This is a genomic window from Pseudomonas sp. BP6 (assembly GCF_017875935.1).
Classification (GTDB): Bacteria; Pseudomonadota; Gammaproteobacteria; order Pseudomonadales; family Pseudomonadaceae; genus Aquipseudomonas; species Aquipseudomonas putida_Y.
On sequence record NZ_JAGINI010000001.1, the window covers coordinates 2,160,746 to 2,215,714 of the forward strand.

General features: G+C 61.0%; 54 protein-coding genes and 1 pseudogene (2 of these 55 only partly in view). 26 read left to right on the forward strand and 29 right to left on the reverse strand.

Annotated elements, in window-relative coordinates:
- Window positions 1-8: the beginning of a mechanosensitive ion channel family protein gene (locus J3A98_RS09845; RefSeq protein ID WP_176684167.1), read on the reverse strand. Its footprint begins 1,117 nt before the window's first position; 8 of the gene's 1,125 nt are visible here — the first part of the coding sequence; its start codon is at window positions 6-8; its stop codon lies off the left edge, out of view.
- Between the two features lie 98 nt (window positions 9-106).
- On the reverse strand, window positions 107-577 hold the full coding sequence (locus J3A98_RS09850) for a MarR family transcriptional regulator (RefSeq protein ID WP_209965671.1): 471 nt from the start codon (window positions 575-577) through the stop codon (window positions 107-109).
- Between the two features lie 197 nt (window positions 578-774).
- On the opposite strand from J3A98_RS09850, the gene J3A98_RS09855 reads away from it, so the two are divergent.
- The 5 genes from J3A98_RS09855 (at window position 775) to J3A98_RS09875 (ending at window position 8,102) form a co-directional block, all read left to right on the forward strand.
- Complete coding sequence (locus J3A98_RS09855) at window positions 775-1,605, forward strand: p-hydroxycinnamoyl CoA hydratase/lyase (RefSeq protein WP_209965673.1); 831 nt, start codon at window positions 775-777, stop codon at window positions 1,603-1,605.
- 76 nt (window positions 1,606-1,681) lie between these two features.
- Entirely contained in the window at window positions 1,682-3,130 is a 1,449-nt protein-coding gene (locus J3A98_RS09860) for an aldehyde dehydrogenase (RefSeq protein ID WP_209965675.1), read from the forward strand.
- Window positions 3,131-3,220: 90 nt separating this feature from the next.
- Window positions 3,221-5,104 carry a feruloyl-CoA synthase gene (locus J3A98_RS09865; protein ID WP_209965677.1) on the forward strand — a complete coding sequence of 628 codons (1,884 nt, stop codon included), beginning with the start codon at window positions 3,221-3,223 and terminating at the stop codon, window positions 5,102-5,104.
- Entirely contained in the window at window positions 5,101-6,342 is a 1,242-nt protein-coding gene (locus tag J3A98_RS09870) for a thiolase family protein (RefSeq protein ID WP_209965679.1), read from the forward strand. Before J3A98_RS09865 ends, J3A98_RS09870 begins: the two co-directional genes overlap by 4 nt.
- A 14-nt stretch (window positions 6,343-6,356) precedes the next feature.
- Window positions 6,357-8,102 carry an acyl-CoA dehydrogenase family protein gene (locus J3A98_RS09875; protein WP_209965681.1) on the forward strand — a complete coding sequence of 582 codons (1,746 nt, stop codon included), beginning with the start codon at window positions 6,357-6,359 and terminating at the stop codon, window positions 8,100-8,102.
- Here the strand turns inward: J3A98_RS09875 and J3A98_RS09880 are convergent.
- The gene (locus J3A98_RS09880) at window positions 8,083-9,105 is read right to left on the reverse strand and encodes a formylglycine-generating enzyme family protein (protein ID WP_209965683.1); all 1,023 of its coding nucleotides are present in this window, start codon (window positions 9,103-9,105) and stop codon (window positions 8,083-8,085) included. The genes J3A98_RS09875 and J3A98_RS09880 overlap by 20 nt on opposite strands.
- Window positions 9,102-10,766 carry an arylsulfatase gene (locus J3A98_RS09885; protein ID WP_209965685.1) on the reverse strand — a complete coding sequence of 555 codons (1,665 nt, stop codon included), beginning with the start codon at window positions 10,764-10,766 and terminating at the stop codon, window positions 9,102-9,104. The genes J3A98_RS09880 and J3A98_RS09885 overlap by 4 nt, the downstream gene beginning before the upstream one ends.
- A gap of 261 nt (window positions 10,767-11,027) precedes the next feature.
- Here J3A98_RS09885 and J3A98_RS09890 point away from each other — a divergent pair, with 261 nt between their 5' ends.
- Window positions 11,028-12,419 (forward strand): alginate export family protein, encoded by a 1,392-nt coding sequence (locus J3A98_RS09890; protein ID WP_209965687.1) that lies wholly within the window; start codon window positions 11,028-11,030, stop codon window positions 12,417-12,419.
- 34 nt (window positions 12,420-12,453) lie between these two features.
- Window positions 12,454-13,695: a 3-(3-hydroxy-phenyl)propionate transporter MhpT gene (gene mhpT, locus J3A98_RS09895; RefSeq protein WP_209965690.1), complete on the forward strand. Its 1,242-nt coding sequence runs from the start codon at window positions 12,454-12,456 to the stop codon at window positions 13,693-13,695.
- Between the two features lie 16 nt (window positions 13,696-13,711).
- On the opposite strand, the gene J3A98_RS09900 is transcribed toward mhpT, so the two are convergent.
- The 6 genes from J3A98_RS09900 to J3A98_RS09925 form a co-directional block, all read right to left on the reverse strand.
- Window positions 13,712-14,770 (reverse strand): GGDEF domain-containing protein, encoded by a 1,059-nt coding sequence (locus tag J3A98_RS09900; protein ID WP_209969792.1) that lies wholly within the window; start codon window positions 14,768-14,770, stop codon window positions 13,712-13,714.
- Between the two features lie 466 nt (window positions 14,771-15,236).
- The gene (locus J3A98_RS09905; protein ID WP_209965692.1) at window positions 15,237-17,288 is read right to left on the reverse strand and encodes a TonB-dependent receptor; all 2,052 of its coding nucleotides are present in this window, start codon (window positions 17,286-17,288) and stop codon (window positions 15,237-15,239) included.
- Between the two features lie 78 nt (window positions 17,289-17,366).
- On the reverse strand, window positions 17,367-17,774 hold the full coding sequence (locus J3A98_RS09910) for a DUF2946 family protein (protein ID WP_209965694.1): 408 nt from the start codon (window positions 17,772-17,774) through the stop codon (window positions 17,367-17,369).
- A gap of 101 nt (window positions 17,775-17,875) precedes the next feature.
- A complete protein-coding gene (locus J3A98_RS09915) occupies window positions 17,876-18,016 on the reverse strand; it encodes a DUF2474 domain-containing protein (RefSeq protein ID WP_209969795.1) in 141 nt (46 codons plus the stop codon).
- Window positions 18,017-18,028: 12 nt separating this feature from the next.
- On the reverse strand, window positions 18,029-19,036 hold the full coding sequence (gene cydB / locus J3A98_RS09920) for a cytochrome d ubiquinol oxidase subunit II (protein WP_209965696.1): 1,008 nt from the start codon (window positions 19,034-19,036) through the stop codon (window positions 18,029-18,031).
- A gap of 1 nt (window position 19,037) precedes the next feature.
- Window positions 19,038-20,453 carry a cytochrome ubiquinol oxidase subunit I gene (locus J3A98_RS09925; RefSeq protein ID WP_209965698.1) on the reverse strand — a complete coding sequence of 472 codons (1,416 nt, stop codon included), beginning with the start codon at window positions 20,451-20,453 and terminating at the stop codon, window positions 19,038-19,040.
- A 290-nt stretch (window positions 20,454-20,743) separates the two neighbouring features.
- Here J3A98_RS09925 and J3A98_RS09930 point away from each other — a divergent pair, with 290 nt between their 5' ends.
- The 4 genes and pseudogenes from J3A98_RS09930 to J3A98_RS09945 all read left to right on the forward strand — a co-directional run.
- Window positions 20,744-21,121, forward strand: a complete 378-nt coding sequence (locus J3A98_RS09930) for a DUF2946 family protein (protein WP_209965700.1) — start codon at window positions 20,744-20,746, stop codon at window positions 21,119-21,121.
- A 176-nt stretch (window positions 21,122-21,297) separates the two neighbouring features.
- Window positions 21,298-21,687 (forward strand): DUF2946 family protein, encoded by a 390-nt coding sequence (locus J3A98_RS09935; RefSeq protein WP_209965703.1) that lies wholly within the window; start codon window positions 21,298-21,300, stop codon window positions 21,685-21,687.
- 79 nt (window positions 21,688-21,766) lie between these two features.
- Window positions 21,767-22,342, forward strand: a complete 576-nt coding sequence (locus tag J3A98_RS09940; RefSeq protein WP_209965705.1) for a putative natural product biosynthesis protein — start codon at window positions 21,767-21,769, stop codon at window positions 22,340-22,342.
- A gap of 74 nt (window positions 22,343-22,416) precedes the next feature.
- Window positions 22,417-22,662: pseudogene (locus J3A98_RS09945) on the forward strand (LysR family transcriptional regulator); the annotation flags it as partial.
- A 92-nt stretch (window positions 22,663-22,754) separates the two neighbouring features.
- Here J3A98_RS09945 and J3A98_RS09950 read toward each other — a convergent pair.
- Entirely contained in the window at window positions 22,755-22,967 is a 213-nt protein-coding gene (locus tag J3A98_RS09950; RefSeq protein WP_209965709.1) for a hypothetical protein, read from the reverse strand.
- On the opposite strand from J3A98_RS09950, the gene cydB (J3A98_RS09955) reads away from it, so the two are divergent.
- Window positions 22,966-24,075, forward strand: a complete 1,110-nt coding sequence (cydB, locus tag J3A98_RS09955) for a cytochrome d ubiquinol oxidase subunit II (protein WP_209965712.1) — start codon at window positions 22,966-22,968, stop codon at window positions 24,073-24,075. The genes J3A98_RS09950 and cydB (J3A98_RS09955) overlap by 2 nt on opposite strands.
- Window positions 24,076-24,298: 223 nt before the next feature.
- Here cydB (J3A98_RS09955) and J3A98_RS09960 read toward each other — a convergent pair whose 3' ends face one another.
- The 9 genes from J3A98_RS09960 to J3A98_RS10000 form a co-directional block, all read right to left on the reverse strand.
- A complete protein-coding gene (locus tag J3A98_RS09960; RefSeq protein WP_209965714.1) occupies window positions 24,299-24,730 on the reverse strand; it encodes a copper uptake system-associated protein in 432 nt (143 codons plus the stop codon).
- A 54-nt stretch (window positions 24,731-24,784) separates the two neighbouring features.
- Entirely contained in the window at window positions 24,785-25,861 is a 1,077-nt protein-coding gene (locus J3A98_RS09965; protein WP_348635619.1) for a TonB-dependent receptor, read from the reverse strand.
- Window positions 25,862-25,907: 46 nt separating this feature from the next.
- Window positions 25,908-26,288, reverse strand: a complete 381-nt coding sequence (locus J3A98_RS09970; protein ID WP_209965716.1) for a DUF2946 family protein — start codon at window positions 26,286-26,288, stop codon at window positions 25,908-25,910.
- Window positions 26,289-26,415: 127 nt separating this feature from the next.
- Window positions 26,416-26,706, reverse strand: a complete 291-nt coding sequence (locus J3A98_RS09975) for a c-type cytochrome (protein ID WP_010954210.1) — start codon at window positions 26,704-26,706, stop codon at window positions 26,416-26,418.
- Window positions 26,707-27,012: 306 nt separating this feature from the next.
- The gene (locus tag J3A98_RS09980; protein ID WP_339533541.1) at window positions 27,013-28,488 is read right to left on the reverse strand and encodes a PepSY domain-containing protein; all 1,476 of its coding nucleotides are present in this window, start codon (window positions 28,486-28,488) and stop codon (window positions 27,013-27,015) included.
- Between the two features lie 5 nt (window positions 28,489-28,493).
- Window positions 28,494-30,647: a TonB-dependent receptor gene (locus tag J3A98_RS09985; protein ID WP_129932988.1), complete on the reverse strand. Its 2,154-nt coding sequence runs from the start codon at window positions 30,645-30,647 to the stop codon at window positions 28,494-28,496.
- Between the two features lie 71 nt (window positions 30,648-30,718).
- Window positions 30,719-31,108, reverse strand: coding sequence for a DUF2946 family protein (locus J3A98_RS09990; protein ID WP_209965719.1), 390 nt, complete (start codon window positions 31,106-31,108; stop codon window positions 30,719-30,721).
- Between the two features lie 128 nt (window positions 31,109-31,236).
- A complete protein-coding gene (locus J3A98_RS09995; RefSeq protein ID WP_209965722.1) occupies window positions 31,237-32,520 on the reverse strand; it encodes a DUF2254 domain-containing protein in 1,284 nt (427 codons plus the stop codon).
- Window positions 32,521-32,551: 31 nt separating this feature from the next.
- Window positions 32,552-33,424: a LysR family transcriptional regulator gene (locus tag J3A98_RS10000; RefSeq protein ID WP_209965724.1), complete on the reverse strand. Its 873-nt coding sequence runs from the start codon at window positions 33,422-33,424 to the stop codon at window positions 32,552-32,554.
- 101 nt (window positions 33,425-33,525) lie between these two features.
- Between J3A98_RS10000 and J3A98_RS10005 the strand changes: the two genes are divergently transcribed.
- Window positions 33,526-33,939 (forward strand): VOC family protein, encoded by a 414-nt coding sequence (locus tag J3A98_RS10005; RefSeq protein WP_209965727.1) that lies wholly within the window; start codon window positions 33,526-33,528, stop codon window positions 33,937-33,939.
- 158 nt (window positions 33,940-34,097) lie between these two features.
- Window positions 34,098-35,420: a cation:dicarboxylase symporter family transporter gene (locus J3A98_RS10010; RefSeq protein ID WP_209965729.1), complete on the forward strand. Its 1,323-nt coding sequence runs from the start codon at window positions 34,098-34,100 to the stop codon at window positions 35,418-35,420.
- On the opposite strand, the gene folE2 is transcribed toward J3A98_RS10010, so the two are convergent.
- Genes folE2 through J3A98_RS10025 form a run of 3 tightly spaced genes read right to left on the reverse strand, consistent with a single transcriptional unit; the run spans window position 35,417 to window position 38,038 of the window.
- Entirely contained in the window at window positions 35,417-36,322 is a 906-nt protein-coding gene (folE2, locus tag J3A98_RS10015) for a GTP cyclohydrolase FolE2 (RefSeq protein WP_209965731.1), read from the reverse strand. The genes J3A98_RS10010 and folE2 overlap by 4 nt on opposite strands.
- Before the next feature lie 50 nt (window positions 36,323-36,372).
- On the reverse strand, window positions 36,373-37,590 hold the full coding sequence (zigA, locus tag J3A98_RS10020) for a zinc metallochaperone GTPase ZigA (RefSeq protein WP_209965734.1): 1,218 nt from the start codon (window positions 37,588-37,590) through the stop codon (window positions 36,373-36,375).
- A gap of 46 nt (window positions 37,591-37,636) precedes the next feature.
- Window positions 37,637-38,038 carry a Fur family transcriptional regulator gene (locus J3A98_RS10025; RefSeq protein WP_020190656.1) on the reverse strand — a complete coding sequence of 134 codons (402 nt, stop codon included), beginning with the start codon at window positions 38,036-38,038 and terminating at the stop codon, window positions 37,637-37,639.
- 129 nt (window positions 38,039-38,167) lie between these two features.
- Between J3A98_RS10025 and J3A98_RS10030 the strand changes: the two genes are divergently transcribed.
- Window positions 38,168-39,334 carry an N-acetylmuramoyl-L-alanine amidase gene (locus J3A98_RS10030; protein ID WP_209965736.1) on the forward strand — a complete coding sequence of 389 codons (1,167 nt, stop codon included), beginning with the start codon at window positions 38,168-38,170 and terminating at the stop codon, window positions 39,332-39,334.
- 31 nt (window positions 39,335-39,365) lie between these two features.
- Here the strand turns inward: J3A98_RS10030 and J3A98_RS10035 are convergent, their stop codons facing one another.
- Complete coding sequence (locus J3A98_RS10035) at window positions 39,366-40,352, reverse strand: helix-turn-helix domain-containing protein (RefSeq protein WP_176684186.1); 987 nt, start codon at window positions 40,350-40,352, stop codon at window positions 39,366-39,368.
- Between the two features lie 131 nt (window positions 40,353-40,483).
- On the opposite strand from J3A98_RS10035, the gene J3A98_RS10040 reads away from it, so the two are divergent.
- A complete protein-coding gene (locus J3A98_RS10040) occupies window positions 40,484-41,701 on the forward strand; it encodes an S-(hydroxymethyl)glutathione dehydrogenase/class III alcohol dehydrogenase (protein ID WP_176684187.1) in 1,218 nt (405 codons plus the stop codon).
- 58 nt (window positions 41,702-41,759) lie between these two features.
- On the opposite strand, the gene hemB is transcribed toward J3A98_RS10040, so the two are convergent.
- Window positions 41,760-42,779 carry a porphobilinogen synthase gene (gene hemB / locus J3A98_RS10045; RefSeq protein ID WP_209965738.1) on the reverse strand — a complete coding sequence of 340 codons (1,020 nt, stop codon included), beginning with the start codon at window positions 42,777-42,779 and terminating at the stop codon, window positions 41,760-41,762.
- Complete coding sequence (locus tag J3A98_RS10050; RefSeq protein WP_176684189.1) at window positions 42,776-43,210, reverse strand: DUF4440 domain-containing protein; 435 nt, start codon at window positions 43,208-43,210, stop codon at window positions 42,776-42,778. Before J3A98_RS10050 ends, hemB begins: the two co-directional genes overlap by 4 nt.
- Window positions 43,211-43,307: 97 nt before the next feature.
- On the opposite strand from J3A98_RS10050, the gene hisI reads away from it, so the two are divergent.
- The 3 genes from hisI to dksA are packed head-to-tail and all read left to right on the forward strand — an operon-like array spanning window position 43,308 to window position 45,501.
- Entirely contained in the window at window positions 43,308-43,721 is a 414-nt protein-coding gene (gene hisI / locus J3A98_RS10055; RefSeq protein ID WP_209965740.1) for a phosphoribosyl-AMP cyclohydrolase, read from the forward strand.
- Window positions 43,718-45,064 (forward strand): dihydroorotase, encoded by a 1,347-nt coding sequence (locus J3A98_RS10060; protein WP_209965742.1) that lies wholly within the window; start codon window positions 43,718-43,720, stop codon window positions 45,062-45,064. Before hisI ends, J3A98_RS10060 begins: the two co-directional genes overlap by 4 nt.
- 32 nt (window positions 45,065-45,096) lie before the next feature.
- On the forward strand, window positions 45,097-45,501 hold the full coding sequence (gene dksA, locus J3A98_RS10065; protein ID WP_209965743.1) for an RNA polymerase-binding protein DksA: 405 nt from the start codon (window positions 45,097-45,099) through the stop codon (window positions 45,499-45,501).
- 245 nt (window positions 45,502-45,746) lie between these two features.
- Here dksA and J3A98_RS10070 read toward each other — a convergent pair whose 3' ends face one another.
- The gene (locus J3A98_RS10070) at window positions 45,747-46,439 is read right to left on the reverse strand and encodes an HAD family phosphatase (protein WP_209965745.1); all 693 of its coding nucleotides are present in this window, start codon (window positions 46,437-46,439) and stop codon (window positions 45,747-45,749) included.
- 310 nt (window positions 46,440-46,749) lie between these two features.
- On the opposite strand from J3A98_RS10070, the gene J3A98_RS10075 reads away from it, so the two are divergent.
- The 6 genes from J3A98_RS10075 (at window position 46,750) to J3A98_RS10100 (ending at window position 52,479) form a co-directional block, all read left to right on the forward strand.
- Window positions 46,750-47,721 (forward strand): ornithine cyclodeaminase family protein, encoded by a 972-nt coding sequence (locus J3A98_RS10075; protein WP_209965747.1) that lies wholly within the window; start codon window positions 46,750-46,752, stop codon window positions 47,719-47,721.
- Window positions 47,722-47,740: 19 nt separating this feature from the next.
- Complete coding sequence (locus tag J3A98_RS10080) at window positions 47,741-48,703, forward strand: threo-3-hydroxy-L-aspartate ammonia-lyase (RefSeq protein WP_245355166.1); 963 nt, start codon at window positions 47,741-47,743, stop codon at window positions 48,701-48,703.
- Window positions 48,704-48,846: 143 nt separating this feature from the next.
- Entirely contained in the window at window positions 48,847-50,121 is a 1,275-nt protein-coding gene (locus J3A98_RS10085) for a dicarboxylate/amino acid:cation symporter (RefSeq protein WP_209965749.1), read from the forward strand.
- A 38-nt stretch (window positions 50,122-50,159) separates the two neighbouring features.
- Window positions 50,160-51,290, forward strand: a complete 1,131-nt coding sequence (locus J3A98_RS10090; protein WP_245355164.1) for an asparaginase — start codon at window positions 50,160-50,162, stop codon at window positions 51,288-51,290.
- A gap of 61 nt (window positions 51,291-51,351) precedes the next feature.
- A complete protein-coding gene (locus tag J3A98_RS10095) occupies window positions 51,352-51,738 on the forward strand; it encodes a RidA family protein (protein WP_209965751.1) in 387 nt (128 codons plus the stop codon).
- Window positions 51,739-51,783: 45 nt separating this feature from the next.
- Complete coding sequence (locus tag J3A98_RS10100; RefSeq protein WP_209965754.1) at window positions 51,784-52,479, forward strand: RraA family protein; 696 nt, start codon at window positions 51,784-51,786, stop codon at window positions 52,477-52,479.
- A 21-nt stretch (window positions 52,480-52,500) separates the two neighbouring features.
- On the opposite strand, the gene J3A98_RS10105 is transcribed toward J3A98_RS10100, so the two are convergent.
- Together J3A98_RS10105 and J3A98_RS10110 are read right to left on the reverse strand one after the other, a co-directional pair.
- Window positions 52,501-53,127, reverse strand: a complete 627-nt coding sequence (locus J3A98_RS10105; RefSeq protein WP_209965756.1) for a PAS domain-containing protein — start codon at window positions 53,125-53,127, stop codon at window positions 52,501-52,503.
- Window positions 53,128-53,183: 56 nt separating this feature from the next.
- Window positions 53,184-54,086: a LysR family transcriptional regulator gene (locus tag J3A98_RS10110; protein ID WP_209965758.1), complete on the reverse strand. Its 903-nt coding sequence runs from the start codon at window positions 54,084-54,086 to the stop codon at window positions 53,184-53,186.
- A gap of 94 nt (window positions 54,087-54,180) precedes the next feature.
- On the opposite strand from J3A98_RS10110, the gene J3A98_RS10115 reads away from it, so the two are divergent.
- Window positions 54,181-54,969, forward strand: the 5' portion of a protein-coding gene (locus tag J3A98_RS10115; RefSeq protein WP_209965760.1) for a DSD1 family PLP-dependent enzyme. The gene runs 348 nt beyond the window's last position; only the first 789 of its 1,137 coding nucleotides appear in the window; it begins with the start codon at window positions 54,181-54,183; the stop codon falls past the right edge of the window.

A 54,969-nucleotide genomic window follows, 5' to 3' on the forward strand; every position in this document is an offset into this window, starting at 1 on the left:
TCGTTCATGAGTACCTCGCCTCTGGGTTGATTTGCCAAGGTGCTTTCTTGGGACGTCAAAGAGGCGCTACAGGTCGATCGGATTTCACCGCGCGGGGCAGACGGAGTCAGTCTCTGTAGATTTTTTTCAATAACCGCAACAGTTCAGTCCTCTCGTCATCCGACAGGTTGGATGTCGCCTGGTGATCGCTGTCAGCGGCGATGTACTTTAACTCCTTCAACAGGGCTTCGCCCGATTTGCTCAGGAAGATCCCGTACGAGCGCTTGTCCGGTTTGCACCGCACGCGCACGGCCAGCGCGCGCTCTTCCAGTTTGTTCAGCATTGGCACGACTTGCGGCGGTTCGATAGCCAGCGCACGCGCCAGGTCGGCCTGCATCAGCCCGGGATTCTGGTCGATGATCGCCAGGGCGGAAAATTGTGCCGGGCGCAGGTCATGGGCCGAGAGCCGGGCGATAAGGTTCTGAAACAGCTTCAATTGCGCGCGTCGCAAGGCGTAGCCGATCAAGTCTTCAAGCACCCCTTCTCCCACAGGAGCAGCCACGCAAGCGTCGTCGGTAGTACGGGCAGACCTAGCCATCAGGGTTCATGCTCCTCGGTCATGGGTAAGAAAGTTACCTATTTTGCCTGTCCTTCTGCGATCCGGCTAGAGCAGGTCGGGCAAAAAGGCAGCGCGCCAACCTCTGTGCAAAGATAATTTTGTTAATGGTTAATTGACATAACTAATTTGACCCGTTAGCGTGAGCCCATCACCCCGAACAACAAGAGTGCAGAACCATGAGCAAATACGAAGGCCGCTGGACCACCGTGAAGGTCGAACTGGAATCGGGCATCGCCTGGGTGACCCTCAATCGCCCGGAAAAACGCAATGCCATGAGCCCCACGCTGAACCGGGAAATGGTCGACGTGCTGGAAACCCTCGAGCAGGACGCCGACGCTGGCGTGCTGGTGCTGACCGGTGCTGGCGAGTCCTGGACCGCCGGCATGGACCTGAAGGAGTACTTCCGCGAGGTGGACGCCGGTCCGGAGATCCTCCAGGAAAAGATTCGTCGCGAAGCCTCGCAATGGCAATGGAAGTTGCTGCGTCTGTATGCCAAGCCGACCATCGCCATGGTCAACGGCTGGTGCTTCGGCGGTGGCTTCAGCCCACTGGTGGCATGCGACCTGGCGATCTGCGCCAATGAAGCGACCTTCGGCCTGTCGGAAATCAACTGGGGCATCCCGCCTGGCAACCTGGTCAGCAAGGCCATGGCCGATACCGTTGGCCATCGTCAGTCGCTGTACTACATCATGACCGGCAAGACCTTCGATGGCCGCAAGGCTGCCGAGATGGGCCTGGTGAACGACAGCGTGCCGCTGTCCGAGCTGCGTGAGACCACCCGCGAGTTGGCGCTGAACCTGCTGGAAAAGAACCCGGTGGTGCTGCGCGCCGCGAAGAATGGCTTCAAGCGCTGCCGCGAGCTGACCTGGGAACAGAACGAAGACTACCTCTACGCCAAGCTCGACCAGTCTCGCCTGCTGGACACGACAGGTGGCCGCGAGCAGGGCATGAAGCAGTTCCTCGACGACAAGAGCATCAAGCCAGGCCTGCAGGCCTACAAGCGCTGAGTCGCACCGCGGGCGGCGGTGTGCCGCGCCAAAGCCCGCAGGTATTTCTCTATAACGACAACAAAGAGGAATGAGCATGTTGCAGGTGCCTTTGCTGATTGGCGGGCAGTCGCGTCCCGCCAGTGATGGACGAACCTTCGAGCGCTGTAACCCGGTGACCGGCGAGGTGGTGTCGCAAGTTGCTGCCGCCACACTGGCCGATGCCGATGCCGCCGTGGCTGCTGCCAGTGCGGCGTTTCCGGCCTGGGCCGCCCTGGCGCCGGGCGAGCGGCGCAGCCGCTTGCTGGCAGGTGCTGATCTGTTGCAGGCGAGGGCTGGCGAGTTCATCGCCGCTGCCGGTGAAACCGGGGCCATGGCCAACTGGTATGGCTTCAACGTGAAGTTGGCCGCCAACATGCTGCGCGAGGCAGCAGCCATGACCACGCAGATCACCGGTGAAGTGATCCCCTCGGACGTCCCCGGCAGCTTTGCGATGGCCCTGCGCGCGCCTTGCGGCGTGGTGTTGGGCATCGCGCCGTGGAACGCCCCGGTGATACTGGCCACGCGTGCCATTGCCATGCCGCTGGCCTGCGGCAACACCGTGGTGCTCAAGGCTTCGGAGCTGAGCCCGGCGGTCCATCGGCTGATCGGCCAGGTGCTGCACGATGCAGGCATCGGCGACGGCGTGGTCAATGTCATCAGCAATGCGCCGCAGGATGCCCCGGCCATCATCGAGCGGCTGATCGCCAACCCTGCGGTCCGCCGGGTCAACTTCACCGGCTCGACGCACGTCGGGCGCATTGTCGGCGAACTGGCAGCCCGCCACCTCAAGCCAGCGCTGCTCGAACTGGGCGGCAAGGCGCCTCTGCTGGTGCTCGACGATGCCGACCTGGACGCCACGGTCGAAGCGGCGGCCTTCGGTGCCTACTTCAACCAGGGGCAGATCTGCATGTCCACTGAGCGCCTTGTGGTGGACAGCCGTATTGCCGACGCCTTCGTCGACAAGCTGGCGGTGAAGATCGCCGGGCTGCCTGCAGGTGATCCGCAGGCCAGCACCTCGGTGCTCGGCTCGCTGGTCAGCGCAGCGGCCGGCGAGCGCATCAAGGCACTGATCGACGATGCCGTGGCCAAGGGCGCGCGCTTGGTTTGTGGCGGCCAGCTGGAGGGCAGCATCCTGCAACCGACCTTGCTCGACAACGTCGATGCCAGCATGCGCTTGTACCGCGAGGAGTCCTTCGGCCCGGTGGCGGTGGTGCTGCGCGCCGAAGGCGACGAAGCCTTGCTGCAGTTGGCCAACGACTCGGAGTTTGGTCTGTCATCGGCCATTTTCAGCCGCGACACCAGCCGCGCCCTGGCCTTGGCCCAACGGGTGGAGTCAGGTATCTGCCATATCAACGGCCCGACCGTTCACGACGAAGCACAGATGCCGTTTGGTGGGGTCAAGTCCAGCGGCTACGGCAGCTTCGGCAGCCGCACGGCCATCGATCAGTTCACCCAGTTGCGCTGGGTCACCCTCCAGCACGGCCCGCGTCACTATCCCATCTAGCCGCTGCAGGCCCAGGCCACCGGCAAGATGACCGCCGCCCGTAATACCGGGCGGCGGCAGGATGTACAACAAGAACAAGGAGCAACCTGCGTGAATAACGAAGCCCGCTCAGGGTCGATCGACCCTGGCCAACGTCCGCGCTACCGCCAGGTGGCCATCGGGCATCCCCGGGTGCAGGTCAGCCACGTCGACGACGTGCTGCGCATGCGCCCTGTCGAGCCACTGGCGCCGCTGCCGGCGCGCCTGCTCGAGCGCCTGGTGCACTGGGCCCAGGTCCGCCCGGACACCACTTTCATCGCGGCACGCCAGGCAGACGGTGCCTGGCGTTCGATCAGCTACGTGCAGATGCTCGCCGATGTGCGCACCATCGCCGCCAACTTGCTAGGGTTGGGCCTCAGTGCCGAGCGCCCGCTGGCGCTGCTTTCCGGCAACGACATCGAACACCTGCAAATCGCCCTCGGCGCCATGTATGCCGGTATTGCATATTGCCCGGTGTCGCCGGCCTACGCGCTGTTGTCGCAAGACTTCGCCAAGTTGCGCCATGTCTGCGAGGTACTCACCCCCGGAGTGGTCTTCGTCAGCGACAGCCAGCCGTTCCAGCGCGCCTTCGAGGCGGTGCTGAACGACTCGGTCGGCGTGATCAGCGTGCGTGGCCAGGTCGCAGGTCGCCCCCATATAAGCTTCGACAGCCTGTTGCAACCGGGTGACCTGGCGGCGGCCGATGCGGCTTTCGCCGCCACCGGGCCGGACACCATCGCCAAATTCCTCTTCACCTCGGGCTCGACCAAGCTGCCGAAGGCGGTGATCACCACCCAGCGCATGCTGTGCGCCAATCAGCAGATGCTTCTGCAGACTTTTCCGACGTTCGCCGAGGAGCCGCCGGTGCTGGTGGACTGGCTGCCGTGGAACCACACGTTCGGCGGTAGCCACAACCTCGGCATCGTGCTGTACAACGGTGGCAGCTTCTACCTCGACGCCGGCAAGCCAACCCCACAAGGCTTCGCCGAGACCCTGCGCAATCTGCGCGAGATTTCCCCCACGGCCTACCTCACCGTACCCAAGGGCTGGGAGGAGCTGGTCAAGGCACTGGAGCAGGACCCCGCGCTGCGCGAGGTGTTCTTTGCCCGTATCAAGTTGTTCTTCTTTGCCGCCGCAGGCCTGTCGCAAAGCGTCTGGGACCGGTTGGACCGCATTGCCGAGCAACACTGCGGCGAACGCATCCGCATGATGGCCGGCCTTGGCATGACCGAAGCTTCGCCATCGTGCACCTTCACCACCGGGCCTTTGTCGATGGCCGGCTATGTCGGGCTGCCGGCACCTGGCTGCGAAGTGAAGCTGGTGCCGGTGGGTGACAAGCTCGAGGCGCGCTTCCGTGGCCCGCATATCATGCCAGGCTACTGGCGCTCGCCGCAGCAGACCGCCGAGGCGTTCGACGAGGAGGGGTTCTACTGTTCGGGTGACGCGTTGAAGCTGGCCGATGCCAGGCAGCCCGAGCTTGGCCTGATGTTCGATGGCCGTATTGCGGAGGACTTCAAGCTCTCGTCCGGGGTATTCGTCAGTGTCGGCCCGCTGCGCAACCGCGCAGTGCTGGAGGGCTCGCCTTATGTGCAGGACATTGTGGTCACCGCGCCGGACCGCGAATGCCTGGGCCTGCTGGTGTTCCCACGCCTGCCCGAGTGCCGGCGGCTGGCCGGGCTGGCAGAGGATGCCAGCGATGCCCAAGTGCTGGCCAACGACACGGTGCGCAGTTGGTTCGCTGGCTGGCTGGAGCGATTGAACCGCGATGCCCAGGGCAACGCCAGCCGTATCGAATGGCTGTCGCTGCTGGCCGAGCCGCCGTCGATCGACGCTGGTGAAATCACCGACAAGGGCTCGATCAATCAGCGCGCCGTGCTGCAGCGGCGCGCCGCTCAGGTCGAGGCGCTGTACCGTGGCGAAGACCCCGACGCATTGCACGCCAAGGTGCGGCCTTGAGTGCGGCCGGGCTGTGCACCGTCTTCGAGGACACGGCCATCGTCCAGATGGTGCGTACGCCCTGGATCGACCTGGGTGGCGCATTGGCTGCGATCTCGCCCATCGACCTGGGCATTCAGGCCGGCCGTGCGGTGCTGGCACGTGCAGCTGCCACCCCTCAGGCGGTAGACAGCGTGCTCGCTGGCAGCATGGCCCAGGCCAGCTTCGATGCCTATATGCTGCCACGCCATGTCGGCCTCTACTGTGGCGTGCCGCAGGCGGTACCGGCACTGGCGGTGCAGCGTATCTGCGGCACGGGCCTTGAACTGTTGCGTCAGGCCGGTGAGCAGCTGCGCAGTGGCGCCCGCCAGGTGCTGTGCGTGGGTGCGGAGTCGATGTCGCGCAATCCGATCGCGGCCTATGAACACCGGGGCGGTTTTCGCCTGGGTGCGCCGGTCGGGTTCAAGGACTTTCTCTGGGAAGCCCTGTACGACCCGGCTGCCGGTGTGGACATGATCGGTACTGCGGAAAACCTGGCCCGTGCCTATGGCCTGGCGCGTGAAACGGTGGACGCATGGGCCCTGCGCAGCCATCAGCGGGCCCTGCAAGCCCAGGCGCAGGGCTGGTTCGACGAGGAAATCGTCAGCGTCACCGCGCAGGCATTAGAGGCAGAAGGCTGCCAGCCACGCGGCATCGCATTGCCGCGTGGCGTGAGTGAGGTCAGCCAGGACAGCCACCCACAGCCTACCGATGCGGCCGCACTGTCTCGGCTGCGCCCGGTGCACGCCGGTGGCGTACAGACGGCAGGCAACAGTTGCGCGGTGGTCGATGGTGCGGCAGCAGCCTTGGTCACGCGCTACTCTGATTGCACTCATCCGCCTTTGGCGCGTTTGCTGATGGCCACGGCCGTTGGCGTACCGCCCAACCTCATGGGCATCGGGCCGGCGCCGGCCATCACCTTGCTGCTCGAACGCAGCGGCCTGCGCCTGGAGCAGATCGATCGCCTGGAAATCAACGAGGCGCAGGCCGCCCAAGTGCTGGCGGTGGCCCAGGCGCTTGAACTCGATGTAGACAAGCTCAATGTCCATGGCGGCGCTATCGCCCTCGGCCACCCACTGGCCGCTACAGGTCTGCGCCTGGTCCACACCTTGGCCCGTCAATTGCGCGACGGCAACTTGCGCTATGGCATCGCAGCGGCGTGCATCGGCGGTGGCCAAGGCATGGCGCTGCTGATCGAAAACCCCCATTTCATTGCCTGACCCGGAGGTATCCGATGACCTGGAAGGCGCCCCTGCGCGACATGCAGTTCGTCTTGCAACACTGGCTGCGGGCCGATCAGGCCTGGGCGCAATTACCGGCGTATGCCGACGTTGACCTCGACCTGGCAGCCCAGGTACTGGAAGAGGCGGCCCGTTTCTGCGAGCAGGTGCTGGCCCCATTGAACAGCTCGGGCGATCGCCAGGGCTGCCAGATGGCGGGCGGGGAGGTGCGCACCCCGGACGGATTCCCGGCGGCTTATCGCGCCTATGTCGACGGTGGCTGGCCGTCCCTGGCATGCGCCCCGGCGCTTGGCGGCCAAGGGCTGCCGCTAGTGCTGGAGGCGGCCTTGCAAGAGATGCTGTTCGGCAGCAACCATGGCTGGGCCATGTATACCGGCATTGCCCACGGCGCCTACCTGTGCCTGAAAACCCATGCATCGGCCGAGCTGCAGGCGCGCTATCTGCCTGGCATCGTCAGCGGTGGCACCTTGCCTACCATGTGCCTGACCGAACCCCAGGCCGGTAGCGATCTCAGCCTGTTGCGCTGCCGCGCCGTGCCCTTGGGCGACGGTAGCTACGCGGTCAGTGGCAACAAGCTGTTCATCTCTGGCGGCGAACACGACCTGACCCGCGACATACTCCACCTGGTGTTGGCCCGGTTGCCGGATGCGCCGTCCGGCAGCCGCGGGCTTTCGCTGTTGCTGGTGCCGAAATGGATGGAGGATGGCCAGCGCAATTCGCTGTACTGCGACGGCCTGGAACACAAGCTGGGCATCCGTGGCAGCGCCACCTGCGCACTACGCCTGGAGGGCGCCCGCGGCTGGTTGGTGGGTCAGCCCCATGGTGGCCTGGCGGCGATGTTCGTGATGATGAATTCCGCGCGGCTGCATGTTGGCTTGCAAGGGTTGGGGCATGCCGAGGCGGCCTGGCAACAGGCCCGCGATTATGCCCTGGAGCGGCGCCAGATGACTGCCCCGGGTCGGGCCAAGGGGTGCGCCCAAGGCGCCGACCCGATCCACCTGCACCCGGCCATGCGGCGGGTCCTGCTGGAGTTGCGGGTGCGTACCGAGGGGATGCGCGCGCTGGCCTACTGGACGGCCCAGTGGCTGGATATCGCCGAAGCCGCCGTCGAGCCTGCACAACGGGCGAAGGCCGCGACATTGGCGGCGCTGCTGACGCCCATCATCAAGGCGGCCTTCACCGAGCAGGGGTTCAGCCTGGCAAGCCAGGCCCTGCAGGTGTTCGGTGGCTATGGCTACACCCAGGAGTTTGCCATCGAGCAGACCTTGCGCGACAGCCGCATCGCGATGATCTACGAAGGCACCAACGAGATACAGGCCAATGACCTGATGCTGCGCAAGGTATTGGGCGATGGGGGGGACGGTTTCGCCCTGCTGTTGTGTGAGTTGCGTACCGAGGCCGCTGCGGACGCTGGCGCAGCCGCCACCGCGTTGGGCTGTGCGTGCGACACGCTGGAGGCAATGCTGGTCAAAGTGCTGTCGATGACCGTGGACGATCCCGAATTCCCGTACCGCGCCGCGGGTGCTTTCCTGCAGTTGTGCGCAACGGCGCTGCAGGCCTTCGCCTGGGCCCGCAGCGCCCGTTGCATCCAGGTGTTGCCAGAGGGGTCAGCGCAGCGCCGGGAAAAGCAGGAAAGCGTTGGGTTCTTCCTCAGCTACCTGCTGCCCGACCTCGACCGGCAGGTGGCGGCCATCGACGCGGCCGCCACGCCGTTGCCATTCATTGCCGAATCGTTCTGAAACCCACGTGCGAGGTCGTCATGAACACCGGCTGCGGCTGGCGTGCCGAGGGGCGGTAGCGCATGCAACGGTCCGCCGAACACAGGTGCGAACCGCCCTTGATCACCGCCACCGGCACGCCGGGGTCTGCCGGGTCGAAGCTGTCACTCAGGGCCGGGCCTGAGGGGTCGAGCTTGGCGTCGCGCTGTGCGTCATGGCCTGGCCGATAGCCCGTGCGAGTCAGCTCCCAGACATTTCCGCCGGCATCGAACAGGCCAAAGCCATTGGCCGGGAAGCAGCCCACGGGTGATGTACCGGTAAAACCATCCTTTGCCGCATTGCGATAGGGGAACTGGCCCTGCCAGGTATTGGCCATGAGCTTGCCTTTGGGCTGCTCGGTGCTACCCCAGCTGAAGGTGGCATCGGTCAGGCCACCGCGCATGGCGTACTCCAGCTGCGCCTCGCTGGGCAGTTCGCGTCCTGCCCAGCGGGCATAGGCCTGGGCATCTCCCAGGGCGACCTGCACCACCGGATGATTGTCCAGCCCGACCAGGCTGCTGCCCGGCCCTTGCGGGTGTCGCCAGTTGGCGCCGGGCACGAACTGCCAGCCGGGGCTGAGCACGTCCGCACCCTGATGAAACACCATCGCACCCGGAACCCGCAGCGCGTCGGGCAGGGTAGGGTCGTCCTCGATTCGGGTACCGCGCTCGGCATGGGTGACATACCCGGTGGCCTTGACGAAGCTCGCGAACTGGGCGTTGGTGACCGGATGCACGTCAATCCAGAAGCCGGACACCTTGGCAGGGTGAGGCGGGCCTTCTTCGTCGTAAAAGCGGCTTGAACCAAAGCTGAACTCGCCGCCTGGGACATGCACCATGCCGTCTCGCCAAGGGCCTTGGCGCTGCGCGGGCAGGCCGCTGTAGCCCGCACACAGCAGCGCCGGCGCCGGGGCCTGTGGCCACAGTGCATAGGCGGCGAGCAGGCCGGCGGCGAGTGCTGCGCAGCCGGCTGCCCGAGCGATCATTGCTGCTTGACCAGGATTGGGCTGGCCGGACGGCCGTCGGCATCGATCGCGATGTTGCCGCGCTGGGCATAAGCCTTCCAGTCGCGCAGCATCAGCGCCACCTGCTCGGGGTGCCCTGCGCCGATGTCGTGGTGCTCGCCAGGGTCCTTGTGCAGGTCATACAAGTGCCAGCTCGGCTTGCTGTCAGTGGCATCCCACACCAGCTTCAGTGGGCCCTTGCGCAACGAGGCGCTGCCGTTGATTTCCCAGCCCATGGCTTCGTCATGGGCGTGGATCTGGCTGTCCTTGCCTTGCAGGTAGTTCAGCGCCGATGTGCCTTGCGGCGGCACGATATCGCGGTTGCGGTAGTTGACGCCGGGCATCGGCGCACCGGCCAGTTGCAGCAGGGTCGGCATGATGTCGCGGACGTTGGCCAGCTCTTCGCTGCGGCCGGCCTTGATGGTGGCCGGGTAGTAGACAAAGGCCGGTACGCGGATGCCGCCCTGGTAGGTGGTCATCTTGTAGCGACGGCTGGGCAGGGCACTGACCTGGGCCCAGGCCGAGCCGATCATCAGGAACGAATCGCGGCGGCCATAGTTGTCCAGATGGTTATCGAAGTTTGCCTTGATCCACTCGGGATCGACACGGGTGGCGTTCTCCGGACCGTTGTCGGACATGAACAGGATCATCGTGTTTTCCAGCTCGCCGGTCTTGCGCAGGTGTTCCACCAGGCGCCCCACCTCGGCGTCCAGGGCTGTGACCATGGCGGCGTATACCTCCATGGTGCGCGCGGACTGGCGTTTTTGTTCATCGCTCAGCGATGCCCAGCTCGGCACACCTTCCAATTGTGCTTGCAGGGGGAAGTCGGCGGGCACCAGGCCGGCTTCACGCTGGCGCTTCAGGCGTTCGTGGGCGATGACTTCGTAGCCTTGGTCGTAACGGCCTCGGTACTGCGCCAGGTACGCATCCGGCGCCTGCAGCGGCCAGTGCGGCGCGGTATAGGCGGCAAAGGCGAAGAACGGTTTGTTGCTGGCCTTGCCTTGGTCGATCGCGTCGATCAGGCGGTCGGTGTACCAGGTGGTGGAGTAGAAGTCGTCGGGCAGCGCGATCGGCTCGCCATTGTGGCGATAGGTGGCGCTGTAGTTCGACTGCAGGTCCATATTGGCCTGCTTGAAGTGCGCCGCGCCGCCTTCGAGCAGCACATAGGCCTGGTCGAAGCCGCGGTTGTGTGGCTGCTGGGCCGGTTGCATGCCCAGGTGCCACTTGCCGGCGATGTAGGTGCGGTAGCCGGCGTCATGCAGCAGTTCGGCGAGGGTCGCGACATTGGCACCGAGCACGCCTTCGTAGCCGGCGCGAACCTCTGCACCGGCCGGCAGGCGCTTGCGCGTCTCCGACATCATGCCCAGCCCGACCAGGTGCGGGTCGTTGCCGGACATCAGCATCGCGCGGGTCGGCGAGCAACTGGGCGCCGCGTGGAAGTCGAGCATCAGGCGGCCGTCAGCCAGCAGTTTGTCCAGGTTGGGCGTCTGGATTTCGCTGCCCAGGGCCGACAAATCGGAAAAGCCGAGGTCATCAGCGACCACCAACAAAATGTTTGGTTGTTTAACGGTTGGTGCGGCCATGGCGTGGCTGGCACCGAGCATGAGCACGCCGAGGGCGGCAAGGGGGCGGAGGCAATTCATGGGAGGGACTCTTGTTTTTGTAATGGGCTCAAAGTAGCGCATGGCCTATGAATAGACCGTACGCCCTGGATTCTAGCGACGGATGAATGAATGCCGCAGCCGCGCGCTGCAGAAGTGTGCGATTAGCGAACGCTTGATGTTGATCATTCCTCGTACACGTGAAGAACGCTATTGACGGCGCATATGGTTAACAAAAATAATCGTTAACAGAGTTATCCAGTTTGTAAGAACAATTATAAAAACAAGTGAAGGGAAATTCTGATGATCAAGCCGTTGAACGGGGTATGCCTGCCCCTCATAGTGCTTTCGCTGTGCCAGTCCGCCCACGCGGCCAGCCCGCTTGAAGAGAGCCGGCCGGGGAGGCCAGGGGCCCCTCGCTGGATCGAGGACTACCGCTTTCTCGACGACCCCGCCAAGGCCACGGCCCCCTTCGATGGCCTGCGCTACCATCGGCTGTCAGAGTCGGCCTGGCTGCAAATCGGGGCTGAGGCCCGCTACCGGGCCGATGCTTCGGACAAACCCTTCTTTGGCCTGCGCGGGCTGAACGACGATTCCTATCTGCTGCAACGGCTGCAGGCCCATGCCGACCTGCACCTGTTCGACGATGCCGTGCGCACCTTCGTCCAGGTCGAGAATACCCGCGCCTTCGGCAAGGACTTGTACTCGCCCAATGATGAAAGCCGCAATGAAGTACGACAGGCCTTCGTCGATTTCAACTACGACTTCGCCGCAGGGCGCTATACCACACGCGTAGGTCGCCAGGAGATGGGCTTTGGCGACCAGATGCTGGTCACCTACCGCGACTCGCCGAACATCCGCCTGAGCTTCGACGGCGTGCGCGCCAGCCTCAACCTCAAGGACGGACGCAAGCTGGATGCATTCGCTGTACGCCCGCTGAAAATCGGTGAAGACAGTTGGGACGACGGCAGCAACAACAACATCAAATTCTACGGGCTCTACGGTACCTTGCCGCTGTCGGCGTCCTGGAACATGGACCTGTTGGCCTTTGGCCTGGAAACCGACGACCGTAGCCTGGCCGGCGAGTCGGGTGACGAGCAGCGCTACACCTTCGGCACGCGGCTGTTCGGCCGCCATCAGGCACTGGACTGGAGCTGGAACCTCGTTGGGCAGACCGGCCATCTGGGCAACGCGTCGATCCGCGCCTGGGCGCTGTCGAGCGACAGCGGCTTCACCTTCACCCACCCCTGGCAACCGCGCCTGGGCATGCGCATCGATGCCGCGAGTGGCGACAGTGACCTGGGCGACGGAAAAGTCGGCACTTTCGACCCGCTTTACCCACGCAATGGTGTCTATGGCGAAGCCAGCCTCACCACCCTGAGCAACATCATCGTGGTGGGGCCGACCTTCGGCTTCTCGCCCTGGCGCACGCTGCGCATCGAGCCGGGCATCTTCCAAGTGTGGAAACAGCGTGAGGAAGACGGCGTGTACATGCCCGGCATGAGCATGCTGGCCAACACCCGTGGCACGGGGCGCGATGTCGGTACCATCTACCGCGCCAGCACACGCTGGCTTGCCACTCCCAACCTGACACTGGACCTTGACCTGAAGTATTACGACGTTGGCTCGGCGATCAAGGATGCCGGCGGCGAAAACTCGTCGTTCGTCACCGTACGTGCCACGTTCCGCCTTTGAACACCCGACCGACAACAACAACAGAGGGCCACACATGCATCATTCATCTGCATCATCGGGCAAGGCCGTACTCACCATCGGCTTGTGTTTTCTCGTTGCCTTGCTGGAAGGGCTGGACCTGCAGGCCACCGGCATCGCCGCGCCGCACATGGCCAAGGCATTCAACCTGACTCCGGCCATGCTCGGTTGGGTATTCAGTGCCGGGTTGCTGGGGTTGCTGCCCGGCGCGCTGATCGGCGGTTGGCTGGCAGACCGCTTGGGCCGCAAAGCGATCCTGATCGTGGCGGTGCTGTTGTTTGGCGGCTTCTCGCTAGGGACCGCCCATGCCCAAAGCTACGATTCGCTGTTGATCGCGCGGCTGATGACAGGGCTCGGGCTGGGGGCGGCGTTGCCAATCCTGATCGCCCTGGCCAGCGAGGCGGCGCCCGAGCGTCTGCGCAGCACAGCGGTCAGCCTGACTTACTGTGGTGTACCGCTGGGCGGGGCGGTTGCGTCGCTGATCGGCATGGCCGGCGTGGGCGACGGCTGGCGTACGGTGTTCTACGTCGGCGGCATCGCACCGATCGTGATCGCCTTTGTGTTGATGATCTGGCTGAAAGAGTCCCAGGCATTCCGTACCCAAGGCGTTGCCAAGGCGGGCAGTGAGGGTGTGCTTGCGCAATTGTTCGGGCCGCAGCAGGCAAGCCGCACGCTGTTGCTGTGGGTGGCATGTTTCTTCACCTTGACGGTGTTGTACATGCTGCTCAACTGGCTGCCGTCGCTGTTGATCGGCCAAGGCTTCAGCCGGCCGCAGGCGGGCGCCGTGCAGATCCTGTTCAACCTGGGTGGGGCGGCTGGATCGTTCCTGACCGGTCGGATGATGGACCGTGGGTTTGCCGGGCGGGCGGTATTGATCGCCTACGCCGGCATGCTGGCGTCGTTGGCAGGGCTGGGGCTGTCGAGCAGTTTTGGTCTGATGTTGCTGGCCGGGTTCACTGCGGGGTATTGCGCCATTGGTGGCCAGTTGGTGCTGTACGCGCTGGCGCCTACGCTGTATTCGACCCAGGTGCGCGCGACGGGCTTGGGCGCCTCGGTGGCGGTGGGGCGCCTGGGTTCCATGGCCGGCCCTCTGGCGGCTGGGCAGATCCTTGCAGCAGGCGCAGGTGCGGGGGGGCTGCTGATGGCCGCGGCTCCGGGGCTGGTGCTCGCGGCGTTGGCGGCACGTGCGCTGCTGAAACACCGAACCCGCACGCAACGCCCGGAGGCGGGTGAGACTGCGGCCCAGGACCCTGCATAGCAACTCCCTGGATGGGCTAGTGCTGCTTGCGCAATGCCTCCTGCCCCGGTTCGGCGACCGTGACCCGGTTACGGCCCGATACCTTGGAAAGGTACATGGCGCTGTCTGCGCTGCTGAGCAAGGCGCTGAGCTCAGTGGCAGGGGCCTTCGCGAACGCTAAACCTATGCTTGCGGTGACCGGGTGTTGCTCATTTACACGCAGTTTGGCTATCAGGGCCCGCAGGCGCTCGGCAACCTCAATCGCCGTGTCTGGCGGCGTATTGGGCAGCAGGATGGCGAACTCCTCGCCGCCCAGCCTGCCGGCAATGTCGTTGTCACGCAGGCTGGCACTGATCGCTGCACCGATGCGCTGCAGCACCTGGTCGCCTGCGGCATGCCCGAACGTGTCGTTGATCTGTTTGAAATAGTCGACGTCCAGCATCAACACGGCCATGAATGCACCTGCGTCCTTGCACCGGGCGTGCTGCGTCGAAGCGTTGTCGAAAAAAGCACGTCGGTTGTTCAGGCCAGTCAGTTCGTCTGTACACGAGGCCACCATGGCCAGCCGATGCGCGCGTTGCATTTCGTGTTTCAGGCGCCAGGCCGTCGTCAATGCCGAGGACAGGCTTTGCGTCGCACTCACCACGAACCAGGCGAACACCAATACCGCCAAGGCTATCCCTTGTTGCAGCGTGGAAGGTTGCAGCAGTAGCCAGCCCGTAGAAGGCAGCAAGACCAGGCCCATCGACACCAGGGTCATGTTGCGGTAAGAGGAGTAGCACGACACCGCGCTGACAGACATGCCCACGGCAAACAGCATGATCAGCGTCTGCCCCAGCGCGTCGTCGGCGGGCATTACGGCAAAGGCGCCCCAGCCCCAGATAGCCGCCGACAGCATCAGCGTGACCCAGTAACGCCACTCCCAGCGTTCGGCCGTGCGCTGGTTGGCCGGTGCTCGCAGATAGGCGAAGAACATGGCGGCACGCACGCCGGTCGACAGGCCCAATAACGTCATCCAGACGATGACCCTTTGCTGGTCGAAACGCTCCCAGCCCAACCAGCACAGCATTACGGCGGCCAGGAAGCTGCCAAGCACCGCAGGCGCTGACTGGACGAACAGCTGTTCGAGCCGATCCGTCCGGACGTAATGCGCTATATCATCATGAGGATCAAGGTTTGTCATGGCTGGTGACGCCACTCGTGACCGGTAGCGGATACCTGCACTTTGATGGCGCCTTGGAAAAGCCTCCTGGCGTTCACATGTGATGCCCTTCGCCATGTTTGATTGCTGGATTCAGAAAGCGTTGCGGTAGGTAGTGGCAGTGCAGAACTGGCTATCACCACGGCTACGGCACCTGCGACGTTTTCCGCATTTCATGTCGTTGCGCGGATCCATTCCTTGGCCGAAGGCCAGGTTTCCCTCGCAAGTTCCGTATCACGAACATAGCCTGTTTTCCGGCAATTCGAAAGCCAATCGATCGCGACGGCCAACAAGTGGTCGAGCAAGCCAAGGCAGCTTAGGGCGTTGCCCGAACCACTGGCGCCGACCAACGTGCAGGCTTTCAGAAATCGAACGTCACGCCGGCATACAGTGCACGACCGTCACCCGGGGAGTGCAGGGAAGCATCCGCACCGTCCGGGTCGTACCACACGTACTCGTAGTAGCGGTTGGTGAGGTTCTTCAACTGCAGGTCGACACTCACCGTTTCGTTGACCTTGTAGGTCGCGCCAAGGTTCGTGAGCACGTAACCGCCATACCGGCCCTGGGTATTCTCGCGTTCCAGGTAGTAGTTGGTCTGGCCATTCATCCAGGCCGTCAATTGCAGGGCAGGGGTGGCCTGGTAGCTGATGCCGGTGTTCCACAGGTGATGTGGCACGTGATCGATTTCCTGGCCTTTGCTGCCTGGTAACGCGCTGCTGGGCTCAAGGATCTTGGAGTATTGCCAGGAGTAGGACATCCACACCTCGGTGCGTTCGTCCGGGTGCAGGTTGACCTGCAGGTCATAGCCCCAGCGGCGTGTTTCGCCGACGTTGTCCGACTCGCCGCTCGGGTCGTTCAGGCGACGGCTCACTTCGCCAGAGGCGTCCTGACGCCAATAGGCCACGCGGCCATCGACCCAGCTGGCCGGGGTGAACTTGACGCCGGTTTCCCAGCCTTCGTTGATCGACGGGGCCAGGTCCTCGTTGCGCGGCGGCACCTTGTAGGCTGCGGCGCCCGTCCCGACCTGGAAGGTGCGGCCCCAGTTGGCGTAAACGCTGGCGAACTTCCACGGCGAATAGACAATGCTGAGCTTGGGCTGCTTGATCAACCCGTAGTCGTTGATGTCGTAGTCCTGCCCGGTCATCTTGTTGGTGAAGTCGCCACTGATCTTGTCCACCCGGTAGGCCGGCACGATCTTCAGCGACTCGAACGGCTCGATCTCCGCCTGTACATAGGCACCGACCGTGTTGAAGTCGAAGTCCTGGTCGCGTGTCTGCGCCTGGCGTACACGCTCCACGGTGCGGTAGCGCTCGCTACGGTTCTGTTGCTTCTGCACATCGCTGCCACCCTCCAGCGCGAAGGCGTGCAGCCAGTCCACCTGTGGCCGCCAGGTCAGCGAGGTGATGGCGCCGTACTGATCTTCGTAGGTATCGCGTTCCTGCTGTGAACTGGTGCGCCAGTACTGCGTCCAGCGACGGTCGTCATAGGTGTTGAGGTAGGTCTTGGCCGACCAGGACAGGGTCTCGGCCAGGTCGGTGTCGAAGTGCACGCTGACCTGGTTCATTCGCCGCGTGCCTTTGTCCGTGGCGTTGTAGTCATTGCTCATGCGCGGATGATGGCGGGCGTCATCCTCGGTCAGGTAGCCGGCCTCCTGGGCTTCGGACTCGTAGTGGCGGGCGATCAGGCCAAGGCGATAGCTGCCATCGTCAGGGGTATAGAACCACTTGCCGCCGAAACTGTAGCGTTCGGTGTCGGCATGGTCGCGATAACCGTCGACCTGCTGGCGGGCGAAGAAGTAGTTCTGCGTCCAGTTGCTGGTCTCGATGCCCTTGGCCAGTTGCACCTCGCGGGTGTTGAAGCTGCCGTAGCGCAGGCGCGCTTTGTTGTAGTTGCCGCCGGTGCGCGTGTTGATGTTGACGTTGCCGGCGATGTTGTTCAGGCCATAGCGCGGGTCGCTGGTGCCGCGCACCACTTCGATGCTGTCGATGTCCATGGGGAACACCGAGTCGATGAAGGGCATGTTGCCGTCGTTGGTGTTGCTGGGGATGCCATCGATCAGCAACTTGACCGCGTTCACTTCGCCTTCGCCATTGAAGCCGCGAAACGACAGTTTGCCCGAGGTGGTGCCCTGGTTGAATTCGGTCAGCATTACCCCTGGCGCGCGCCTGAACAGTTCCCAGCTGTAGGTCACGGGCATCTTTTCGAGGATATCGCCCCCCAGGATGTCCACCGAACTGAGCACGCTGCTGGTGGCCAGCGGGCCGCTTTCGGTACTGGTCACGTTGACCGCGCCAAGGGTGAGGGTGGAGTTTTCAGTGGGCAAAGTTTCGGCAACGGCCAGTGACAGCGGGCTTAGGCTGAACACAGCGAGCACGGGCAGGACAGCGCGTGCGGTGCAACGGAACGCAGGCATGGAAGGTTTCCTGGTCAGACAGTCGGGCAAGGCTGCGCACCGCAGGTCACGGGGCAGCCGTGGGCAAGCAACGACAGGTCAGGCCAGGGGAGAGGCGCGGGGGTTGAGCTTTGGCCACTGTTCGCGCGGCAGCGACAGCCTGTGGCTGTTACTGAGCAACAGTGCGTCGGGCCAGTAGCGGGGGAACAGGTGGCGATAATAGTCGCTGGTCAGCAAGGCATGCCCGGCATGGCCACAGCAGCAGTCGCCCGCCTGGTGTTTCATGTCCGGCTGATCGTTGAGTTGCGGCAGCTCGGCCTTGAGCTGGGCCAGCAGTGACTTGGGCAGGCTTTGTGCACCGTGCAGGCTGCAAAAGCTGCCGAGAATCAGCGATTGGCTGTCGATGCGGGGTGATTGCAAGGCACGGTCAAGCGGCATCGCCAGCAGGTTGAACAGCACGGCGAGGCAGGCGAACAGACAAAGATGTGCACGTGCACGTGAAAGCATGAGTCACCCGAGCGAATATGGCGCGCATTAAGCCGCATCCGTTGCGGGCTGTACGAGTTCCGTGGTGCGCCATTTTGTCGCAGGCGCACCACGCTAAGGGCTCAATGGCTGCGCATGCCGGCGGCCATCATGAACAGTCGGGTCAGCCAAGCGAACAGACCCAGCACCGCAACGCTGCCTGCCCAGATCAGCACCAGCCAGGCCAGGCGGCGCCACATCGGTTGCTTCACACTGGGTGTCATCACGTAGTGCTCCTAGTGATAGCCGTCTTCATGGGTCACCTTGCCGCGGAACACGTAATAGCTCCAGAACGTGTAGCCAAGGATGATGGGCAGGATGAACAGTGTGCCCACCAGCATGAAGCCTTGGCTCTGGGGCGGCGCTGCGGCTTCCCAGATGCTGATCGACGGCGGAATGATGTTTGGCCACAGGCTGATGCCAAGGCCGCTGTAGCCCAGGAAAATCAGGGTCAGGGTCAGCAAGAACGGCGTGTAGTGCGCGTTGCGTGCCACGGCACGTAGCAGCCCGTAACACGTCACCAGCACCAGGATCGGCACAGGCATGAACCACAGCAGGTTGGGCAGGCTGAACCAGCGCGCAGCGATTTGCGGGTAGGCCAGCGGTGTCCACAGGCTGACCACGGCGATCACCACCAGCAGTACCAGCGCCAGAGGCCTGGCAATATCGTGCATGCGTTGCTGCAGCGGCCCTTCGGTCTTCATCACCAGCCAGGTGCAACCGAGCAGGGTGTAGGCGACCACCAGGCCCAGCCCGCAGAACAGGCTGAACGGCGTGAGCCAGTCGAGCGCGCCTCCAACGTATTTGCGCTCGACCACCTTGATGCCTTCGATGAAGGCGCCCAGGGCAACCCCCTGGAAGAAGGTCGCGACCAGCGAGCCCCAGATGAAGGCCTTGTCCCAGAGGTGGCGCTTGGCGGGTTTGGCCTTGAAACGGAACTCGAAGGCCACGCCCCGGAATGTCAGGCCGATCAGCATCAGGATCAGCGGCAGGTAAAGCGCCTCCAGCACCACCGCGTAGGCCAGCGGAAAGGCGCCGAACAGCGCTGCACCGCCGAGGATCAGCCAGGTTTCGTTGCCGTCCCATACCGGGGCGACCGTGTTCATCATCACATCCCGGTCACGCGCGTCCTTGACGAAGGGGAAGAGCATGCCGATCCCCAGGTCGAAGCCATCCATTACCACATACATCATCACGCCGAAGATGATGATCACCGCCCAGATCAGTGGAAGGTCGATGCCCATGTCAGTTCACCTCTGCCTGATAATCGTCGGCGGCGGACAGCGGCCGTGCCGGTGTATGTTGCTGGCCTGGACAGCCTGGGGTGTGTTGGTCGCCCTCGCCAGGTTTTGGTCCTTTGCGCACGAGGCGCATCATGTAGCCGAGGCCGGTGCCGAACAGGGCGAAATAGACCACCACGAACGCGACCAAGGTGATGCTGAGCTGGGTGGCGTCATGGTTCGACACACCATCGGCAGTGCGCTGCAAGCCGTACACCACCCACGGCTGGCGGCCGATTTCGGTAGTGAACCAGCCGGCGAGAATGGCGATCAGTCCCGACGGCCCCATCCACAGTGTCAGGTACAGGAAAGGGCGCGAGGTGTAGAGCGTGCCGCGCTTGCGCAACCACAGGCTCCACAGGCCGACGAAGATCATCAGGAAGCCGAGGCCGACCATGATCCGGAACGACCAGAAGACGATGGTCGAGTTGGGCCGGTCTTCAGGCGGGAACGCCTTCATCGCCGGTACCTGCTTGTCCAGGCTGTGGGTCAGGATCAGGCTGCCGAGGGCGGGGATCTCGATCTTGAAGCGGGTGGTTTCGGCCTGCATGTCGGGGATGCCGAACAGGATCAGAGGGGTCGGTTCACCAGGTTTGTTCTCCCAGTGGCCTTCGATCGCCGCGATTTTCACCGGTTGGTGCTTGAGGGTGTTAAGCCCATGGAAGTCGCCGATGACCGCCTGCACCGGGGCCACGATCAGGGCCATCCACATGGCCATCGACAGCATCTTGCGGATGGCTGGGTTGTCACGCCCGCGCAGCAGGTGCCAGGCCGCCGAGGCGCCGACGAAGAACGCCGTCGCAACGAATGCGGCAGTGGCCATGTGCATCAGCCGGTAGGGGAATGAGGGGTTGAAGATGACGGCCAGCCAGTCCACCGGAATCACCCGGCCATCGACAATTTCATAGCCTTGGGGCGTCTGCATCCAGCTGTTGGAGGCCAGAATCCAGAAGGTCGAGACCAGCGTGCCGAGCGCCACCATCACCGTGGAGAAGAAGTGCAGACCACGGCCGACACGGTTCCAGCCAAACAGCATGACGCCAAGGAAGCCTGCTTCCAGGAAGAACGCGGTGAGCACTTCATAGGTCAGCAACGGGCCGGTAATGGCACCGGCGAAATCGGAGAATCGGCTCCAGTTGGTGCCGAACTGGTAAGCCATGACCAGGCCGGACACCACGCCCATGCCGAAGTTGACGGCGAAGATCTTCGACCAGAAATGGTAGAGGTCACGGTAGACCTGCTGGTTCGAACGAAGCCACAGCCCTTCGAGCACTGCCAGGTAACTGGCAAGGCCGATGGTGATGGCAGGGAACAGGATGTGGAAGGAAACAGTGAAAGCGAACTGGATTCGAGCCAGGTCTAGCGCCTCGGGCACGCTCATGCTGATAAAGCCTCACGGGGGCGGCGCTACGGGGCGCCGGTTTTTGGAAGCAGCGTCCGGGTCCTGGCCGGCCCTGCGGTTGGGGGAATCGGTTTTTTCAAGGGCCACTGCGGTGGCGGCGCCACTCTAAGGACGGCGCCGGGTGCGACCAACTGCGACAATCTGTCCTTGTCTGCCGGCAGGCAAAGCGGTAGCGGCGTGTCTGGACAGGGTGTGACGGGGTGTCGCACCGCAGGGGGAGCGAAGGTCAGGCTTCAATGGGGCGGTGATCGGTGCTAGAGTCGCCGGCCATGAACCGTCCACCTTCCCACCGTCCTTTCATTGCCTGGGCACTGTATTTCTGTGTCTTGTTCAATGTGCTTTCCTGTGGCCTTGCCCACGGGCAGGCTTTGGGCTTGGCACTGAATGGTTTCGGCGGTGCCTTCTGTAGCCTGGGGGGCGACACTGCGCAGCTGCAGGCCAAGCAGGATGGTGCCTTGGCTGGCGATCTGAGTATTCCGTTCAGTTGCCCGATGGGCGCTGCGGCTTTCCTCGTGCTGGTCTTTCTGGTTGCGGTCGCCTGGCTGCTGACCGTCGCCGTGCGCCGGCCGAGCTCGCGCGAGGTGCGTAGCCAGGCGCCACCGCGCTATTGCTGGCCCTCGTCCAACCCCCGCGCTTCACCTTTCTGACCTCGACTGCGCCTTGGCGCTGGAGCGGGATTGCGCCCGCCTTCCGGGTGCCGCGTCCGTGAGGTATGCCCTTGGGCATACCGTGATGGGCCCGGCAACTGACCCTACCGTCGTTGGAGAGTGACCCTCATGCCCCATGGCATCTCCACGCCTGTGCTAACCGGCCAGGCGTGACCGTGACTCGTTGCGGCCTTCGCTCGCGCACCTGGGACAACCTCTGGGTTGCCGCGTTGCTGGCGATGCTGCTCAAGGTGCTGGCCTTGCCGATGGCCAGCACCGTGGGCGAGCTCAACCTGGCGCAACTGCTGGCGGGTAGCTGGTGCTCGTCCGGCGGTGTGCAGCCGGTTGTGATGGACAAGGACGGTAATCCCAGCGCAAAGGTTACCGCCCCCGGACACTGTTGTTGCGCCCAGGGAGGGCCGGCGCCGTTACCGGCCAGCCTGACCTTGCCCGCGCTGGTGAGGCCCGCATTGCCCATTGGCCAGCCCGTGATTGCCTCGGCGCGCTCGCCGCGGCATCGCTGGCCGTCGATCAATCCCCGTGCTTCACCGGTAGCGAACGGATGACCTGACAAGGACACCAGGCCACGCTCTTGTACGCAAGGGCGCCGGCCTGGCAATGGCTATCGGTACACAGGAGCACATGATGTCTCGTACCACGATTGCTGCAGCTTCGCTGGAGCCCTCTGTTCGCACGTCGCGCAACGGCGACTTTTTGTTGCCGTTTCCTGATTACCCCTGCAATGCCCGCAGTTTCGTCAACCTCGACGCACGCCTGCTGCCCTATTGGCATACCTTGTTCGATGTCTGCCCGGGCCTGCTCAAACTCGACCCGCCAGAGGGACTGGAACTGTTCCGCCGCTTCATGACCTGGGCATATCGGCATCATCCGGCACTCGACTGGACCTACTACATCAGTGTCTGTCGCTGGTTGCTGAACTCACCGTACCAGGCTCGGGTGACCGAAGAGCATATCGAGGCGTTCATGGTGGCGGCGGCTGCGCTCTGGGTAACGACCGATGTGTCCCAGGCCCGTGGCCTGATCCTCGCGTGGCAGCCCATGATCGAACGGATCGTGGAGTGGAAGCCGGGGTTCCGTTCGGCCCCGTTCACGGCCCAGGAGGGTGAGTGCTTGCCACCACCGCCCTGGGAGTTCTCCTGGAGCCCGCTCGATGGCAAAGGCGCAGGTAGCTTCAGGCGCTGGCTGCCGGTGCCCGGCTAAACCTTGATCAGTTGACGGCGGCCGGCCGCCGTCCTTGCACCCTTTGCCCAAGCTCCAACATGAGGTTACCGACGATGGATGTACTTCAAGCCATGCGCGCGTTCAACTGCGTGGTTCAGGCTGGCAGCCTGACGGGTGCGGCCGAATACCTGGACACCACCACGGCCAGCGTTTCCCGGATGCTGTCGAGCCTGGAGGCTCACCTGCGCATTCGCCTGCTCAACCGCACCACCCGACGCATCGCGCTGACCGAAGCCGGCAAGCGTTATCTGGCGCGCTGCCGGCTCATTCTTGAGCTGGTAGAAAAGGCCGAGAGTGAGGTGCAGCAACAGCTGCTGGACCTGCCCGCGACCGGGCAAGCCCACGATCTGCGCTGCTAAGGCCTTTACGCCGCGCAGGCTGCGACAGACCGTCACACCAGGCGCCTGGGCAGTATGCAGACGCCCGTGTCATGGGCACGTGCCTGGGTGTGTGGCGCAATGTCGCAGTTGGGGCCGTCGCTGCCGGCGCCTAGCATGTCCGGGTGCCTGCCTTGCCGTTTTTCCATCCACGGTGCAGTACAGGCGCGCGACAGCGGCCGACCAAACGGACGGGCCGTTTTCTTGCCTGCAGGAGAGCCAGCCATGGATCACGAACTGCTCAAATTCATATGGTGGCTGTTGATTGGCGCATTGCTGATCGGCCTGGTGATAGTCGAAGGCCTGGACTTGGGGGCGCGGGTATTGTTGCCATTCATGCAGGGGCAGAGCGGAGCGGGACTGCAACGGGATCGACCCGCGAGCCTGCCCAGGCGCATCAAGCTGCTGTGGTTGCTGGCGTTGTCCTGCTCGCTTTCGGCGGCCTGGCCTACGGTCGGCTGGCTGCCTGGCCTGGGAGGGTTAATCGGCGTGCTTGTGTTGATGTGTGAACCCTGTGGGCAGGCCGCCCGCCCGCTGCGAACCTGGACTGCGCAGGTTATCGGGCTGATGCCCGCGATGCTGATCGGAGTCGTGCTCGGCAACCTGATGCTCGGTATGCCATTCAGTCGCTGTGCTGGGCAAGTGAGTCATTTTCATGGCACGTTGTCCGGGCTGCTCAGGCCTTTCGCGCTGCTGGTGGGGCTCGTCAGCCTGAGCATGCTTTGCCAGTTGGGCGCCACTTGGGCCATGCTGCGGGGTGCCGGCAGCCTGCGCCCGGCCGCACGCCAACTGGCATGTGGCGCTGGGGTCGTGTTCTTGATCAGTTTTTCAACGGCTGCACTCTGGTTGGCGGCAGACCTGCGCGGGTACACGCTTGCCGGTGGAGGCCATTCTGCTGCCTTGTGCATACCGGGCCAGTGGGTGGTGCTGCCGGGCAATACCGGCTGGCAGGCCAACTTCCGTGCATGGCCTGCAGCTATCTTGGCGCCAGTGCTCGCCGTCGGCGGCACGATCTTGAGCCTGTGCGCCGCAGCCCGGGGGCGCGCAGGTCTGGCGGTGGTCGCAAGCGCGCTGACGATCGCGGCGATGCTGTGCTGTGTCGGCGTTGCACTGTTCCCCTTCATCGTACCTTCGAGCGTGCAACAGTCGGCCAGCCTGACCGTGTGGAATGCCGCAAGTGGCGAAAAGACGATGGGGATGATGCTGATCTTCGCCAGCGTGCTGATGCCGATGTTACTGGCTTATACGGTAGGCGCCGGTCTCAGGAGCCGGAATCGGCTGTTTCAGGTCGCTGTCGCGGAGAGCCTCCAGCACAGCCCCAGGCCGATCCTGTAGGTGGGCGCGGGGAAAAAGCCAAGGCGTTATCAATACGGCTTGCTCGGCACCCGGTGAGATCGGCAGGCGTAGCCGCGAGGCCAGGGCAGGTGCATCGCTGGCCTCGCCAGCCCGAACGCTTTTCGTCCATCAGGGCGAGCCGCATGCCAGTCGCTGCGATGGCGTTGCCGACGAAAGGGCCGACGGCTTGCGGATAGCGAGTGCCGGCCCTTGGTGAAGGAGATCAGTGATTGCCGTGAGCGGCATCCTTGTCGACTTTGACCACTCCCTGGAACAAGGCAAACTGCTTGACCCGATCGACCGGCTGGTTGCTTTCGGCCTGACGCACTGCCTGACTCAACTGCTTGGCGTCCTGCTCGGCGAGGCCGGCGCCACGCAGGCTCGCCGGGTTGAGCAGCGAATCGCCGGCGCACAGCACCACGCGCCAGCCGTGGTGGCCTTTGCGCAGCAGTGCGCGGCCGCCGCGCTGATCCTGCAGCCAGCCGGCCACTGCATGGTCACCCTGGATGGTGACCGGGCCAACGTCTAGCGGGGCGTCGGGGCGTTCGAAGTTGTGTCGCATCAGTTGCTGAATGCTCTGCTGCTCGCTGGCGGTATCGGCCACGGCCAGCAGTGGGCTGCAGGCTAGCAGCAGGGCGAGAATCGGTGCTTTCATGCGCGTATTCCTTGAAAGGGCTGCCGGTGCAGGCCGGCAGCGTCAGGGGAGGGCTCAGAAGCCCATCTTCACACCCAGTTGCGCCGAAGTGCCGGGCATCGGGTAGTTGGTGCGGTAGGCGTAGTCACGGTCGAACAGGTTTTCCACGGCGACGAACACTTCGCCGACCTTGCCCAGTGCGGGTACGGCATAACCTACGCGCATGTTGACCACGGTGAAGCTGTCGACCTTGGAGAAGTTGCTGGCGCCGGCGGAGCGTTCCTCGGCCAGCACGTACATGTCTTTCTGGTACTGCGCATCAGCCGACAGGCGCCACGGCCCGGTTTCGTAGGTGGTGCCCAGCGACAGCGATTTCTGCGGTGCGTAGGGCAGGGTCTTGAGCGAAGGGTCGAGCCAGGTGAACCCGACGAAGCTGCTCCAGTTGCTGGTCCAGCGTTGCTGCCAGGTGGCTTCGGCGCCCTTGATGTTGTAATCACCCAGGTTGATATACGACGGGCGCGACACCGACGGTGGGAAGGCAAACAGGTAGCGGTCCTGCAGCTTGTCCTTGAACACCGCCAGGTCGAGGGTGGCGCTGTCGATCGGGTTGAAGCGCACGCCCAGTTCCTGGTGGTCGACTTTCTCGGGCTTGAGGTCTTTCCAGGTTTCGCCGAGCGCCGGAATCAGGCTCGACATCACCGAAGCTTCCAGGCCGGGGTAGTTGATGCCGCGCGAGGCGTTGGCGCGGAACTCGACATTGTTCGACGACAGCAGCAGGCCTGCGTGCGGGGCGGTGGCGTTGTCGAACACGTTGTGCTCATACGTGCGTACGCCGGTCGACGGGGTCAGGGTCCAGGTGTCGTTGAGGGCAAAGGCATGGCTGACGGCGACGTGCGGCGATGTCACGCGCAGGGTGGGCGCGTCGAACTTCGCTTGTGGCGCCGGGGCGATGCGTTTGAAGTGGACTTCGCCCTTGCTCTCGTCGATGTCCAGGCCCAAGGCCACTTCGCCGCCTTGCCAGGGGCGCAGCTGCTCTTCCCAGCGAATGCCCTGCAGGGTGAAATCACTGAGATTGTCTTGTTCTTCATTGCTCTGGGTATTCCTGAATGCAAAAGTTGCAAGGCGAGCCGTGGTCCGCGCACTCGGCGACACCCCATGTGAATAGGCGCCAAGGGCGTGGTGCGGCTATCGGGCTGATTCAGGGCAGGGCGGGGGAGGCACGGGGATTGGCTGCAGGCCAGCGTAGGCGAGGCCAGGTGGCGGGGAAGATGGGAAGTAAGGGCTTGCAGGCTTGTCGGGCGAATGCCACGCCCAGCAGCTGCAGGGTGATGGCCAAGCCCGCATGGTTGCACAGCGGGCAATCGATGGTGGATACGCCAGCCAAGGCGGAGCCGAGCCCTTTGTCGAAACTGACCGCGCTGGCTGCAGTCGCTAAGTGGCTACAAAAAGTGCCACCTGCACCGTTGAGCATCAAGCCGCTGGCCTGACCATGCCCTATGCCGCAATGCAGCACTGCGAACAACACGCAGGCGTAGATCCCCCAGCTGAGTGCGCGGCGACGTCCTGCTGCTCGATGCATATCCTTTGCCCGGTGTTCGCTGTGATTGAAAATGGCGAGGCGCGAGTCCAGCAACGCCGCCCATCATGGTTAGGTGCGACCAGGTTGCCAGGGGCGCACAGTATCTGGCGCGTCCCTGGCGCACGAATCACTTGGACATGTAGTCGATTACGGCCTTGTAATCGTCGGCGGTGCAGTCCATGCACAGGCCGCGCGGCGGCATGGCGTTGAAGCCTTCGGTGACGTGCTTCACCAGAACATCGTTGCCTTGGGCCAGCCGTGGCTTCCAGGCCTCGTGGTCACCTTTCTTCGGCGCCATTGGCAATTGCCCGTTGTGGCACATCTGGCAGGCGCGGTTGAAGACCGCCTCCGGGTCCTGGGCTGCTTGAGCCAGGCTGGCGGTTGCCAGGCAAGCAAGCATTGCCAGTGTTTTCTTCATGACCGACCTCTCAGGTTTTTTATTGGAAGGCAGAGTCTAAGAGCGTGGTTATCCCTGTCAGGTGCGACGTTCTGACGCATGTGCGATGTCAGGGCTTCATCTACCGGTCTGGCTGGCGGGGTGCGGCGAACTGTCGCAGGGTGGCGGCTTGCAGGTGCCGTGCTACGTTGAAGTTGATCCGGTGTTTTACTCTTGGCAGGGTTTTCATCGGGTCAAACAAAAGCCGGGGCGCATTACCGTCCCGGCTTTTGTTTTTTCAGTGATCAGCGGCAATCGCTCAGGCCGCTGCCAAACACGAAAGGAGGCTCAACCGCGAACTCGAGTGGTCATTCTGCGTAGCCTTCGCCAGCCTAGTACGACGCCGCTGAGTGAAACCACCAGACCGCCGATGCTCAAGGCGATGATCAGGCCTTCGCGTAACACCGGCCTTTGCAGCAGTGGCTGCAGATCCCAGCTGTGCAACAGGTTGAACAGCCAGCGACCGGTGCGTTGCCTGGCGTCGTGGCTGGCTACCACTTCTGCACTGGCCGGGTCGAGGTAGACCCACGTGCTGGCAGGGTCGTTGAAGCGCAGGCGCAGTACCGGCAGTGGGCGGCTCTGGAAGCCGTACATGCTCTGGGCGTCACGGGTGAAATAGTAGGCGTCATAGTGCCCTTGCCAGTTGGCCTGTACCTCGACGCCTGCCGCCATCGCACGGGCTGCTGTCAGCAAGCGTTGTTCTGACAATGCCCGCGCCGGCGGCGCGCCGGCTTCCAGAATCCGGCTATCGCCGGCGGCATTGCGGGCAACCAGGAAGGTGTCGCCGCCCAGGCGTTGCCACTGGATTTCGACAGGGTTGAACCCAGGCTCCCGGCCCAGGCTGGCCATGGCCTGGGCAACCGTCTGGCCGATATCCATCGCGCGTAGCGGCCCCTGACGTAGCGCCTGGGGGGCCAGCTGCGAACGACTGTCGGTCACACCCCAGGGGCGCATCGACATGAGACCGCTGAATACCCACAGCACCAGCACCGTGCCGAACAGTAGCCCGCCAATATGGTGCCAGCGCAGCCAGCCGCCAGAGTAGGGGCTGCACGAGCCGCTGCGATAGCGCTTGCGCAGCCGCAGGCGCAGTATGCCAACGGTCATGCCCAGGAGCGCCATGACCGTTGCGCCCAGGGACAGGCCGATCACCAGGGTACGCCAGCCGTTGTCGAAGCCGAACCCGCCCCGTAGCGGATAGAGCCAATGCAGCCATGCACCGACCCAGTTCCAGGCACGCTCCTGGGCGGTGGCGTCACGCACCACTTCGCCGGTGCGGCTGGACAGGTACAGCCAGGTGCCGGCTGTATCGTCTACCTGCACATAATGCAAGGGGCGGTCGCCATCCAATGCCCTGGAGTGGGTCCACATGTCCTCGTCCACGGTGCCCAGGTAAGCCAACCCAGCGTCACCAGCATACTGCCGGGCATTGGCCAGGGCCCAGGCTGCGTCGGCCCGAGCCAGAGGTTCGCCGCTGGCGGCATCGAGGATGACGCGACGACCGTCGGCCAGTTCCAGCAGGTAGTGCGCGCGCCCGCCCAGGCTGGTCAGGCGCAGCGCCTTCAGCGGCTGTTGCGCCCAATGCTCGGGCAACTCGGCGCAGCACCCCGCCGGCAAAGCCGGCAGGTGGGCGAGGCGCTCAGCCGGTGTCAGCTTGGGGTAGCCGACGTACAGCATGACCACCCCGGAGACGAACCACAGCGCCATGAACAGGCAGGCGACGATGCCCAGCCAGCGGTGCCACAGGTACAGCTGGCGCTTCACGCTCATCAGTAGCGCCACTGCACAGCGACTTCGAGGCTGCGCGGTTCACCCAGGTAGTACTGGGTGTTGGTCTGGTGGATGAAGCGGGCATACACCTCGTCGGTGAGGTTGCGCAGCCGCGCGCTGACTTGCACGTGCTTGTCCAGGTCGTGGGTCATGGACAGCCCGTAGACGGTGTACGACGGTACCCATGCGGTGTTGGCGGTGTTGGCGTACACCGATGAGACATAGCGGGCATCGGCCCCGACCTGCCAGCCGGGCGCCAGGTCGTAGGTCAACCAGAGGTTGGCCACGCGGTCGGGGATGTTGACCGGGTTCTTGCCCTTGCGCGAGTACACCACGCCGCCGATGGTCTCGTTGAATTCATCGTATTCGGCATTCACCCAACTGAAGTTGCCTGCCGCCAGCAGCTTGGGCGTGACCTTGAACGAGGCTGCCAGCTCGATGCCGGTGGAGGTCTGCTGGCCCGCCTGCTCGGTGGTGTTGGGCACGGTCGAGGAGGGCACGGAGATATCTTTGCGCACGATGCGATACGCCGCTGCCGTGGCCGAGCCGCGGCCGTCGAGGAAGTCGAACTTGCTGCCTACTTCGACCTGACGGCCGGTGCTCAGGTCGAAGTCGCCGACCTGGCTGATCGAGGCGCTGGTCAGGGTACCGCCTGGTGGTTCGGCCGAGGTGCTGTATTGGGTGTACAGGCTGACGTTGGAGGTCAGGTCATAGACCAGGCCCAGGCGACCGGTGATGGCGTCCCAGCGTCGGTCCAGCCTGGCTCGCGCCACATGGTCGACCACGTCGAAGTCGATATGGTCGTAGCGCAACGCGGTGATCAACGACAGTTGATCGGTCAGGCGGGTACGGTTCTCGACGAAGGCCGAGGTGGTGTCGGTGGTGGTGGTTCTGCCCTTGGTCATGGGCGCGTCCATACCGGGGATATCGAGGAAGTGCCCGGGTTCGAAGCCGTTCGGGTCAACCGTGTCGAATGCCCCCTTGGACAGCGGGTAGTTGGTTTGCTGGTTGGTGCTGTAGTCCATGCCGAACGCCCAGTCGCTGGCCAGGCCGAACAACTGGCCCTGGTGGGTCAGCTCGAGCTTGTCGCCGTTGACCTCCTGGTCGTGCCGCTGGCGATAGCCGCCCGAGCGAGCGATGGCGCTGTTGTCGGCGTTGTAGCGATACACCTCGAGATTGCGGTAATCGCGCTGGCCGTTGTAGTGGTAGAAGGTATTACGCAGTTGGGTGTTGTCGTCGAAGCGGTAGTCGGTGATCGAGCGCAGCCACCGTGTGCGCTGCTCGTAGCGACCGTCTTCGACATTGTAGTTGTTGAAACGGTTGTGCTTGTCGATGTGCAAGGTACCGACCAGTGGCTGCAATACCGGTGTGCCCCAGTAGGGGCTGTCCTCTTGCTCTTCCAGGTATTCGATGGCCAGCGTGTGCGAGAGCTGATCGTTGATGTCGCTAAGCAGCGAGAAAGCCAGGTTGCCGGCCCCATTCTCCTGCCGATCGATATAGCCGTTGGTACTGGTGCGGCTGTAGTCGAGGCGGGCATAGTGGCGCGGGCCGTCGCCCGTGTTCAGCGCCTTGTTGAAGGCGACCGACGTTTCCATGGTGTCGTAGCGTGCATAACTGACGCGCCCTTCGAAGGTGTCTTCGTCACGGCTTGCCAGCCGGGTGATGAAATTGAGGCTGCCACCGACAGCGCCGCTGCCGTTGAGGAATGAGGATGGCCCGCCGAGCAATTCGACGCGGTCGTAGATCCAGGCGCCCACCGGGCGCGCCGCGCCGCCATACTGCAAATTGATGCCATTGAACAACTGGCTGATCTGGGCACCGTTGAACCCTCGGTACGACACATATCCGCCCCAGCCGGGCGGAGCCGAGGCGTTAACCCCGGGCAGTGCATTGGCGGCGTCCTGGAAGTTACGTGCGCCGATGCGCTCCATGGTCTTGCGGTCGGCAACGCTGATGGAAGCGGGGTTCTCCCTGGCGCTGAGGTTCAGCCGCGAGCCGCTTTCGATGGGGCGATCAAGGTCAAGGCTGGTTGCCTCCTTGGGTTGATTGGCTGTGGCCGTGACATTGCTGGCTGGCAGGGTCAGGGTGTCATCCTGCGCCCAGGCACAGGTTGCGCTGCCAACGAGCAGCGCCAAAGTGGTCATGCGGAACATGCAAGGCTTCCTGGCTGAAATCGGTGAGCACACGCCAGTTGCCGATCAAGCGGCAGGGGGACGTGGCGATGTCAGAACGTGAGAAGCGAAGCAGGAGAGGCGCGGGGATTGACCAGTGGCCAACGCTGCTTGGGCAGGCGTGGCGGAGGTTGGCTGGGTAAGGGGCTGCCCGGCTCTCCGGCGAGCAGGGTCAGCAAGCCGAAAAATACGGCCAGCAGCGTGGCGCTGAACAGGCTGGCGATGACGCAGTCACCGCCGGCAGGCAGGGTCGCGTCGCTGAAGTCTTGCTCACCTTGGAACATGCCGCTGCTGTCGGCCGTACACCAGGCGGCGTTATCCATGCCAGCCAGGCGCAACCCGGCCATTTGCCCATGGCCCATGGCGCACAACAACGAGCCGAACAGGATGCTGAAATACAGCACCCAGGCGACATGTGATCGTGTGTGTTGGGCCAGCTTCATGGCGGGACTCGGCGTGACAACTGAATGATCGGGTTTGGAGGTTGGCGACGGATTCTACATCTTCTGAAGCATCTGAACAGGGTGATTTTTCAAGCGCGAACATTCAATCGGGTACAGGCGCACGAGACTTATTGAACACCTATGAGTTCGGCAGCGAGAGCGCGGAGTTCGTCCTTGTCCTGTTGCAGCACAAGCCCATTGCCCGCGTGCGCAAGCAATCGCGCGGCATGCCGGCTGCAGGCGGGTTGAAATGCACGGGGGTTGATGTGCGCCAGGCTGACAAGGGCTTTGATCAAGCGCAGATTGACCTCTTGTAAAGCCGCGCCGTCCCGGCTGATCGGTGCAAAAAAATCGTCAAACAGGTCATCCGCCAGCAGTGCATGAACATAGACCTGCGGGCATTCGTTATCCGTGCTTTGCGCTACGGGATGCAGTTTCCCCCAACACGTCAGGCAGCGAATGCCGCGGCCAATGATGTCGATGACTGTACCGGGATCATTTACCGCAGGGGACAGCGCTCGCGAGGCGATCTCTGACAGCACCGAAAGCCCGAAGCGCGGGTCATGCTCGAACGTTCTCCTGAGGCCGATGGTCACGGCAGCGAAAATCTCGAGGTCCAGCGCGCCATTGTCATCGAGCGGCTCGCCATTCACGGCCACGGCCCGTGCCACCACCATACCCTCATGGACAAAGGTGCCAGGCAGGACTTCGAGATAAATTCGAATCTTGGTGTCCGTCGCAATCTTGTTTAGCGTAAGGACATCAATGTGCTGTACATAGCCTGTCTGGCCGCTTTTCACTTCATGGGCTACCCCAGCAAGCTTGAGGTCAGGCGGGTAGGCTGCACCGCCCAGATAGGGGTGTTCAACACGCTGCTCGATGGCTTTGATCACAGCTTTTTCGACGCGGTCGATCGTCTCGCCCACGCGCCCTAGTTTGGAGAGGTGATCAATCCAGCGCAGCAAGGTGTAGATGATCAGAACCACAACCGCAATCGTCACGGTGAAAAGCACTACACGACCTTGTGTACCGTAGGCTCCGGTGCTCAGTGCAATGATACCGACGAGGCTGAAGAGAAAGGACCCGATAAAAGTGGCCAGAGCGTTCTGGGTCGTGGCGTCCTCCATGACCAACGAAGTGGCGCGCGGGGTTACACCACTGCTGGCGGCACTGTAGGCCGAGACCATTGTGCTCAGCGAAAACGTCGTGACGGCAAGCATGCTCGAGGCGATGATGCCCAATATCTTGTCAACCGCATCTGCACCGATACGGGCAGGCAAGGTGACGGGGACCGCATCCTTGAGCACCACGGCCACCAACGCTGTAACCACTCCCAACAGGGAGAAAAGCGTTGCTCTGAACCAGAGACGCTTGGCAATTCTCGTAGCCAACCAACGCCAGCGAGCTATCATGAAGACCTCCTGTTGCCGAGAGTGTAGGCCCTTATGGGAAGTTGCAGTTATTCATAAGCTGTTCCTTCAATACCTCCACAGCTTTAGGCCTTCTGGGGGTGGACTTGTAAAGCAGGACGACCTGGCGCATGTAGCTGTCAGCCTCCGACACGGGTGTTGCATGTACGTCGTCAGTCTTCAATCCCGCCCAGTACGGGACAACAGAAGCCCCCATGCCTTTTGCGACCATGATGTGGATTGCATCTAGCGCATCCAGATTACACAGCACGTCGGGCTGCAGGTTATTGTCATCCAGGTATTGCTGTGCAATCTGCCCACCCCAGGCATTTGAGTCATATCGAATCAGGTTTCGCCCAAGAATCGTCGAGCGGACGTCGCTTTTGTCAATGGGGTCTTTGGTCAAAAGCATCAGGGGTTCTTCTCGAAGCACCTGCATACGCAAGGTTTTAGGGACAGTGAAGGGCGGACATACCATGATTCCCGCATCAAGCGCTCCGGAAGCCACGTGTTCGTAAAGACTGCGCGAGTCCCCTGGCGTGATGCGCAGCCTTAATTGCGGGGCAATGCTTGATAGCTGATTCATGGCATCCGGCAATATGCCTGTCAACGCCGTAGAAATCGCGCCGATCTTGAGATAACCGGATAGGCAACTGGTGTCCAGATCTTCTTTCAGCTCTGCTGCCCCCTGGATCAGATCTCGAATTTTCGGCAACAACGACAGGCATTTCTCGGTCGGTTCGACAGCATGTGCGCTGCGGTTCAGGAGTTCGCACGCCAGCGATTTCTCGAGTGCTTGTATACGTTGGCTGACTGCAGGTGCTGTCAGGTTTTCCCGTCGAGCCGCCGCTGCAATCGAGCCAGTTTCTATTACTGCCATCAGGCTTTCGAGAAATCGAGTGTCCAAAACATTTCCTTTCGCTGAGAGATGGAAAAATGCGCTTTAGCACGTGTGCGAGGCTACGTTAACCTCCCCAAAAGTTCTATCAGAAACCCAAGAGGTTAGTTATGAAATCGTTATTTCATGTTTCATACCATGTTACAGATCTCGAAGCATCTCGTAACTTCTACGGTGACATTCTCGGCTGCAAAGAAGGCCGCGCGAGTGAAACTTATGTGGATTACGATTTCTTCGGTCACCAGATTTCGCTTCACAAAGGTGTTCCTTTTCCAACGACCCGTACTGGTAAAGTCGGCGACCATGAAGTGTTGATGCCGCATATCGGCTTGGTGCTGCATCTGGATGACTGGTTCGCGATGGCAGACCGCCTGGCGTTTCATGGTGTGCAGTTCGACATACCGCCGGTTGTACGATTCCCTGGCCAACCTGGGGAGCAGCGAACGATGTTTTTCCTGGACCCCAGTGGCAACCCGATCGAGATCAAAGGGTTCAAGGACTTTGAAGGTGTATTTGCCACCTGATTGGCATAATCGTCCGGGACGCGCCTCCCGCTTTGTCTGCGTGAGATAAGAGGCGTGTATCGGTGAGTGGCCCTTCAATAAAAATAACAGGTTCCAACGAAGTGTTTGGCATTTTTGCCGGCCAATGTACAGTCCAAATTATAATAACTGGAGGACGTATGGCAAAGACTAGTCTGGTGACTAGAATTATTTTAGGGCTTGTGCTCGGGGTTGTAGTGGGGGCACTTCTCAATTTCTTTCCCGAGTACAAAGCCTGGGTAATCAGCAGCCTTTTGCAACCCGCCGGCGATATTTTCATCAAGATGATGAAGATGATTGTCATACCCCTCGTGTTCGCGTGCATGGTCGGCGCGATCGCAGGCAATGGTGATAGCAAGGCGATAGGGCGGGTAGGGGTTAAAGCCTTGTTCTACTTCTTCGTCGTGACCAGCATCGCAATTGTGTGCGGCTTGTTGGTTGGCAATCTCGCGCAGCCAGGCGTAGGTGCCAACTTGACGACCCTGGCAAATACCCAAACGCTCTCGCTTCCCTCTACCTCGGAGAGCACAGGGTTTGGTCAAGTCATCCTCAACATCATCCCGGACAATATCGTCGCTGCAATGGCGCAAGGAAAACTGCTGCCTGTCCTGTTCTTCTCGGTCATGTTCGGCTTTGGGCTAAGTGCTCTGGACAAAGAGAAGAAAATGCCATTGATCGCGGTAGTCAATGCCATTTCCGCGACGATGTTCAAGGTGACGCATATCGTGATGCACTACTCACCCATCGGGATCTTTGGCCTGATCGGCGTGACGGTCGCCAACTTCGGGCTTTCTGCGTTGCTGCCACTGGCAAAACTGATTGCCGTCACCTACGTCGCGGTCATTCTGTTCGGCGTGGTCGTGCTGGGCGGCATAGCGAAGGTTGCAGGGATCAACATCTTCGACCTGATCAAGGCGATCAAGGATGAGTTGATCCTGGCGTTCAGTACTGCCGCCTCGGCGACTGTCATGCCCCAGCTGATTGAAAAGGTCGAGGCCTATGGTGCGCCGCGTTCGATTGCTACGTTGGTTATTCCTACGGGTTATTCCTTCAATCTGGATGGTGCATCGCTGTTCGTGGGCATCGGCACGCTGTTCATCGCGCAGCTCTATGAAATTCCCCTGAGCCTGGCTGACCAGGCGATGCTGATCATCATCATGGTGCTGACCTCCAAGGGCGCAGCCGGCGTCCCGGGGGCCATGTTCGTGATCTTGACCGCTACGCTGACCAGTGCCGGCCTGCCTGTGGAAGGTATTGCGTTCATCGCTGGAGTCTATCGCTTGATGGACATGCCGATCACGGCGCTGAATGTCTTGGGCAACGCACTGGCGCCTCTGGTGGTGGCGAAGTGGGAGAACCAATACCGGATGCCTGCTGCCCCGATGGTAGCTGCCGAGGAGCGTTCGCAGGCGACGACGGTTGCTGCGAGCGTTTTCGTCGAAACCGTCGACAAACCGGCTTAGCCAGGGGCCTGCGGGGTAGACCAGGCCGAGGCGTCGTGCGGATGCAGGCTTTCCAGGTGGCGGACGTGCACCTGGGTGTCGCGATAAGCGCTAAGGCATACCTGTATGCGCCGCGCAGCGTCCTCGACGAACATCAGGTTCTGCCCGTTGAGCGCTGCGAAAGCCTGTTCGTCAGCCCGTTTCACGGCGGTCTGAACCGGCGTGCGCAAAGCGCCTTCGACTTGGTCGATCAAGGCCAGCAACCCGAGATCCGGAGCATCGGCAGGCACCGTGACGCGCACTCGAGCTTCGCTGCGTTGGCTATGCGGCGTCGCCAGCGACGCGTTGCTGCGCAGCCACTGCGCGACGGCGCTGGCTTCGAGCAGTGGCTGGTCCTTGAAGGTTCGCAGGAAGCCGTCCTCAATCAACTGCCGGGAGAGAGCGGCCGAGCACGGGCAGGTCGAGGAGTAGCCGATCCTGACCTCGATACTCAGGTTCAGCGCCCCGCCGACCTTCGTCGCGAGCACGTGAACCGGGTACGACTTCCAGCCAGAGAGGCCCTCGGTCACCAGTGCAGGGCGGCGAACCAGCAGGTCGAAATCCAGGCGCAACCTGGCATTGCGGCTTTCGCAATCCTGATGGCTGTCGATCATCTCCTGCAACAGCGCAAAGAGGCTTGCCGGCGACACCGCCGCGGCCTGCCCCCAGGCGTCCAGCAGGCGATACAGCCTGGACATGTGAATGCCTTTGACATGCGGTGCCGGCAGGTCGACCTGGACATCCGCCCGGGCGTGCAGCTCACGCTGGTAGGTCGGTTCTTGGATCCTTACCGGCAGGTCGATACCCTGCATGCCGACCCATTGCAGCGGGCTGAGGCTGGGGGCCAGGTCGGTGACGGAAACGTCGGGTAATGCTGAGCTCATCATGTATATCCAGTGGTGGGAGCCTTGCACGTGGCAGCAAGGCGTTTGAATCAGTTCCAGCCGGGGAAGGGGTTGGTCAGCTTCATCCAGCCTTCCGGTCCCTGGGCCATTTCCTCATCGGTCAGCAGGCAGGCATCGAAACGCGCCCGCAGCGCTGCCTCGTCCATTTCCATACCGATCAGCACCAGCTCCTGGCGGGCATCGCCAACGTCCTCGTGCCATTTCGACCTGATGTGCAGGACCGATTCGCTGTCGGTCGGCCAATGTTCCTCGGGAACGGCCGCCCACCAATAGCCTGCCGGGCCATGGCGCGCGACGGCCCCGGCCTGGGACCAGTTGCCGGCCATGGACGGCTCGCAGGCGAGCCAGAAGTAACCCTTGGAGCGCACCACCCCAGGCCATTCGCTTTCCACCAGCGCATGGAAGCGGTCAGGGTGGAAAGGTCGGCGGGCACGGTAGACGAAGCTGGCGATGCCATATTCTTCCGTTTCGGGTGTGTGGGTGCCGCGCATTTCCTGTAGCCAGCCAGGCGCTCGTGAGGCCTCGTCGAAGTCGAACAGGCCGGTGTCCAGCACGCGATCAAGCGCGACCTTGCCGAACTCGGCGATTTCGACTTTCGCCCTTGGATTGAGGGTATTGAGGATGGCCATCAGGCGATCGCGCTCTTCGCCACTGATCAGGTCGGTCTTGTTCAGTACGATGACGTCGCAGAACTCGATTTGCTCGATCAGCAGGTCGACCACGGTGCGCACGTCTTCCTCGCCCAGCGATTCACCGCGTGCCTGCAGGCTGTCGCGCGAGCTGTAGTCGCGCAGGAAATTGAAGGCATCGACCACGGTGACCATGGTGTCGAGGCGTGCCACTTCGCTGAGGCTACGGCCGTCCTCGCCTTCGAAGGTGAAGGTTTCCGCCACCGGCAGTGGCTCGGAGATGCCCGTCGATTCGATGACCAATTGGTCGAAACGACCCTCTTTGGCCAGACGGTCCACTTCGAGCAGGAGGTCTTCGCGCAAGGTGCAGCAAATGCAGCCATTGCTCATCTCCACCAGCTTTTCGTCGGTGCGTGACAGCTCGGCGCCACCCTCGCGTATCAGTGCGGCATCGATGTTCACATCGCTCATATCGTTGACGATCACCGCGACTCGCCGGCCTTCGCGGTTGTTCAGAATATGGTTGAGCAGGGTAGTCTTGCCGGCTCCGAGGAAGCCGGAAAGTACAGTGACGGGCAGCCGCGCGGCTTCGTTGGTATGGGGGACAGGGGTGCTCATCGGGAGGCCTCATGATAAAGGGTGGTGCGCATGCGTGCGGCTCTGCTCAGTCCTCGCCTGCATCACGGCGAGTACAGGCGGCGCATTTACCGTGCAGCTCGATGACCGAGCTGCACAGCGAAAACACGTTCTGTTTCATCCAGTGCCCCAGGGCCTGGTTCAGGTGCGGTACGTTGAACTCATCGACATGGCCGCAGCTGTCGCAGATAGCGAACGCTCTGAAACCTGCTTCGCACTGGCTTGGGCAGGTGCAGCTGACATAAGCGTTCAAAGACTCCAGCCGATGAATCAACCCTTGTTCGGCCAGGTGGCCCAGCGCGCGGTAGATCTGCGTCGGCGCCCTGACACCTTCATTGCGCAGGCTGTCCAGAATGGCGTAGGCACTGAGCGGCTTGTCGGCTTGCTGAAGCGCCGTCAGGACACGTTGCTGATTGCTGGTCAGTTGCATGCAGGTCTCCTTCCGTTGGCGGGCAGTCTTCATTTTGTTCTGGATGCGGGATGTTATAAAGTAACAATAATAAAATGGCTAGCGAAATTGCCCGAGGCTTCGCTGGTTCGCAGGTCAATGGGAGTGCATATGGATCGTCGCCGAGTGCTGAAATTACTGCTTGCATGCCTGGCATTGCCGCTGCCTCTTGCGGCGCAAGCCGGGCAGGCGGTTAAACGGGTTTGGGTGAGCCGGTCGGGCAGCGTCACCAAGGTGTCGCTGGAGCTGACCGGGCCGGTGGCGGCGAAGCATTTCAGCCTCGCGGCGCCACCGCGGTTGGTTCTTGATCTTCCTCAGGCCAGCCTGCAGGCGTCACTGAACGATCTCGCCCTGGACGGCACTGCCGTCACAGCCGTGCGCAGTGGCATCACCGCGTCCGGTGACTTGCGTATCGTGCTGGACCTGGCCGACTCGGCAGTGCGCGGCGAAGTCCGCTCGCTCAGCACCGGGAGGCATGGCCTGGAGTGGGTACTCACTGGGCCGCCGGTGGGCGTTGCGCCGGTAGCTGCCAAGCCCTTGGCGCGACAGCGCGACCTGTTGATCGTGGTAGATGCCGGGCATGGTGGCAAAGATCCCGGTGCAGTAGGGGCCAAGGGCGAGCAGGAAAAGCGCGTTGCGTTACAGATCGCCAAGTTGCTGGCCAAGCGCATCGATGCACAGAAAGGCTACAAGGCACGCTTGGTACGCAGTGACGATGTCTTCATTCCGCTGCGCAAGCGCGCCGAACTCGCTCAGCGGCTGAACGCGGACTTGTTCGTTTCGGTGCATGCCGATGCTGCACCGCGACTCACGGCGTCTGGGGCATCGGTGTTCGCCTTGTCGCAAGGGGGCGCGACGTCGTCGATGGCGCGCTGGATGGCGCAGCGGGAAAACGATGCCGACAGGGTCGCCGGGGGATTGCCGATCAAGCTGCGCGTGCGCGACCCCATGGTCGCCGGCGTGCTGCTGGACATGTCGATGAACTCGACGATCGCCACCAGCCTGGATCTCGGGCATCAGGTGCTCTCGCAGCTTGGGCAGGTGTCGGGCCTGCATCAAGCGCGGGTGGAACAGGCAGGTTTCGCCGTGCTCAAGTCGGCGGCAGTACCCTCGATCCTGGTCGAGACCGGTTTCATTTCCAATGCCGGAGATTGCCGGCGGTTGCATGATGCCCGTCATCAGCGCAAGGTCGCGGAGGCGATATTCGCCGGGCTGGACAGCTACTTCCGCCAGAAACCACCGGCTGGCAGCCTGATCGCGGCCAGGAGGCAGGCGTGATCCACGCTGCGTTCCTGCAATGGCACAGGCATCATTGTGCGCGGGATCGCTCCCGGTAGCGCCGTGGGGTGAGCTTGAGGTTGCGCTGGAACACCCGGCGCATCTGCTCTTCCGAGCCGAAACCGCATTGGTCGGCAATGCGCTTGAGTGCAGTGTCCTCGTCCACCAGTAACCGCCTTGCCTTCTCCATCCGCGCGCGCTCGATGAATGCCAAGGGAGAGCAGCCCGATTCCTTGTGGAACAATCGGCGCAAGTTTCGACTGCTCATGTTCGCGCGTTCGGCGAGTACCTCCAGGCTCAGCGGGCGATCAAGATTTTGCAGGATCCATAAGCGTAGGCGCCTGATCGCGGAGTGCGGGGTCATCTGGCTGTCCAGGTGCTGGCTGAACTGCGACTGGCCACCCGGGCGCTTCAGGAATACCACCAGCTCGCGGGCAATTTGCAGGGCCACTTCCTGGCCGAGGTCCTGTTCTACCAAGGCCAGGCTCAGGTCGATGGCAGCTGAAACGCCAGCACACGTCCATATTCGCCCTTGCTCGATGAAGATGGCATCGGAATTGACATTGACCGCGGGGTAATCATTGGCCAGCTTACTGGCGACGCTCCAGTGGGTGGTGACATCCAGGCCGTCTACGACCCCTGCTTGGGCAAGAAAAAATGCCCCCGAGCAAACACCTACCAGCCGATTGATGCGAGATGCGGCCTGCCTGCACCAGTCGACGATCAGCCGCTGCTCGGCAATCGCCGTGCCAATGTCACGCGCGCCGACAATCAACGCGGTATGAGGGCGTGGACTCGTACGAAGATCTTCGGCTTCCAGGGAGATCAAGGTGTCCGAACCTACCAAGCCGGGTTGTGGTGCCACCAGATGCAGGCTGTAGGTCGGAGGCAACCCTTCGGCCGCCTGACGTTTGTTGGCGTAGTCGAAAACGGTGAGTGCACCTACCGCCTCGATTGATTTGAAACCGGGGTAGATGACTATGTGCACCCTGCGTTCAGAAGTGGCTTCGTCAAACATTCGCAATCGAACTCCTTGGGCGCTTGCGGACAGATTTCGTACGGATCAGGCCACTTTCGGCCGCGTGGTCTGGCGCACGGAATCGCGCAGGTTAATGTTTTAGAGCGTTATAACATTACATTGAGAGACACATGAAAACACGCGCAGCTATCGCCTGGGGGCCCAATCAACCTCTTGAGTTCGAAGAGATCGACTTGCAGGGGCCGAAAGAGGGCGAGGTGCTGGTTCGCATCGTCACCACGAGCCTTTGCCACACCGATGTATTCACCCTGTCCGGTCGGGACCCGGAAGGGAAGTTCCCGTGCATTCTGGGGCATGAAGGCGTCGGAATCGTCGAGGACGTGGGGCGGGGTGTCACCACTGTCAAGCCAGGCGATCACGTGATCCCGCTGTATACGCCGGAGGATCCGAACTGCCCATTCATCAAGTCCGGCAAGACCAACCTTTGCCAGACCATCCGCAAAACCCAGGGGGAAGGGCTGATGCCCGATGGCACCAGCCGTTTCTCCTACAAGGGCCGCACGATCTTTCATTACATGGGCACTTCCACATTCAGCGAATACACGGTCCTGCCGGAAATCGCCGTGGCCAAGATCGACCCTGCGGCACCACTGGCCAAGGCCTCGATCATGGGCTGTGCGATTCCTACCGGGATCGGTGCGGTGCGCAATACCGCCAAGGTGCGGCCCGGTGACACGGTCGCGGTATTCGGCCTGGGCGCCGTCGGCATGGCGGTCATTCAGGGCGCGGTATTACAGGGGGCGGGGCGGATCATCGGGATCGACGTCAACCCGAATAAGTTTCCGTTGGCCCTTTCCCTGGGGGCGACCGAGTGCGTCAACCCAAGGGATTTTCGCGAGCCGCTGCAGAACGTGATCATCGATATGACCAACGGCGGTGTGGATTTCTCGTTCGAATGCGTCGGTAATGTGGAATTGATGCGTGCAGCCCTTGAGTGCTGTCACAAAGGGTGGGGCGAAAGCATCATCATCGGCGTGGCAGGGGGCGGGGAGGAGATCGCCACGCGGCCTTTCCAGCTGGTTACCGGTCGCGTCTGGAAAGGCAGCGCGTTCGGCGGGGTGCTGGGGCGTTCCGAGTTGCCGGGGATGGTGGACGAGTGGTTGCGTGGGGAAATCAATGTCGACCCCTACATCACTCATAACATGGATCACGAATCGTTGAATCATGCGTTCGATCTACTCAAGCGCGGCGAAGCGATTCGCTCGGTCATTCATTATCGGGAGCGCGAGACCCTAAGCCACGATTTGCCTGGGGTGATCCTTGACCGCGACGGGCGCGTGATTGCAAAACCAGCACCCGAGCGCCCGGCTCCCACCCCTTTGACATGAAAATCTGAACGGGCGGACGCATTCACACCATCGGCGTGAATGCGTCCGCCAAGGCCACTCAACCCCGTTTCAGCCGCGTGGCGGCCTCCAGAGCGAAGTAAGTCAGGATGCCGTTGCACCCCGCACGTTTGAACGCCATCAATGCCTCCAGGATGACCGTGTCCGGATCCAGCCAGCCCTGATTGATCGCTGCCTTGAGCATCGAGTATTCACCGCTGACCTGGTAGGCGAATGTCGGCACGGCAAAGGTTGCCTTGACCCTTTGAATGATGTCCAGGTAGGGCATGCCGGGTTTGACCATCACCATGTCGGCGCCTTCTTGCAGGTCCAGCGCTACTTCGCGCAGGGCTTCGTCGCTGTTGGCCGGGTCCATCTGGTACGTGCGCTTGTCGCCTTTGAGCGTGGCCGCCGAGCCCAGCGCGTCGCGGAACGGGCCGTAGAAGCCGGACGCGTACTTGGCGGCGTAGGACATCAGACGCACATCGCTGAACCCGGCCAGGTCCAGCGCGGACCTGAGCGCGCCGATGCGCCCGTCCATCATGTCCGAAGGTGCCAAGGTATCGATGCCGGCCTGGGCCTGGACCACGGCTTGGGCCGCCAGTACCTGCAAGGTCTCGTCATTGGCCACGCGGCCTTGGCGCAGCACGCCGTCGTGGCCATGGTCGGTGTAGGGGTCCAGTGCGACGTCGCCGATCAAGCCAAGGTTGGGGAATGTGGCCTTGAGCAACCTGGCGGCGCGGCAGATCAGGTTGTCCGCGTCGAGGGCATAGCTGCCCTCACTGTCCTTGCGCTGCGCCGGGGTAGCGGGAAACAGGGCAATGGCCGGAATGCCCAGCTCGACCGCCCGACCTACGTGATCCGGCAATTCGCTCAGGCTCACCCGTACCTGGCCCGGCATGGCAGTGATCGCCTCGCGTGTACCTGAGCCTTCCTTGAGAAAGACCGGCCAGATCAGGTCATCGCAAGACAGGCTGTTTTCAGCTACCAGACGACGCGTCCATTCGTCAGCGCGGTTACGGCGCAGGCGCGTGGCCGGGAAAGAGCCCGTTGAGTTCGGGAAGTGGTCCACGGCTTTCATGCCTCGATGGAGGAATGGTGGCCGGTGATCAGCCACTGCTGCTCGATTCGTTCGAAGGTGAACAAAAAGCGCGCTGGCACTACCCGTTGCTCGCCGTCTTCGCGGTAGACAAAGGTGTACTGGCCGCCGACCACCACGGTGCCCAGCTTGCGGCTGACGCGTTTTTTGAACAACTGGATGTCACAGACCAGCCCGTCGTTGGCGAGGAAATTTTCGAAATAGTTGCGACGGCTGTCATCGCAGTCACGCACTTGGTTGGACAGGGTCGGTACCAGGATCGCATCCGGCGCATACAGCGCCAGTACCTGATCCACATCACGGGTAGCCACAGTAGCGGCCCAATGGTAGAGCGCTGCTTTGGCACCTGCCAGGCATGCCAGTTCGGTGTCGGCGTAGGTTTCGGTGGAAGGGGCGGGGCGTGTTTCAGTCATGGCGTTGTACCTGCGCGAGTCGAAAAGATGAACAGTAGGGGCGTAATCTGCTAAGTTAACAGTGTTATAACATAACATTTACAGCAGGTTGCAAATCATGTTCCTTACCCTTGAGCAGGCAGCAGCGGATAGCCGCTTTGCCTTGACCGATGTGCTTCGCCACATACCCTGGAGCCCCCAGGGGCTGATCCCCGCCATCACTCAGCAGCATGACAGCGGCGAGGTGCTGATGCTGGCCTGGATGAATGAAGAGGCGTTGCTGGAAACCCTCGAGACCCGGCGGGCCTGCTACTGGTCGCGTAGCCGTGCGCGCTTGTGGCGCAAAGGCGAAACCTCGGGGCATGTTCAGCATGTCCATGACGTGCGGCTGGACTGTGATGGCGACGCGTTGTTGGTGTTGGTAGATCAGCAGGGGGCCGCCTGTCACACGGGGCGTCGCAGCTGTTTCTACAACGCGATCGAGGGTGATCAGGTAGTGGTGACGGGTAACCCGGCCGAGGTGGGCGCATGAGCCGGATCATCATTCGCAATGCCCGCCTGGTCAACGAAGGTGCCCTACAGGAGGCCGATGTATTGGTCGCCCATGGCCGCATCGAAAAAATCGCCCGCAGCATCGCGGGTGTCAATGCGCCGATCGAAATCGACGCCCGTGGCCAATGGTTGCTCCCCGGCATGATCGACGACCAGGTGCATTTTCGTGAGCCTGGCGCTGCGCACAAGGGCACCATGGCCAGTGAGTCGCGCGCAGCAGTGGCGGGCGGTATCACCAGTTTCATGGACATGCCGAACACCAATCCTGCGACACTTTCTGTCGACGCCCTTGACGATAAAAAGGCACGGGCCGCGGCGTCCTCAGTAGCCAACTATGGATTTCATTTTGGCGTGAGCAAAGACAACCTGGATATCGTTGCGGGGCTCGATCCTCGTCGCGTTGCTGGGGTGAAGGTGTTTATGGGGGCATCTACGGGAGACATGCTCGTTGATGATCCCAAGGTGCTTGAGCGCCTCTTTGACTGCGTGCCCACGATCCTATTGGCGCACTGCGAACACACGCCTTCAATCCTGGCTAATGAGGTGCGCTACCGGGAGCAATTCGGTGATTTCATACCGCCGGAGATGCATCCAAAAATTCGTGATGTGGAGGCGTGCTTCCGTTCCTCCCGTTTGGCGGTGGAACTGGCTAACAAGTTCGGTACAAGGCTGCATGTGCTGCATCTGACTACGGCCAAAGAGCTGGGGTTATTCGAGCCTGGGCCGCTGGCAAGCAAGCTGATCACCGCTGAGGTTTGCGCGCACCATCTGCTGTTCGATGACCATGATTATGCAAGCCTTGGGAATCTCATCAAGTGCAATCCCTCCATCAAAACTCGTGAGGATCGAGATGCTTTGCGGCAAGCATTGCTCTGTGACCGTATCGATGTGATTGGCACTGATCATGCGCCTCACACCTTGGCGGAGAAGCAGCGGCCATATGCATCGGCGCCTTCAGGCCTGCCGCTTGTGCAGCATGCGTTTCCGGCTCTTTTCGAACTGGTTGAAGAGGGCGTTCTGCCGATCACTCAGCTGGTGCGCAAAACCAGCCATGCGGTCGCCGATTTGTTCGCCATTCATGAGCGTGGGTACCTGCGCGAAGGCTACTGGGCGGATCTGGCATTGATTGAGCGGCTTGAAAGTCCGCGCCCCGTCAGCCTTGATCCCATCTTGGCTCACTGCCAGTGGACGCCGTTCCAGAATCATCGACTGCGTCATCGTGTCAGCACCACGATCGTATCTGGGCAGATTGCATGGCACGAAGGGCGGCTTAATGAGGGTTGCCAAGGGTTACCACTCGCCTTCGGTGCGCAGCGTTCCTGATAAATCTAATTACTGATGTGGAAGCGACCGACATGACCGAACAAGAACTGCTATCACTGCCCGATGAGGCCTACATGGATGCTGCACAGCAGGAGTTTTTTCGCGAGCTCTTGCTGTCTCAGCGGGCGGAGCTTCAGGAGCGCATCTCCGGAGAGTTCCAGGTGATGCGTGAGTTTGAGCCCAGCAGCGATCCTTCCGATCTAGGGACGGTTGAAGAGCAGAGGCAGTGGCAGTTACGGCTTCTGGAGCGCGAGAAAAAGCTCTTGGACAAGATTGATGAAGCTTTGGAGCGAATCTCGCGCGGGGAATATGGGTGGTGCAAGGAGACCGGCGAGCCCATTGGCTTGCGGCGGTTGCTCTTGCGGCCTACAGCAACGCTCAGCATCGAGGCAAAAGAGCGGCAGGAGCGCCAAGAGCGTCATATGCGTGAAAGCTGACTTTAGTCCATAAGACCGTACGCGCTTCCGCGGGACTGGCGAACGCTAACCTGCCCGAGGGGCTCAGGCTAGATTCTGAGCCCATCGCAAGTCGTTTTGGCTATGTCCAGAAACCTCAAATGACGCTTCGTGCTTTGTGCAAAGAGGTGCAGTCATCTGCCGCGAGTGAGGCATGAGTCGACATAGTAAAAAGATGCATCGGCACCGGGCTGGGGCCGATCTTCAACTGCTGATCGTGTTACGCCTCACGCGAGAGCACCCGCTTCGAGTGGTGGCATTGCGCACTGTGTGCGTGCGTCACAAATTTGCTCAATCACGCGCGCAATTTCACTGAAGTTCTCAACGACGTAATGAGCACCTTCGGTCTGCAGGCGATGCTTGGGAACCTGGGAGGCAAATGCGATGACGGTAAGACCGGCAGCAACTGCAGCCTGGACACCAGGCACGGAATCCTCCACAGCAATGCATTCAGCGGGAGTGAGCCCCAGGTCAGCAACAGCGTTGAGGTAAACGTCGGGTGCTGGCTTTGGCCTAGCCTTGCCGGCGGTCGGCGAGTGGAAGGAAGAGAAATGTTCGGTCAATCCAGCTTTCCCCAAGACGAATTCAATATGGCCGACGCTCGCGTTCGACACAATGAATTTCGGAAGGGCAATTTTGCGAAGGGTTTCTTCCGCGCCAGGAATAGCCAACAGCTGAGCCTCGAGCATGGGGCGAAGCGTTGAGACAATCAGCTGGGGTAGGTTGTCTGGCAGCGCGCTGCCGAAATGAACTGCCAAGCGCTCCAGACAATGAGCGCGAGTAAACCCGAGAAAATCCTCAATCCACATTTCCGGCGTCAGCTCGATCGCGAGCGCCTCACGGGCCACTCGTTGAAATGCGTCGAACGCGAGTCGCTCGCTGTCCACCAGGGTACCGTCGCAATCGAAAAGTACGTTCATGGCTTACTGAATTCTCACGAGTAGGGCGGGTAAGTCCGGAGCCGGGATCGGGCTGCCGTTTCAATAAAGCGAAAGACCATAAGGTTGACTGTACTTTTTGTCAATTTCTAGACGAAATGAGTCGTTGTCATCATCTTCAAGAGTCCGCACGGATCTCCCAGGCAGCAGCCCGCCTCGCATTAGGCGCCTTGTTTTTCTGGCCCAAGCCTGAAAAAGGCGGTGACCAACGGCTCCTGCAGCCACCTTTACAGATAGTCCAGAACTAGATAATGTGTCTGAAATCGTGATGTGATTGTCTAGGCGCTACAGAATGTCGAAGATCGAAACGCTCAAAATTTTGGATAGGGACTGCGTAAACGCGCTGGTCTCGCCCGAGCAGATTCTTTTTGCAGTACGTGAGGCTTTCTACCTGCACAGTGCAGGTGAAGGTCAGGTATTCCCCATCGTGAGAGAGGCGCTCAGCACGGGCGGGGTTTTTGGTATCAAATCTGGCGGAATCTCCAGCCAAGGCGTGCTGGGATTCAAGGCGGCTGGCTTCTGGCCCAACAACCGTAGCTTGGGTGGTGAGCCTCATCAGGCCACGATTCTCCTGATCGATCCAGTGACTGGTCGGCCTCTCTGCATGATTGATGGCAATACCATCACCACGTTGCGTACAGGCGCAGCCGGGGCGCTGGGATTGGAAATCCTGGCCCGGCAGGACAGCACCAAGCTGACCGTTTTCGGTACAGGCGTTCAAGCCAGCATTCAAGTGGACTATGCGCTGCGCGTGATGCCAGGCATCAAGTCGGTGACCTATCTGACATTTGATGGGCAGCCTAATTCCCAGTTCGAAGCTCAATTTGCTGATCGTTGTGTGGTGCAGCACAGCGCTTCGGCAAATGAGGCGGTTTCGAATAGTGATGTTGTGATCACTGCGACTCCTGGTGGGCAGGTGCTGTTTGACCTCGATGCAGTGAAGCCCGGCACGCATATCAACTGCGTGGGGGCAGACACCAAAGGGAAGCGGGAAGCTCCAGCGGGATTGCTGGAGAAATCGAAGATCATTGTTGATGACCGCGATCAGGCTATCCAGATCGGGGAAACCCAATGGGCTCCTTTCATGCCGGTAGTCGAAATCGGAGATTTGCTGACCGGGGAAGCTGATTTTTCACGCAACGCTAACGACATCACGGTCTTCGACATGACGGGCTTGGCACTTCAAGACTTGACCGTTGCCCGTCTGTTGTTCGAGCAAGCGAAGATTGATGGTGTGGGCCACGATATCTCTTGGCCCTGGTAATTAGTTGAGGACTCAAGTCATGCAAATCACCCTGCCAACCTATCAGGATGTCATTGAGGCATCGGAGCGACTCGAAGGGGCCGCTAATATCACGCCGGTTCTGACCTCCCGCACCATCAATGCGGAAGTCGGTGCGGAGGTCTTCTTTAAATGTGAAAACTACCAGAGAACGGGTTCCTTTAAATTCAGGGGCGCCTACAATTCGTTGGCCAAGTTCACTGCTGAGCAGCGGGAATCTGGCGTTGTGGCGTTCTCTTCCGGTAACCACGCGCAGGGGATCGCACTGGCAGCTTCAATCCTGAAGATACCCGCGACTATCGTCATGCCGATTGACGCACCAGCTGCTAAGGTGGCGGCGACCAAGGGCTACGGTGCCGAGGTCATTTTTTACGATCGCTATACCGAAGACCGCGAAGCGATTGGCCGGTCACTTGCCGCCAAACACGGTATGACCCTGATCCCGTCCTATGATCATCCCGATGTTCTGGCTGGCCAAGGCACAGCTGCCAAGGAGCTTTTCGAAAGCGTTGGCGAGCTGGATGTGCTGTTCGCTGGCTTAGGTGGCGGCGGGATGCTGTCCGGTACCACGCTTTCTACCCGTGCGCTTTCACCTGCCTGCACACTCATTGGTGTGGAGCCGGAAGCGGGTAATGATGGTCAGCGGTCTTTCAACTCTGGCGAGATCGTACACATCGATACGCCGGACACCATTGCTGACGGCGCTCAGACACAACACCTGGGTAATTACACTTTCCCGATCATCCTGAACGGCGTGAACCGCATCGAAACGGTGACCGATGCAGAGCTGGTCGAGGCGATGAAGTTTTTTGCCCAGCGTATGAAAATGGTAGTTGAGCCAACAGGGTGCTTGGGCTTGGCTGCTGTTCGTAAGTTCAAGGATGAGCTGAAAGGCAAGCGCGTCGGGGTCATCATTACCGGCGGCAATATTGATATCGACAAGTTTGGTCGATTCCTTCAATAAAAATTAGATCTTTGCGTTAAAGCTACGCCTATGGGTGTGACTTCACCTGATGGCGAAGCTTTGCCGAAATATTGATGTTTCAGTAATTCTGCCCAAACAAAAATGGCCATGGATAAACATGGCCTCGATAATAAGAGGTGAATATGAAAAGCCGCTTTATTGTAAAAGCGATTGTGGTCGGTATGGTGCTCGGTGTAGCACTTGGAGGCGTCTTGCACAGCCAGCTGGATGCAGCCGGTGCGAAGGAGATCTCCACCTACCTAAACATGATAACTGACGTCTTCCTTCGTCTGATCAAGATGGTCATCGCTCCACTCGTCCTCGCAACGCTCGTCACGGGCGTGGCCAGCATGTCGGGCAGCGGTTCGATTGGTCGTGTAGGTTTCAAGGCCATTTCCTGGTTTCTAATCGCATCGCTGGTGTCGCTTGGCATCGGTTTGGTGCTCGCCAACCTGTTCCAGCCAGGCACTGGGCTGAACTTGACGGTCGACCCTAACCAAGCAGTGAATACCGGATTGAGCGCAGGTTCTCTGAGCCTTCCAGTCTTCCTGTCCCATGTCTTCCCCCGCAGCATTATCGAGGCGATGGGCAGCAACGAAGTGCTGCAGATTGTTATCTTCTCGTTGTTCTTCGGCAGCGCACTGGCCTTCGTCAAAGGCAAAGGCAAGTCGCTTATTGTCGACGTGCTTGAAGAGCTCGCCAACGTCATGTTCAAGGTCACTGACTACGTCATGTACGTAGCACCGTTTGCAGTATTCGCTGCAATTGCTTCCACGGTGACCGTGCATGGTTTGGAGATGGTGATGACCTTCGGGAAAATGGTCGCACAGTTCTTCCTCGGTATTGCGTTGCTGTGGCTGTTGATCTCGTTGGCTGGTTATCTCGCTCTCGGGCAGCGAATGAAGCCGCTGCTGTCGCTCATGCGCGAACCTCTTCTGATCGCTTTCTCGACTGCCAGCAGTGAGGCGGCCTATCCGAAGACGATCGCGGCGCTGGAAAAATTTGGTGCAAACAAGCGTGTGACCAGCTTTGTGTTGCCTCTGGGCTACTCGTTCAACCTTGACGGCTCAATGATGTATCAAGCCTTCATCGTCATGTTCATCGCTCAGGCTTACAACATCGAGATGACGTTCGCCCACCAGGTCGTGGTGCTGCTGACTCTGCTCGTGATCAGTAAGGGAACCGCAGGTGTCGCACGTGGCTCGCTCGTTGTGCTGGCCGCAGGGCTGCCGATGATAGGGCTTCCGGAAGCTGGCTTGCTGCTCATTCTGGCCGTTGACCCAATTTTGGACATGGGGCGTACAGCCACCAACGTCTTCGGCTGCAGTGTTGCTACCGCTGTGATCGGCAGGCACGGCAATGCTGATGAAAAAGATGTCGCTGAGGGGCGCCTCGAAGGGTCAACCCAAGTCGTTTAACTCTACCGCTCACTAACAAAAAAAAGAGAAGCGAAATCATGTCCATCACTATCCAGAGCTCCAGCTTTCGTCAGTTTTTTACCCAGAAGCTGCTCGCCGCAGCAATGGTTTCACTGCTGACCGGTTTCGTTGTTGTAGCTCCCGCTTACGCTCAAGAGAAACCCATGAGTACAACCAATCAACAGGCAGCGTTGCCTCGCGTTCTTCTCCTGGCCACTGGTGGCACGATCGCTGGCTCAGCCGATAACCGCGGCAGCGGTGCCTACAACGCAGGTGCAATTGGCGCCCAGCAATTAGTCTCATCAGTTGCGGGTCTGGGTGATCTGGCTTCCTTGTCTGCAGAGCAGGTTGCTTCAATCGGATCGCAAGATATGTCCGATGACATCTGGCTAAAACTTGCCAGTCGCATTCAGAAAGCTCTCGACCAGGGAGAGGCTGACGCCGTTGTAGTGACTCACGGCACTGACACTATGGAGGAGACAGCGTTCTTCCTGAGTTTGGTACTGAAGACTGACAAACCTGTCGTGCTGGTAGGCTCGATGCGCCCAGCCACGGCTCTCGGTGCCGATGGCCCTGCCAATATCTACGAGGCTGTGCAGGTTGCTGTAGACAAGCAGTCCAAGGGCCGTGGCGTAATGGTCGTGATGAACGACCAGATCGACAGCGCGCGAGGCGTGACCAAGACGCACAGTACGAGTGTACAGACCATGCAGTCCCCGAACCTGGGGTCACAGGGCTATGTGGATCTTGGGCATGTCAGATTCGTAAAGCCTGCTGTTCCAGGGCAGCTGCTTAAACTACCGGAAGCGCCGCTGCCTCGGGTAGAGATCATCTACAGCCATAGCAACATGGACGCGCTGCAGATTGAGCACGCCATCGCTGATAAGGCCAAGGGAATTGTTTTGGCTGGCATGGGTGACGGTAACACCTCGAAAGCGGCATTGGCTGCTCTGGAAAAAGCGGCGGCTCAGGGCATCGTCGTGGTGCGCTCGACACGCGTCAGCAAGGGTTACGTCAACCGCAATGTTGAAGTGGATGATTCCAAAAGCGGCTTTGTCGCTTCAATGGATCTGAATCCTCAGAAGGCAAGGGTGCTTACCCAGCTGCTCATTGCGAACGGCGTCACAGACCCTCAAAAGGTTCAAGAAGCATTCTTGAACGGTCACTAAGTCTCATCGTCAAGCCGGTGCTTCGAGTATCTCGGGGCCCGGCTCACTTTTTAGGTTACCCATGAAAATAATTAGCACCGCTGATGCATCTACTCCTGCCGGCCACTATTCCCAAGGCGTGATTCACCAAGGCTCTCTTTACATCTCTGGACAGCTGCCGGTCAGCCCCGATGGGACTCATAACATCGATGCCTCCTTTGCTGAGCAGACCCAGCTGGCTCTGAACAACGTCATTGCGATTCTGGACGCGGCGGGGTGCAGCACCGCAGACCTGGTCAAGGTGACGGTCTATGTCGCTGGTGTGAAGCACTGGCCAGCGTTCGACCGGATTTACTCCGAGACACTGGGGAGCCATCGTCCGGCCCGCGCAGTTGTACCGGTGCCCGAATTGCACCATGGCTACCTGGTCGAGATTGAAGCGGTTGCGCGTGTAGCAACAGCTGCTTGAAGAGCTACCCATACGACCATTTCTGCATAATTCAGGAGATTGGCGATGCTCAATGTCGCTTCTAACGAAGCTTGGCCTACTGGCTTTCACATCAATGAATCCCCAGCTGGCGTGAGCGAGAAATGGCTGAATGAGTTCAGCCGGATCCCAAGCGCAATCATCAGTGACTGCCTGGGACGTAATGTCGGCGGTTTAGGGCTTCGTCCATATCATGGGCGGGGTCACATGTGCGGTTCTGCGATCACTGTTCGGGTTCGACCTGGCGATAACCTGATGACGCTGAAAGCGATTCAAATGGCTCGTCCGGGTGACGTCCTGGTGGTCGATGGCAGTGGCGATCAGACCCGAGCCATCATCGGTGGCATCATGCGAGCGATGGCGTTGAAGGCGGGTATCGCGGGTATCGTGGTCAACGGTGTATTGCGAGATCGTGACGATTGGCTGGATGGGAAAATGCCGATCTTTGCCCTAGGTTGTGTGCATCGCGGCCCGAGTACTGATGGTACCGGTGAGATCAATGTTCCAGTCTCCTGTGCTGGGCTAGTGGTCAATCCAGGCGACTTGGTCGTTGGTGATTCAGATGGCGTGGTTGCAATCGCCCAGGAACAACTGCCTGTTGTGTTTGAGCGGTGCCGCCAATTGCTGGATCGTGAAGCGATGATCATGAAGGGTATTGAGGATGGTTCGCTTGACCCTGATCGCTTCAACGCTCTGCTCAGGGCCAAGGGGTGTCCAGTCTGACAGCGGACAGACAAGCGGCCCTTATCTGGAGTCGCTGTACACTGTCGCTCGAGATACGCCGAGATGAGAGGCTACGGTTTCCATCGCTTTTCTAATCTCAAGCAAGCCGGCCTCTTTCAGCTCTTGAAGCAGAACTCTTCGGTCGGCTGCTTTCAACGCGCGGGGAGTGGTGGCTAAGCGAGCGGCAAATTGGTCAATCTTGGCCCGGATTGTCTCTGCACCACTGCTTTCCAAGGACTCGTGTGGGCGGTCTCCACTGAACGAGCCGAACTGCTCGATCATCCCCTGTAGGCCTCGGAACAGCGTGAGGTCGATATTCATGCACAGTGCCGCAACGTAACGACCGGTCGAGTCCTTGATGCCGATGGAGGTGCTTTTCACCTGGCGGCCATCTTTGAATTGGTTTGGATAGTTGGCGATGACCTGCGGGTAAGCCGGGTCGGCAATCCTCGCAAGTCCTAGCTCTGTGGCGGGGTGGCCTACCTCACGACCCGACAAGTTATTGTGAATGGCCAGGATCGCGTGTTCAGGATCACGAAGATCATGCAAAACGACTTCGCAAAAAGGGCTAAAGGTCTGACTCAAACCTTCAGCGATCTGCTCCATTTGGGAAATGAGAGCTTGTTGTTCGGGGGTAGTTTTCTTCATTTTTTGAAGATATCCAGCCTGTATGAATAGTGTCAATCGCTCGGAGGCGGCCCGATTCAGATCGAGTCCGGGATTGGGGATTTGAAGGACGCACTTAGAAAACTGCTAAGCATCTGTACCTTTCTCGACCGATTTTTTTGAGTCGGGATGAGAAGAAGGATCGGCGCCGTGTCGAACTGCCAGTCAGGCAGAACACGCATCAGCGTTCCATTTGCCACAGATTCAGCTACATCCCATTGAGATCGTAAGACTAGGCCCAGATCGCTCTCTGCCCATCTACGAGCGACACCACCGTCGTTGGTAGTCATGGCCGGGAGGACACGAATTGACTGGGTTTGTGCTTTCCTGTGGAGATGCCAGAACGTTACGTGCTCATCATTTTCGCGAATGCAAATACACCGGTGGGATGCGATGTCGTTTGGCGTGTCGGGCATACCATGCTTCTGCAGGTACGTGGGGCTGGCACATAACCATCGCTCGTTGGATGCGAGCACCTGCGCAGTCCATGAACTGTCCGATATGGAGCCTATGTGGATTACTGCGTCGCAGTTGTTGCGGTCAGGCCAGGGTGTCTCTTTCAAGTCGAGTTCGATCTTGAGCTTGGGATGAAGCTTGGCAAAACGAGCAAGCATTGGCGCAAGACGCAAGCGGCCAAATCCGAATGGCGCTGCAAGGCGCAAGACGCCCTGGAGTTGCTGGTCATCCCCGATCATGGATTCAGAAAGCTCTTCCAATGATTGCAGCAGGCGTTTGCCTTCTTCCGCTAGGCGCTCGCCATCTTCCGTTAGGGACAATCGTCTGGAGTCTCTGCTGGCGAGTTTGAGGCCCAACGCGACCTCCAGCTTACGCAGCCGCATCGAGAGGGCTGCAGTTGTGACCCGCAATTTTCGAGCCGCTTCACTCAGTGAGCCAGAGGCAGAAATTGCGGTGACGAGCTCAAGGTCGGCGAACGTTATCATTAAGAATTGCTTAACCTTTGATTAATCTACCGTTAACCAAAAATATATCCATACGGCTAGAGTTGCAACGACAAAACCACATCAGAGATTCGCCATGACCACCTCTATTCACACCTTGGACACACCGGTAGCAGTCGTCGACGTCGCTCGCATGAACAGAAACATTCAACGCATGCAGCACCGGGCTGACAGCCTTGGTGTCAGGTTGCGACCTCACGTGAAAACCACTAAATGTGCTCAAGTGGTGGAGGCGCAGATCCAGGCAGGAGCTCAGGGCGTTACCGTCTCTACCCTCAAGGAAGCCCAAGCTTTCTTCGCTCAAGGGGTCACCGACATTCTGTATGCTGTCGCCATGGCGCCTAACAAGCTTGCTCACGCGTTGGATCTGCGCCGAGCGGGGTGTGCTTTGATCATCGTGACTGACAGCGTTGCCGGCGCTCGGGCCATAGTTGAGTTTGGACGTGCCCACGATGAACGTTTCGAAGTGTTCATCGAGATTGATAGCGATCATCACCGCTCTGGAGTCCGCAGTGATGATCCACTGCTGGTTGACATTGCGAAGGTGATCCATGAGGGGGGCGCTGTACTCAAAGGCGTGATGACTCATGCTGGCGAAAGCTACAAGCTCAACACATTGGAAGCTCTTCAGGAAATCGCTGAGCTCGAACGCTCCGAGTGCGTCAAGGCAGCCGAGGCTATTCGGGCTGCTGGCATTCCTTGCCCCGAAGTCAGTGTGGGGTCGACCCCGACAGCGCTCTCTGCTGTTCACCTGGAAGGCGTTACCGAACTGCGCGCCGGGGTGTACGTTTTCTTTGACCTGGTGATGCACAACGTAGGTGTGTGTGCTCTGGATGACTTGGCTTTGTCTGTCCTCACCACTGTG

Excerpts from the sequence above, each read along its gene's own strand:
- hemB (WP_209965738.1), bottom strand. The coding sequence starts at position 42,779 with ATGAAAGCCGTGGACCACTTCCCGAACTCAACGGGCTCTTTCCCGGCC.
- J3A98_RS10030 (WP_209965736.1), top strand. The coding sequence starts at position 38,168 with ATGGATCGTCGCCGAGTGCTGAAATTACTGCTTGCATGCCTGGCATTG.
- J3A98_RS10095 (WP_209965751.1), top strand. The coding sequence starts at position 51,352 with ATGAAAATAATTAGCACCGCTGATGCATCTACTCCTGCCGGCCACTAT.
- J3A98_RS09950 (WP_209965709.1), bottom strand. The coding sequence starts at position 22,967 with ATGGCTGGCTCTCCTGCAGGCAAGAAAACGGCCCGTCCGTTTGGTCGG.
- folE2 (WP_209965731.1), bottom strand. The coding sequence starts at position 36,322 with ATGAGCTCAGCATTACCCGACGTTTCCGTCACCGACCTGGCCCCCAGC.
- J3A98_RS09905 (WP_209965692.1), bottom strand. The coding sequence starts at position 17,288 with ATGCCTGCGTTCCGTTGCACCGCACGCGCTGTCCTGCCCGTGCTCGCT.
- cydB (WP_209965696.1), bottom strand. The coding sequence starts at position 19,036 with ATGGGCATCGACCTTCCACTGATCTGGGCGGTGATCATCATCTTCGGC.
- J3A98_RS10110 (WP_209965758.1), bottom strand. The coding sequence starts at position 54,086 with ATGATAACGTTCGCCGACCTTGAGCTCGTCACCGCAATTTCTGCCTCT.
- J3A98_RS09960 (WP_209965714.1), bottom strand. The coding sequence starts at position 24,730 with ATGAAAGCACCGATTCTCGCCCTGCTGCTAGCCTGCAGCCCACTGCTG.
- J3A98_RS10040 (WP_176684187.1), top strand. The coding sequence starts at position 40,484 with ATGAAAACACGCGCAGCTATCGCCTGGGGGCCCAATCAACCTCTTGAG.
- J3A98_RS09850 (WP_209965671.1), bottom strand. The coding sequence starts at position 577 with ATGGCTAGGTCTGCCCGTACTACCGACGACGCTTGCGTGGCTGCTCCT.
- J3A98_RS09975 (WP_010954210.1), bottom strand. The coding sequence starts at position 26,706 with ATGAAGAAAACACTGGCAATGCTTGCTTGCCTGGCAACCGCCAGCCTG.
- J3A98_RS09860 (WP_209965675.1), top strand. The coding sequence starts at position 1,682 with ATGTTGCAGGTGCCTTTGCTGATTGGCGGGCAGTCGCGTCCCGCCAGT.
- J3A98_RS10090 (WP_245355164.1), top strand. The coding sequence starts at position 50,160 with ATGTCCATCACTATCCAGAGCTCCAGCTTTCGTCAGTTTTTTACCCAG.
- J3A98_RS09940 (WP_209965705.1), top strand. The coding sequence starts at position 21,767 with ATGTCTCGTACCACGATTGCTGCAGCTTCGCTGGAGCCCTCTGTTCGC.
- J3A98_RS09985 (WP_129932988.1), bottom strand. The coding sequence starts at position 30,647 with ATGTTCCGCATGACCACTTTGGCGCTGCTCGTTGGCAGCGCAACCTGT.
- dksA (WP_209965743.1), top strand. The coding sequence starts at position 45,097 with ATGACCGAACAAGAACTGCTATCACTGCCCGATGAGGCCTACATGGAT.
- J3A98_RS10100 (WP_209965754.1), top strand. The coding sequence starts at position 51,784 with ATGCTCAATGTCGCTTCTAACGAAGCTTGGCCTACTGGCTTTCACATC.
- J3A98_RS10050 (WP_176684189.1), bottom strand. The coding sequence starts at position 43,210 with ATGACTGAAACACGCCCCGCCCCTTCCACCGAAACCTACGCCGACACC.
- J3A98_RS09875 (WP_209965681.1), top strand. The coding sequence starts at position 6,357 with ATGACCTGGAAGGCGCCCCTGCGCGACATGCAGTTCGTCTTGCAACAC.
- zigA (WP_209965734.1), bottom strand. The coding sequence starts at position 37,590 with ATGAGCACCCCTGTCCCCCATACCAACGAAGCCGCGCGGCTGCCCGTC.
- hisI (WP_209965740.1), top strand. The coding sequence starts at position 43,308 with ATGTTCCTTACCCTTGAGCAGGCAGCAGCGGATAGCCGCTTTGCCTTG.
- J3A98_RS09970 (WP_209965716.1), bottom strand. The coding sequence starts at position 26,288 with ATGCATCGAGCAGCAGGACGTCGCCGCGCACTCAGCTGGGGGATCTAC.
- J3A98_RS10005 (WP_209965727.1), top strand. The coding sequence starts at position 33,526 with ATGAAATCGTTATTTCATGTTTCATACCATGTTACAGATCTCGAAGCA.
- J3A98_RS10075 (WP_209965747.1), top strand. The coding sequence starts at position 46,750 with ATGTCGAAGATCGAAACGCTCAAAATTTTGGATAGGGACTGCGTAAAC.
- J3A98_RS09990 (WP_209965719.1), bottom strand. The coding sequence starts at position 31,108 with ATGAAGCTGGCCCAACACACACGATCACATGTCGCCTGGGTGCTGTAT.
- J3A98_RS09910 (WP_209965694.1), bottom strand. The coding sequence starts at position 17,774 with ATGCTTTCACGTGCACGTGCACATCTTTGTCTGTTCGCCTGCCTCGCC.
- cydB (WP_209965712.1), top strand. The coding sequence starts at position 22,966 with ATGGATCACGAACTGCTCAAATTCATATGGTGGCTGTTGATTGGCGCA.
- J3A98_RS10060 (WP_209965742.1), top strand. The coding sequence starts at position 43,718 with ATGAGCCGGATCATCATTCGCAATGCCCGCCTGGTCAACGAAGGTGCC.
- J3A98_RS09915 (WP_209969795.1), bottom strand. The coding sequence starts at position 18,016 with ATGACACCCAGTGTGAAGCAACCGATGTGGCGCCGCCTGGCCTGGCTG.
- J3A98_RS09890 (WP_209965687.1), top strand. The coding sequence starts at position 11,028 with ATGATCAAGCCGTTGAACGGGGTATGCCTGCCCCTCATAGTGCTTTCG.
- J3A98_RS10070 (WP_209965745.1), bottom strand. The coding sequence starts at position 46,439 with ATGAACGTACTTTTCGATTGCGACGGTACCCTGGTGGACAGCGAGCGA.
- J3A98_RS10035 (WP_176684186.1), bottom strand. The coding sequence starts at position 40,352 with ATGTTTGACGAAGCCACTTCTGAACGCAGGGTGCACATAGTCATCTAC.
- J3A98_RS10085 (WP_209965749.1), top strand. The coding sequence starts at position 48,847 with ATGAAAAGCCGCTTTATTGTAAAAGCGATTGTGGTCGGTATGGTGCTC.
- J3A98_RS09995 (WP_209965722.1), bottom strand. The coding sequence starts at position 32,520 with ATGATAGCTCGCTGGCGTTGGTTGGCTACGAGAATTGCCAAGCGTCTC.
- mhpT (WP_209965690.1), top strand. The coding sequence starts at position 12,454 with ATGCATCATTCATCTGCATCATCGGGCAAGGCCGTACTCACCATCGGC.
- J3A98_RS09880 (WP_209965683.1), bottom strand. The coding sequence starts at position 9,105 with ATGATCGCTCGGGCAGCCGGCTGCGCAGCACTCGCCGCCGGCCTGCTC.
- J3A98_RS09925 (WP_209965698.1), bottom strand. The coding sequence starts at position 20,453 with ATGAGCGTGCCCGAGGCGCTAGACCTGGCTCGAATCCAGTTCGCTTTC.
- J3A98_RS09855 (WP_209965673.1), top strand. The coding sequence starts at position 775 with ATGAGCAAATACGAAGGCCGCTGGACCACCGTGAAGGTCGAACTGGAA.
- J3A98_RS10025 (WP_020190656.1), bottom strand. The coding sequence starts at position 38,038 with ATGCAACTGACCAGCAATCAGCAACGTGTCCTGACGGCGCTTCAGCAA.
- J3A98_RS10105 (WP_209965756.1), bottom strand. The coding sequence starts at position 53,127 with ATGAAGAAAACTACCCCCGAACAACAAGCTCTCATTTCCCAAATGGAG.
- J3A98_RS10010 (WP_209965729.1), top strand. The coding sequence starts at position 34,098 with ATGGCAAAGACTAGTCTGGTGACTAGAATTATTTTAGGGCTTGTGCTC.
- J3A98_RS10080 (WP_245355166.1), top strand. The coding sequence starts at position 47,741 with ATGCAAATCACCCTGCCAACCTATCAGGATGTCATTGAGGCATCGGAG.
- J3A98_RS09885 (WP_209965685.1), bottom strand. The coding sequence starts at position 10,766 with ATGAATTGCCTCCGCCCCCTTGCCGCCCTCGGCGTGCTCATGCTCGGT.
- J3A98_RS09930 (WP_209965700.1), top strand. The coding sequence starts at position 20,744 with ATGAACCGTCCACCTTCCCACCGTCCTTTCATTGCCTGGGCACTGTAT.